The 56,431-nt window shown below is 61.7% G+C and carries 59 protein-coding genes (2 of these 59 only partly in view); 30 read left to right on the top strand and 29 right to left on the bottom strand.

Going from position 1 to position 56,431, the window contains the following annotated elements:
• The 7 genes from G4D79_RS07780 to paaK all read left to right on the top strand — a co-directional run.
• Positions 1–750 carry the 3' portion of an enoyl-CoA hydratase/isomerase family protein gene (locus G4D79_RS07780; protein WP_058226875.1) on the top strand. Its footprint begins 36 nt before the window's first position, so only the last 750 of its 786 coding nucleotides appear in the window; its start codon lies beyond the left edge, outside the window; its stop codon occupies positions 748–750.
• Positions 751–842: 92 nt separating this feature from the next.
• Positions 843–1,811 (top strand): 1,2-phenylacetyl-CoA epoxidase subunit PaaA, encoded by a 969-nt coding sequence (gene paaA / locus G4D79_RS07785; protein WP_007730621.1) that lies wholly within the window; start codon positions 843–845, stop codon positions 1,809–1,811.
• Positions 1,808–2,125, top strand: coding sequence for a 1,2-phenylacetyl-CoA epoxidase subunit PaaB (gene paaB / locus G4D79_RS07790; protein WP_007730622.1), 318 nt, complete (start codon positions 1,808–1,810; stop codon positions 2,123–2,125). The genes paaA and paaB overlap by 4 nt, the downstream gene beginning before the upstream one ends.
• A 28-nt stretch (positions 2,126–2,153) precedes the next feature.
• Entirely contained in the window at positions 2,154–3,071 is a 918-nt protein-coding gene (gene paaC, locus G4D79_RS07795; protein ID WP_099697156.1) for a 1,2-phenylacetyl-CoA epoxidase subunit PaaC, read from the top strand.
• Between the two features lie 2 nt (positions 3,072–3,073).
• Positions 3,074–3,580: a 1,2-phenylacetyl-CoA epoxidase subunit PaaD gene (gene paaD / locus G4D79_RS07800; RefSeq protein ID WP_037130654.1), complete on the top strand. Its 507-nt coding sequence runs from the start codon at positions 3,074–3,076 to the stop codon at positions 3,578–3,580.
• A gap of 4 nt (positions 3,581–3,584) precedes the next feature.
• Positions 3,585–4,664: a 1,2-phenylacetyl-CoA epoxidase subunit PaaE gene (gene paaE, locus G4D79_RS07805; RefSeq protein ID WP_099697155.1), complete on the top strand. Its 1,080-nt coding sequence runs from the start codon at positions 3,585–3,587 to the stop codon at positions 4,662–4,664.
• A 41-nt stretch (positions 4,665–4,705) separates the two neighbouring features.
• Positions 4,706–6,007 carry a phenylacetate--CoA ligase PaaK gene (gene paaK, locus G4D79_RS07810; protein WP_007730627.1) on the top strand — a complete coding sequence of 434 codons (1,302 nt, stop codon included), beginning with the start codon at positions 4,706–4,708 and terminating at the stop codon, positions 6,005–6,007.
• A 2-nt stretch (positions 6,008–6,009) separates the two neighbouring features.
• Here paaK and G4D79_RS07815 read toward each other — a convergent pair whose 3' ends face one another.
• The 10 genes from G4D79_RS07815 to lepB form a co-directional block, all read right to left on the bottom strand.
• Positions 6,010–6,633 (bottom strand): LysE family translocator, encoded by a 624-nt coding sequence (locus G4D79_RS07815; RefSeq protein WP_042446415.1) that lies wholly within the window; start codon positions 6,631–6,633, stop codon positions 6,010–6,012.
• 92 nt (positions 6,634–6,725) lie between these two features.
• Positions 6,726–7,919, bottom strand: coding sequence for a globin domain-containing protein (locus G4D79_RS07820; RefSeq protein WP_042446412.1), 1,194 nt, complete (start codon positions 7,917–7,919; stop codon positions 6,726–6,728).
• Positions 7,920–7,950: 31 nt separating this feature from the next.
• A complete protein-coding gene (locus tag G4D79_RS07825) occupies positions 7,951–8,400 on the bottom strand; it encodes an Rrf2 family transcriptional regulator (protein ID WP_099697154.1) in 450 nt (149 codons plus the stop codon).
• 119 nt (positions 8,401–8,519) lie between these two features.
• Entirely contained in the window at positions 8,520–9,650 is a 1,131-nt protein-coding gene (gene galK, locus G4D79_RS07830; protein ID WP_099697153.1) for a galactokinase, read from the bottom strand.
• Entirely contained in the window at positions 9,650–10,750 is a 1,101-nt protein-coding gene (gene galT, locus G4D79_RS07835; RefSeq protein ID WP_099697152.1) for a galactose-1-phosphate uridylyltransferase, read from the bottom strand. The genes galK and galT overlap by 1 nt, the downstream gene beginning before the upstream one ends.
• Positions 10,747–11,373, bottom strand: a complete 627-nt coding sequence (locus G4D79_RS07840; protein WP_054187516.1) for an SMI1/KNR4 family protein — start codon at positions 11,371–11,373, stop codon at positions 10,747–10,749. Before G4D79_RS07840 ends, galT begins: the two co-directional genes overlap by 4 nt.
• A gap of 21 nt (positions 11,374–11,394) precedes the next feature.
• Positions 11,395–11,979, bottom strand: a complete 585-nt coding sequence (locus G4D79_RS07845; protein WP_099697151.1) for a TetR/AcrR family transcriptional regulator — start codon at positions 11,977–11,979, stop codon at positions 11,395–11,397.
• Positions 11,976–13,025 (bottom strand): saccharopine dehydrogenase family protein, encoded by a 1,050-nt coding sequence (locus G4D79_RS07850; protein ID WP_042921555.1) that lies wholly within the window; start codon positions 13,023–13,025, stop codon positions 11,976–11,978. Before G4D79_RS07850 ends, G4D79_RS07845 begins: the two co-directional genes overlap by 4 nt.
• 55 nt (positions 13,026–13,080) lie before the next feature.
• A complete protein-coding gene (locus tag G4D79_RS07855) occupies positions 13,081–13,434 on the bottom strand; it encodes a glyoxalase superfamily protein (protein WP_003942961.1) in 354 nt (117 codons plus the stop codon).
• A 106-nt stretch (positions 13,435–13,540) separates the two neighbouring features.
• The gene (gene lepB / locus G4D79_RS07860; protein WP_099697150.1) at positions 13,541–14,284 is read right to left on the bottom strand and encodes a signal peptidase I; all 744 of its coding nucleotides are present in this window, start codon (positions 14,282–14,284) and stop codon (positions 13,541–13,543) included.
• Between the two features lie 427 nt (positions 14,285–14,711).
• Here lepB and G4D79_RS07865 point away from each other — a divergent pair, with 427 nt between their 5' ends.
• Positions 14,712–16,193: an anion permease gene (locus G4D79_RS07865; RefSeq protein WP_099697149.1), complete on the top strand. Its 1,482-nt coding sequence runs from the start codon at positions 14,712–14,714 to the stop codon at positions 16,191–16,193.
• Positions 16,194–16,196: 3 nt separating this feature from the next.
• Here G4D79_RS07865 and G4D79_RS07870 read toward each other — a convergent pair whose 3' ends face one another.
• From G4D79_RS07870 to G4D79_RS07880, 3 genes are read right to left on the bottom strand one after another with little or no spacing between them, the layout of a single operon-like run.
• Complete coding sequence (locus G4D79_RS07870; RefSeq protein WP_099697148.1) at positions 16,197–16,946, bottom strand: succinate dehydrogenase/fumarate reductase iron-sulfur subunit; 750 nt, start codon at positions 16,944–16,946, stop codon at positions 16,197–16,199.
• The gene (locus tag G4D79_RS07875) at positions 16,943–18,895 is read right to left on the bottom strand and encodes a fumarate reductase/succinate dehydrogenase flavoprotein subunit (protein ID WP_007730764.1); all 1,953 of its coding nucleotides are present in this window, start codon (positions 18,893–18,895) and stop codon (positions 16,943–16,945) included. Before G4D79_RS07875 ends, G4D79_RS07870 begins: the two co-directional genes overlap by 4 nt.
• On the bottom strand, positions 18,896–19,645 hold the full coding sequence (locus G4D79_RS07880; protein WP_099697147.1) for a succinate dehydrogenase cytochrome b subunit: 750 nt from the start codon (positions 19,643–19,645) through the stop codon (positions 18,896–18,898).
• Between the two features lie 156 nt (positions 19,646–19,801).
• On the opposite strand from G4D79_RS07880, the gene G4D79_RS07885 reads away from it, so the two are divergent.
• Complete coding sequence (locus G4D79_RS07885) at positions 19,802–21,130, top strand: lipase family protein (protein WP_042446378.1); 1,329 nt, start codon at positions 19,802–19,804, stop codon at positions 21,128–21,130.
• Positions 21,127–22,383, top strand: a complete 1,257-nt coding sequence (locus G4D79_RS07890) for a Tat pathway signal protein (RefSeq protein ID WP_052416923.1) — start codon at positions 21,127–21,129, stop codon at positions 22,381–22,383. The genes G4D79_RS07885 and G4D79_RS07890 overlap by 4 nt, the downstream gene beginning before the upstream one ends.
• Positions 22,384–22,435: 52 nt before the next feature.
• On the opposite strand, the gene G4D79_RS07895 is transcribed toward G4D79_RS07890, so the two are convergent.
• Complete coding sequence (locus tag G4D79_RS07895) at positions 22,436–23,812, bottom strand: MFS transporter (protein ID WP_003942962.1); 1,377 nt, start codon at positions 23,810–23,812, stop codon at positions 22,436–22,438.
• Between the two features lie 52 nt (positions 23,813–23,864).
• Positions 23,865–24,740, bottom strand: a complete 876-nt coding sequence (locus G4D79_RS07900; RefSeq protein ID WP_214514231.1) for an SGNH/GDSL hydrolase family protein — start codon at positions 24,738–24,740, stop codon at positions 23,865–23,867.
• A gap of 136 nt (positions 24,741–24,876) precedes the next feature.
• Between G4D79_RS07900 and G4D79_RS07905 the strand changes: the two genes are divergently transcribed.
• Genes G4D79_RS07905 through G4D79_RS07915 form a run of 4 tightly spaced genes read left to right on the top strand, consistent with a single transcriptional unit; the run spans position 24,877 to position 27,555 of the window.
• A complete protein-coding gene (locus tag G4D79_RS07905) occupies positions 24,877–26,160 on the top strand; it encodes a CdaR family transcriptional regulator (RefSeq protein ID WP_099697146.1) in 1,284 nt (427 codons plus the stop codon).
• 60 nt (positions 26,161–26,220) lie between these two features.
• Positions 26,221–26,343: a hypothetical protein gene (locus G4D79_RS34950; protein ID WP_256520072.1), complete on the top strand. Its 123-nt coding sequence runs from the start codon at positions 26,221–26,223 to the stop codon at positions 26,341–26,343.
• Complete coding sequence (locus G4D79_RS07910) at positions 26,340–26,747, top strand: hypothetical protein (RefSeq protein WP_143542658.1); 408 nt, start codon at positions 26,340–26,342, stop codon at positions 26,745–26,747. The genes G4D79_RS34950 and G4D79_RS07910 overlap by 4 nt, the downstream gene beginning before the upstream one ends.
• A gap of 55 nt (positions 26,748–26,802) precedes the next feature.
• The gene (locus tag G4D79_RS07915; RefSeq protein WP_099697144.1) at positions 26,803–27,555 is read left to right on the top strand and encodes a YdcF family protein; all 753 of its coding nucleotides are present in this window, start codon (positions 26,803–26,805) and stop codon (positions 27,553–27,555) included.
• A 2-nt stretch (positions 27,556–27,557) separates the two neighbouring features.
• On the opposite strand, the gene G4D79_RS07920 is transcribed toward G4D79_RS07915, so the two are convergent.
• Positions 27,558–28,466: an AraC family transcriptional regulator gene (locus G4D79_RS07920; RefSeq protein ID WP_007730783.1), complete on the bottom strand. Its 909-nt coding sequence runs from the start codon at positions 28,464–28,466 to the stop codon at positions 27,558–27,560.
• A gap of 174 nt (positions 28,467–28,640) precedes the next feature.
• Between G4D79_RS07920 and G4D79_RS07925 the strand changes: the two genes are divergently transcribed.
• Complete coding sequence (locus G4D79_RS07925; protein WP_099697143.1) at positions 28,641–29,333, top strand: alpha/beta hydrolase; 693 nt, start codon at positions 28,641–28,643, stop codon at positions 29,331–29,333.
• Positions 29,334–29,387: 54 nt separating this feature from the next.
• Here the strand turns inward: G4D79_RS07925 and G4D79_RS07930 are convergent, their stop codons facing one another.
• Positions 29,388–29,819 carry a MarR family winged helix-turn-helix transcriptional regulator gene (locus G4D79_RS07930; protein ID WP_003942924.1) on the bottom strand — a complete coding sequence of 144 codons (432 nt, stop codon included), beginning with the start codon at positions 29,817–29,819 and terminating at the stop codon, positions 29,388–29,390.
• A gap of 147 nt (positions 29,820–29,966) precedes the next feature.
• Positions 29,967–30,635 carry a DsbA family protein gene (locus G4D79_RS07935; RefSeq protein WP_064687851.1) on the bottom strand — a complete coding sequence of 223 codons (669 nt, stop codon included), beginning with the start codon at positions 30,633–30,635 and terminating at the stop codon, positions 29,967–29,969.
• A gap of 140 nt (positions 30,636–30,775) precedes the next feature.
• Here G4D79_RS07935 and G4D79_RS07940 point away from each other — a divergent pair, with 140 nt between their 5' ends.
• Positions 30,776–31,603 (top strand): AraC family transcriptional regulator, encoded by an 828-nt coding sequence (locus G4D79_RS07940; RefSeq protein ID WP_030536057.1) that lies wholly within the window; start codon positions 30,776–30,778, stop codon positions 31,601–31,603.
• Here the strand turns inward: G4D79_RS07940 and G4D79_RS07945 are convergent.
• Complete coding sequence (locus tag G4D79_RS07945; protein ID WP_064687850.1) at positions 31,590–32,585, bottom strand: ABC transporter substrate-binding protein; 996 nt, start codon at positions 32,583–32,585, stop codon at positions 31,590–31,592. The two genes, G4D79_RS07940 and G4D79_RS07945, sit on opposite strands and share 14 nt — an antisense overlap.
• A 6-nt stretch (positions 32,586–32,591) precedes the next feature.
• Positions 32,592–33,986, bottom strand: coding sequence for an MFS transporter (locus G4D79_RS07950; protein ID WP_003942889.1), 1,395 nt, complete (start codon positions 33,984–33,986; stop codon positions 32,592–32,594).
• 119 nt (positions 33,987–34,105) lie between these two features.
• Between G4D79_RS07950 and G4D79_RS07955 the strand changes: the two genes are divergently transcribed.
• Positions 34,106–34,768, top strand: coding sequence for a TetR/AcrR family transcriptional regulator (locus G4D79_RS07955; protein WP_007730788.1), 663 nt, complete (start codon positions 34,106–34,108; stop codon positions 34,766–34,768).
• Positions 34,769–34,774: 6 nt separating this feature from the next.
• Here G4D79_RS07955 and G4D79_RS07960 read toward each other — a convergent pair whose 3' ends face one another.
• On the bottom strand, positions 34,775–35,995 hold the full coding sequence (locus tag G4D79_RS07960; protein ID WP_058038329.1) for an SfnB family sulfur acquisition oxidoreductase: 1,221 nt from the start codon (positions 35,993–35,995) through the stop codon (positions 34,775–34,777).
• 98 nt (positions 35,996–36,093) lie between these two features.
• Between G4D79_RS07960 and sfnG the strand changes: the two genes are divergently transcribed.
• The gene (gene sfnG, locus G4D79_RS07965; RefSeq protein WP_007730790.1) at positions 36,094–37,218 is read left to right on the top strand and encodes a dimethylsulfone monooxygenase SfnG; all 1,125 of its coding nucleotides are present in this window, start codon (positions 36,094–36,096) and stop codon (positions 37,216–37,218) included.
• A gap of 12 nt (positions 37,219–37,230) precedes the next feature.
• On the opposite strand, the gene G4D79_RS07970 is transcribed toward sfnG, so the two are convergent.
• Positions 37,231–38,757 (bottom strand): aldehyde dehydrogenase family protein, encoded by a 1,527-nt coding sequence (locus tag G4D79_RS07970; RefSeq protein WP_064688136.1) that lies wholly within the window; start codon positions 38,755–38,757, stop codon positions 37,231–37,233.
• A 127-nt stretch (positions 38,758–38,884) separates the two neighbouring features.
• Between G4D79_RS07970 and G4D79_RS07975 the strand changes: the two genes are divergently transcribed.
• The gene (locus tag G4D79_RS07975) at positions 38,885–40,027 is read left to right on the top strand and encodes an acyl-CoA dehydrogenase family protein (protein WP_007730792.1); all 1,143 of its coding nucleotides are present in this window, start codon (positions 38,885–38,887) and stop codon (positions 40,025–40,027) included.
• A gap of 9 nt (positions 40,028–40,036) precedes the next feature.
• Positions 40,037–40,729 carry a GntR family transcriptional regulator gene (locus tag G4D79_RS07980; protein WP_099697141.1) on the top strand — a complete coding sequence of 231 codons (693 nt, stop codon included), beginning with the start codon at positions 40,037–40,039 and terminating at the stop codon, positions 40,727–40,729.
• A gap of 10 nt (positions 40,730–40,739) precedes the next feature.
• On the opposite strand, the gene G4D79_RS07985 is transcribed toward G4D79_RS07980, so the two are convergent.
• On the bottom strand, positions 40,740–41,360 hold the full coding sequence (locus G4D79_RS07985) for a TetR/AcrR family transcriptional regulator (protein WP_007730794.1): 621 nt from the start codon (positions 41,358–41,360) through the stop codon (positions 40,740–40,742).
• Positions 41,361–41,476: 116 nt separating this feature from the next.
• Between G4D79_RS07985 and G4D79_RS07990 the strand changes: the two genes are divergently transcribed.
• The 3 genes from G4D79_RS07990 to G4D79_RS08000 all read left to right on the top strand — a co-directional run bounded on the left by G4D79_RS07990 (position 41,477) and on the right by G4D79_RS08000 (position 44,832).
• On the top strand, positions 41,477–42,346 hold the full coding sequence (locus tag G4D79_RS07990; RefSeq protein WP_042446353.1) for an oxygenase MpaB family protein: 870 nt from the start codon (positions 41,477–41,479) through the stop codon (positions 42,344–42,346).
• Positions 42,347–42,450: 104 nt separating this feature from the next.
• Entirely contained in the window at positions 42,451–43,590 is a 1,140-nt protein-coding gene (locus tag G4D79_RS07995; RefSeq protein WP_042446349.1) for an EstA family serine hydrolase, read from the top strand.
• A 147-nt stretch (positions 43,591–43,737) separates the two neighbouring features.
• A complete protein-coding gene (locus tag G4D79_RS08000) occupies positions 43,738–44,832 on the top strand; it encodes a GGDEF domain-containing protein (protein WP_042446343.1) in 1,095 nt (364 codons plus the stop codon).
• A 9-nt stretch (positions 44,833–44,841) separates the two neighbouring features.
• On the opposite strand, the gene G4D79_RS08005 is transcribed toward G4D79_RS08000, so the two are convergent.
• The gene (locus G4D79_RS08005) at positions 44,842–45,054 is read right to left on the bottom strand and encodes a hypothetical protein (protein ID WP_007730800.1); all 213 of its coding nucleotides are present in this window, start codon (positions 45,052–45,054) and stop codon (positions 44,842–44,844) included.
• Between the two features lie 32 nt (positions 45,055–45,086).
• Positions 45,087–46,517 (bottom strand): MFS transporter, encoded by a 1,431-nt coding sequence (locus tag G4D79_RS08010; RefSeq protein WP_099697140.1) that lies wholly within the window; start codon positions 46,515–46,517, stop codon positions 45,087–45,089.
• A 63-nt stretch (positions 46,518–46,580) separates the two neighbouring features.
• Between G4D79_RS08010 and soxR the strand changes: the two genes are divergently transcribed.
• Complete coding sequence (gene soxR, locus G4D79_RS08015; RefSeq protein ID WP_003943238.1) at positions 46,581–47,021, top strand: redox-sensitive transcriptional activator SoxR; 441 nt, start codon at positions 46,581–46,583, stop codon at positions 47,019–47,021.
• Positions 47,022–47,033: 12 nt separating this feature from the next.
• Here the strand turns inward: soxR and G4D79_RS08020 are convergent, their stop codons facing one another.
• The 3 genes from G4D79_RS08020 to G4D79_RS08030 all read right to left on the bottom strand — a co-directional run bounded on the left by G4D79_RS08020 (position 47,034) and on the right by G4D79_RS08030 (position 49,223).
• A complete protein-coding gene (locus tag G4D79_RS08020) occupies positions 47,034–47,840 on the bottom strand; it encodes an ABC transporter ATP-binding protein (protein ID WP_003943111.1) in 807 nt (268 codons plus the stop codon).
• Between the two features lie 15 nt (positions 47,841–47,855).
• Positions 47,856–48,560 carry a FadR/GntR family transcriptional regulator gene (locus G4D79_RS08025; protein WP_003943086.1) on the bottom strand — a complete coding sequence of 235 codons (705 nt, stop codon included), beginning with the start codon at positions 48,558–48,560 and terminating at the stop codon, positions 47,856–47,858.
• Positions 48,561–48,662: 102 nt separating this feature from the next.
• Complete coding sequence (locus G4D79_RS08030) at positions 48,663–49,223, bottom strand: QsdR family transcriptional regulator (protein ID WP_003943195.1); 561 nt, start codon at positions 49,221–49,223, stop codon at positions 48,663–48,665.
• A 157-nt stretch (positions 49,224–49,380) separates the two neighbouring features.
• On the opposite strand from G4D79_RS08030, the gene G4D79_RS08035 reads away from it, so the two are divergent.
• The 6 genes from G4D79_RS08035 (at position 49,381) to G4D79_RS08060 (ending at position 55,410) form a co-directional block, all read left to right on the top strand.
• Entirely contained in the window at positions 49,381–50,352 is a 972-nt protein-coding gene (locus tag G4D79_RS08035; RefSeq protein ID WP_003943005.1) for a phosphotriesterase, read from the top strand.
• A 3-nt stretch (positions 50,353–50,355) separates the two neighbouring features.
• The gene (locus G4D79_RS08040) at positions 50,356–52,011 is read left to right on the top strand and encodes an AMP-binding protein (protein WP_065351530.1); all 1,656 of its coding nucleotides are present in this window, start codon (positions 50,356–50,358) and stop codon (positions 52,009–52,011) included.
• A 250-nt stretch (positions 52,012–52,261) separates the two neighbouring features.
• Positions 52,262–53,653 (top strand): MFS transporter, encoded by a 1,392-nt coding sequence (locus G4D79_RS08045; RefSeq protein WP_058038323.1) that lies wholly within the window; start codon positions 52,262–52,264, stop codon positions 53,651–53,653.
• A gap of 68 nt (positions 53,654–53,721) precedes the next feature.
• Positions 53,722–54,396 (top strand): TetR/AcrR family transcriptional regulator, encoded by a 675-nt coding sequence (locus G4D79_RS08050; protein WP_007730817.1) that lies wholly within the window; start codon positions 53,722–53,724, stop codon positions 54,394–54,396.
• Between the two features lie 38 nt (positions 54,397–54,434).
• Complete coding sequence (locus tag G4D79_RS08055) at positions 54,435–55,067, top strand: HAD family phosphatase (RefSeq protein WP_042446307.1); 633 nt, start codon at positions 54,435–54,437, stop codon at positions 55,065–55,067.
• Positions 55,068–55,122: 55 nt separating this feature from the next.
• Complete coding sequence (locus G4D79_RS08060; RefSeq protein WP_007730819.1) at positions 55,123–55,410, top strand: putative quinol monooxygenase; 288 nt, start codon at positions 55,123–55,125, stop codon at positions 55,408–55,410.
• A gap of 74 nt (positions 55,411–55,484) precedes the next feature.
• On the opposite strand, the gene G4D79_RS08065 is transcribed toward G4D79_RS08060, so the two are convergent.
• On the bottom strand, positions 55,485–56,431 hold the 3' portion of the coding sequence (locus G4D79_RS08065; protein WP_214514232.1) for a class I adenylate-forming enzyme family protein. 556 nt of this gene lie beyond the right edge of the window; the window shows 947 of its 1,503 coding nt (coding positions 557–1,503); its start codon lies off the right edge, out of view; the stop codon is at positions 55,485–55,487.

Below are 56,431 nucleotides of genomic sequence, written 5' to 3' on the forward strand. Positions count from 1 at the left end.
TTGGCGACAATCACTCTCGACCGACCCAAGGCCGCCAATGCCGTCAACGGCGAAATGAAGTCTCAGCTGCTCGAAGCGTTGCTGCAGGTCCACACGGACGCAGAGGTTCGAGCGGTGTTGATTCTCGCCGAAGGCAAGAACTTCTGCGTCGGTCAGGATCTGGGCGAGCACGCTGCAGCGTTGGATGCTGATCCGGCGCACGCGATGGATACCGTCGAGGCGCACTACAACCCCATCGTCACGGCGCTGTCGACGCTCTCTGTCCCGGTCGTGGTGGGTATCGGCGGTGCCTGCGTCGGGGCCGGGTTGGGAATCGCGTTGGCCGGAGACATCCGTGTCGTGGGGGCTCGCGCGAGCTTTGCGACGGCATTCACCGGCATCGGTCTGGCCAGTGACTCCGGGCTCAGTCATGCGCTCGTGCACGCGCTCGGACCTAGCCGCGCCAGTGGCCTGATGTTGCTCGGCGACAAGTTCGACGCGCAGAGCGCGCTGGAGTGGGGCTTGGTTCATCGCGTGGTGGCCGACGAGGACGTCGCAGCTGAGGCTCGGGTACTCGCGCGTCGGCTTGCCGACGGACCCACCGCGGCCTTCGCCCACGTGAAATCGCTGATCCGTGCCGTTGCTCCTGGGCTTTCCCAGACGCTGGCGGCCGAGGCGAACGCACAGGTGGAGCTGGGTTCCACGGCAGATCATCGAGGCGCAGTCACGGCTTTCCTGTCGAAGCAGAAGCCGGTTTTCGGGGGCCGCTGATTTCTGGTGCGGCGAAAGATTCTCTTGTGTGCTGGGACACCTCGGTGCATACTAGTTACCAACCGATCATTCGGTAATAAAAGGTAGGTACGATGACCAACGTGGAAGCTCCACAAGACCTGCAGAACCTGTTCGACGAGACGATCGCGGCAGACCAGCGCATCGAGCCTCGCGACTGGATGCCGGACGGCTACCGCAAGACTCTGATCCGTCAGGTTGCCCAGCATGCGCACTCCGAAATCATCGGAATGCAGCCCGAGGGAAACTGGCTCACCCGTGCGCCTTCGTTGCGACGCAAGGCGATCTTGATGGCGAAGGTCCAGGACGAAGCCGGGCACGGTCTGTATCTCTACTCCGCGGCCGAGACGCTCGGTGCCGATCGTGGCGATCTGACCACCAAACTGATCGAGGGAAAGCAGAAGTACTCCTCGATCTTCAACTATCCGACGCTGACATACGCCGACGTGGGTGTGATCGGCTGGCTGGTCGACGGAGCTGCTATCTGCAATCAGGTTCCGCTGTGCCGCAGCTCCTTCGGGCCGTATGCGCGCGCGATGATCCGTGTGTGCAAGGAGGAATCGTTCCATCAGCGGCAAGGCTTCGAGCTGTTGGCGACGATGATGCGCGGCACGGAAGCTCAACGGGCAATGGTGCAGGAAGCCGTCGACCGATGGTGGTGGCCCGCTCTGATGATGTTCGGACCGCCGGACGACGAATCGCCGAACACCGAGCAGTCGATGAAGTGGCGCATCAAGCGGCACACGAACGACGAACTGCGGCAACGATTCGTGGACATGTCGATACCGCAGGCCGAGATACTCGGTGTGACCTTCCCTGATCCCGACCTGCGCTGGAACCCCGAGCGTGGCGCACACGATTTCGGCGAGCCGGACTGGAGCGAATTCATGGACGTGGTCCGCGGCAACGGAGCGGCGAGCGTCGAGCGGATCACCAATCGGAAAGCCGCACACGACAACGGGGCCTGGGTTCGCGACGCCGCGTACGCCTTTGCACAGCGCGAGAGACTCGCGCACGATCGCACGACTGGGGAAACATCATGAGCGAGAACGATCAGGTACAGCGCGATCAGGTGCGGGGCGAATGGCCTTTGTACGAGGTATTTCTGAGGGGAAAGCGCGGACTGAACCACGTGCACGTCGGATCCCTGCGCGCGGCAGACGATCAGATGGCCCTACGCCACGCGCGCGACGTCTACACCAGACGTAACGAAGGCGTGAGCATCTGGGTCGTGCCGTCAGCGAACATCGTGGCTTCGAGTCCGGCAGAAAAGGATCCGTTCTTCGCGCCGAGCGGCGACAAGGTCTACCGGCACCCGACTTTCTACGACATCCCGGACTCCGTTCCGCACATGTGAGAATCACTTCGACTTCGAGGACCAACAGATGAACGATCACGACAGTGCCTACGACGGCCTGGTCGACGGCGACGGCCACGGTCAGTGGGCGTTCGGAACCAGCTTCGACGACCCCCTCGCCGGAGTCGACACCACGGTGCCGGATGACGTCGATCTCGGTGCGCTGGCGCACTACTGCCTCATGCTCGGCGACGACGCGCTCGTCAGTTCGCAGCGACTCGCCGAATGGTCGACGCGGGCACCGGAACTCGAAGAAGAGGTAGCTCTCGCCAACGTCGGCCTGGACTTGATCGGGCAGGCCAGGCTGCTGCTGGCTCGCGCGGCAGCAGCCGATTCCACTGTGGTTCCGTTCATCTCCGATACCTCTCCGGTGCCGGCTGAAGATGCGCTTGCCTTCTTTCGTGATCAGTTCGGTTTCCGCAACGTGAGACTGGTGGAACTCGCCAACGGCGACTTCGCGCACACGGTCGTTCGGCTACTCGTGTTCTCGACCTGGCGGCTGGCGCTGTTCGATCGGCTGCGCATGTCGCGCGATCCGGTTCTCGCAGCTGTGGCGAACAAGGGCGTCAAGGAACTGACCTATCACCGCGACTACGCGGCAAGATGGGTCGTCACCTTGGGCGCCGGCACGGCAGAATCCAAGCGTCGGACGGCCGACGCCTTGCTCGAGATCTTCCCGTTCGTGGACGAACTCTTTGTTCCCACTCAGGACGAACTCGTCTTGGCAGAAGTTGGCGTCGGAGTGGACCCGCGTACTGTTCGGCCGGAGTTCGACGCTGTTCTTGCCCAGGTCCTCCATGCAGCCGAAATGGAAGAGCCCCCTTCGCGTTTCTCCGGTTTCGTCGGCGGCCGCGGCGGGCGTGCCGGACTGCACACCGGGGCACTGGGGCTACTTCTCGCCGAAATGCAGAGCGTCGCTCGGGAGCATCCGGAAGGGGTGTGGTGACCGTGACTGCCGCTACCGTCTCTTCCGCGCAGGAGATCGTCGCCTCGGTGATGGATCCGGAGATGCCACTGTTGACCTTGGCCGATCTCGGCGTCATCCGATCGGTCGACGTCGAAGCGAACTTGGTCTGTGTGACAATCACTCCCACCTATTCCGGGTGTCCGGCGATGGCGACGATGCGAGACGACATCGAGCACAAGCTGACCGACGCGGGGTACGGCAGCGTCCAGATCAAGACTCAACTGTCGCCGCCTTGGAGTTCGGATTGGATCAGCGAAGAGGGGCTCGCGAAACTTCGGACGGCCGGGTACTCGGTGCCGGGGGCCGCGCCGCGTCGCACCTCCGGCCCGATCGCCTTGACCTTGACGGCCAAGCCGCGCGACATCCTGTGCCCCCAGTGCGGTTCGGCAAACACCAGACTGAGTTCGGAATTCGGTGCGACCCTGTGCAAAGCGCTCTATCGCTGCCTCGACTGCCTCGAGCCGTTCGATCACGTGAAGGAGATCTGAACAGATGAGTACCGCAACGACGAACCGGAACAAACCATTTCACGTGTTGACGGTCGCCGGTGTCGAATCACTGTGCGACGACGCAGTTGCCGTCACCTTCGACGTGCCTGCCGATATCGCCGATCAATTCGACTTCGGCGCCGGGCAGTCACTGACACTGCGGCGGATGATCGACGGCGTCGAACACCGTCGCTCCTACTCGATCTGTGCACCGGTAGGGGCGTCTCCACGGGTGGGGGTTCGCGAAGTGGCAGACGGACTCTTCTCCTCCTGGTTGGTGCGAGACGTCAAGGCCGGGGATCGAATCGACGTCCAGGGCCCATCTGGCAATTTTGTCGCCGATCCGGCATTGGGTGGACGGCACGTCCTGATCGCGGCGGGCTCCGGAATCACGCCCATGTTGTCCATCGCTGCAACACTGCTGGTGAACCCCGAGGCCGATGTCACCCTGCTGTACGGGAACAGGCGCACCCGTTCGGTCATGTTCGCCGAAGAGATCGCCGACCTGAAGGACCGGTACGGTGCGCGCCTGGACGTTATTCATGTCCTCTCTCGCGAGCCGCGCGAGGTCGAGTTGTTCTCGGGCCGTCTCGACGCCGACCGGTTGCGTGAGATCTTCACCTCTCTCGTTCCGTGCGACCAGGTCGACGGCTTCTGGTTGTGTGGTCCGTTCGGGATGGTCAACGACGCCCAGGAAGTACTGGCCGGCTTGGGAATTGCCAAGGATCGCATCCATCACGAGCTGTTCTACGTCGACGACGTCGCTCCGCCGGTTGCAGTGCATCGTGAGCCCGGAATTGTGGGACCAGGCAGCGAGGTCACCATCACGCTCGACGGTCGATCGACCACCGCGACACTTCCGCGAGACCAGTCGATTCTCGATGCAGCGGAACAGTACCGATCGGATCTGCCCTTCGCGTGCAAGGGCGGGGTCTGTGGAACGTGTCGCGCCAAGGTCACCTGCGGTGACGTCGAGATGCGCAGGAACTACGCACTCGAAGACTACGAAGTCGGCGCGGGTTTTGTACTGACCTGCCAGACCTTCCCTGTCGGTGAACAGATAACAGTCGATTTCGACGCCTGACCGCCCGCACAGCGCCCTCACTGAGCCCACCGGAGACAATCATGACCGAACTCGTCACTGCTACTTCGCAAGAAATCGAATTTGCCAGTCGGGACCGCATTTCGACGCTCCAACTCGAGCGGATGCAATGGTCCCTGATGCACGCGTACACCAATGTTCCGCACTACCGCAAAGCTTTCGACGACGCCGGCGTCCACCCGAGCGACTTGAAGGATCTGAGCGATCTCGCGAAGTTTCCCTTCACCACCAAAGCGGATCTGCGTGAGAACTATCCGTTCAAGATGTTTGCGGTGCCACAGGACCGGGTCTCGCGAATTCACGCGTCTTCGGGGACCACCGGTCGCCCGACGGTGGTGGGGTACACGAGCAACGACCTGAACAACTGGGCCGATCTCATCGCGCGCAGTCTCTCGGCCGGCGGCGTGCGGTCTTCGGACAAGGTTCACGTGGCTTACGGGTACGGTCTGTTCACCGGTGGGTTGGGAGCACACTACGGTGCGGAGCGCTTGGGCTGCACGGTCATTCCCATGTCCGGTGGCATGACCGAGCGGCAGATTCAACTGATCGAGGACTTCGAGCCCGACGCCATCATGGTGACTCCGTCGTACATGTTGACCATCGTGGATGCGATGATCAAGAAAGGTATCGATCCCTCGAAGACCTCACTGAGGGTGGGAGTTTTCGGAGCGGAGCCGTGGACCGAACAGATGCGTACCGAGCTGGAACAGCAACTCGACATGCATGCGGTCGACATCTACGGACTCTCCGAGATCATGGGCCCGGGTGTGGCAATGGAATGTGTGGAAACCAAAGACGGGCTCCATATCTGGGAAGACCACTTCTACCCGGAGATCATCGATCCGGTCACGGGCGAAGTGCTGCCGGACGGTGAAGAAGGTGAGCTGGTTTTCACCTCTCTCACCAAGGAAGCGCTGCCCATCATTCGCTACCGAACCAGGGACCTGACCCGTCTGTTGCCCGGTACGGCGCGCTCGATGCGTCGGATGCAGAAGGTCACCGGCCGGACCGACGACATGATCATCCTGCGTGGGGTCAATCTGTTCCCCACACAGATCGAAGAGCTGATCCTGACCGTCCCCGCCCTGGCACCCCAATTCCAGTGTGTGCTCGAGCGTCCGGGCCGGATGGATACTCTGACAGTGCGCGTCGAGGCTCGCCCTGACGCGGCAATTTCCGATCATGCGGCAGCGTCTTCGGCGTTGCAGAAGCTGGTGAAGAACAAGATCGGTGTCACGGTCGAGGTGAGCGTTCTCGAACCCGGCGGACTCGAACGCTCGATCGGCAAAGCGCGTCGTCTGATCGACCAACGTCCGAAGGACTGAAACTACTCCAGGGCCATGCGGGTGGCGAAGATTCCGAGAATGCCACCAGCTAGCCATTTCTGAGCCCGCATCCACACCGGACGCGCCATGAGGAAGGTCGACACGGCTGCCGCACAGCACACGATCAACGCGTTGACGGTGACTGCGACCAGGATCTGCACGCCGCCGAGTACGAGTGCCTGTTGCCAGACCGGACCCGCAGTGGGATCGACGAACTGGGGGATCAGGGCCGCGTACATCAGCGCAATCTTGGGATTGAGCAGATTGGTGGTCAACCCCATCCCGAACAGACGGCCGCTACCGTGGCGGTCGACCTCGCCCACCTCGAAAGCGGACTTCCCACCTGGTCGGAGTGTCGACCAGGCGAGATAGGCCAGGTACAGGGCACCACCGATTTTCACCGCGGTGAACACCGTTGGTACGGCGAAGAGAACCGCCGTCAGCCCTGCACACGTGGCGGCGAGGTAGACCAGGAAACCGGTTGCGACTCCGCCGAGCGAGATCAAACCCGCCCGGCGGCCCTGGCTGATGCTGCGGGACACCAGATAGATCATGTTGGGGCCCGGTGTCAGAACCATCGCCAGGGCGATCAGCGCGACTCCCGTCATCGACGCTGACGTGATCATGTCGGTCTCCCACTACTCGATGCGTATGTTTCTTCGAGTACACAAGGGTTTGCAGTCGCGCGCCAAGGTCCAGTTCGCAGGCAGTGGTCCGCTCAGGTGTTGGCCCAGCTGTCGGGCCCGAAGACCTCGTAGTGGATATTCTGTGCCGGGACGTCCCTTTCGAGCAACGATGCGCGCATCGCCAACATGAACGGCATCGGCCCGCAAAGGAAGGCTTGGGTATCGGGCTCCACTGCAATACCTTGCAAATCCGCCCGTCCTTCGTGAACCGATCCGAACGCAACGTGCGTGCCGAGATCCTCGTACCAACGGTGCAGGGTTGCGGCGGGAATCTGGTCGACGAGTGTGCTGAGTTCTGCGCGGTGCGCGTGATCCGCAATGGATCGATCCGCATGGATGACAGATACCGAACGGTCAGCACCGGTGTCCACGAGATGATTGAGCATCCCGATCATCGGTGTGCAACCGATTCCGGCCGACGCGAGCAGGAGCGGTGAGTTGTCGTCCGGCATGGTGAGATCGCCGAAAGGTGTGGTGACGGAGAGTTCTTGACCTTCGAATACGTTGTTGTAGAGGAAGTTCGACACTTCGCCATCGGGAGTTCCGGAGATTCGCTTGACGCTGATCCGCCAGTCTGCGCTGCTCGGTATCGAACACAGGCTGTATTGGCGGATCTGACGGGCGCCGTCGGGCAGCGTAACCCCGACCGAAAGGTACTGTCCGGGAGCGAAGGTGGGGAGCGCGCTACCGTCGAGCGACGTGAGTGTCAGTGAGACGGTGTCGGCGGACTGAAGAACTCGTTCGCTGATTCTGACCGTGCGCCAGACGTCACCGGCGTCGACGCCGGCGAGTTGGTAGAGGCCTCGCTCCATCGTGATGAGGGTTTCCGCCATCAGCCAGTAGACCTCGTCCCAGGCTGCTGCGACCTCGGGAGTGACTGCATCGCCGAGTATTTCGACGATCGCGGCAAAGAGGTGTTCGTGCACGATTGCGTACTGGTCGGGCGTGATTCCCAGCGACGCATGCTTGTGGGCGATACGTGAAAGTATGAGATCGACCTTGGCGCTGTCCGGCTCGAGCTGAAGCGTCGCGAATGCCGCGATGGCGCCGGCGAGAGCCTTCTGCTGTTCGCCCTGCTTCTGATTGCCGCGATTGAACAAATCGCGTTCGAGTTCAGGATGCGCGTCGAACATCCTGCGGTAGAACAGGGTTGTGATATCGCCGATGGCAGCGCCGACCACGGGAAGGGTGGCGCGAATGACCTCGGTTGACTGTGGGGAAAGCATGAGCTGCTCCGTTCGGTCGAAATTCGATTGATCAGCCTGCTTCGTCGCTCCGGGTGGTGAGGCGTAGCAGGACAGTTTTGGACGGCTGCCGGATGACGTCTTCGATCGTGACCGCGTCGAGTGAAACGAAGAACGCTTCCTGTGCTTCGCGCAAAGCGCTCCGAAGGAGGCAACCTCCGCGCAGTGGGCACGGTTTGTCCCCTTCGCAGTCGACGACTTCACCCGCGCCTTCGAGGCGTCTGGCCAGCCAGCCGATGGTGGCGGTGCGGCCGAGTTCGGTGATGGAAAGCCCACCGCCGCGGCCGCGCCTGGTTGTCACGATGCCGAGCTCTCCGAGCCGTGTAACCACCTTGGTGGCATGGGAGTACGACACGTTGAGCTGCTGCGCAACATCCCGGGTACTGGGGGAGGCATCCGCGTCGAGTACGGCCAACCGCATGACGACGCGCAATCCCAGATCGGTGAACTGCGTCAGTTGCATGATCTGAACCTACATAATTCGCATCTGAGATGACTATTTATGTGAGGGGGATCTCGAGGTGCCCCAACCAGGGCGAACGGTACGTTCGGCGCCTCCAGTGCGCTGAACGTGCCGTTCGCTCAGAGACGGGCGGCCGAACCCCCGGCAACGACGCCGAGAAAGTGTGGTGCTCGCCAACCTCGCGCCGCAAAGTCGCGGCTCACCGACGCGATGACCTCCGCTCCGCTTCCTTCCGGAACCAGCGCGATGGCCGAGCCTCCGAATCCGCCGCCGGTCATCCGCGCACCGATCGCGCCGCCGCGTCGTGCTGCGGCAACGGCGACGTCGAGTTCATCGCACGAGACCTCGAAGTCGTCGCGCAACGAGGCGTGCGAGTTGTCGAACAGCTCGCCGACGTCACTGAATCTGCTGCTGCGCAGAAGTTCTGCGGTCTTCCGCGTCCTCTCGATCTCGGTCACGACGTGCCGTGCCCGCGCCCGGAGGATCGGGTCTCGCACTGTCTCGGCCTGGTCTGCTGTAGCCTCTCGCAAGCTGCCGACGCCGAGAGCTGCTGCTGCAGCGACGCATTGAGAGCGCCGCATTCCGTACTGTCCGTCTGCGAGTGAGTGTTTGACCCGGGTGTCGATGACGATCAGTTCGTAACCTGCACCGTGGAGTTCGAAAGGTATGGGTTCGGTGGATCCGTCCTGGCAGTCCAGCAGGAGCGCGGTCGAGGGCTGAGCAAAGAGGGCAATGGTTTGATCCATCCCTCCGGTCGGTGCGCCGACGCCGTCGTTCTCGGCCTGGATGCACACCTGTACCAGCTCATCGCGGGCGAAAGGTGAATCATGAAGTTCGTTGACGGCCAACGCAACCGAACAGGTGAGGGCAGCGGAGCTCGACAGCCCGGCCCCGACCGGTACCGACGAGTCGACGGCAAGATCGATTCCTTCGATCGGGAGGCCTCTGCGCGCAAGAGACCACAGAACGGCTGTGGGGTAGGCGGCCCACCCTGTGGCGATGTCGCCGAGGGGCCCGGTGTACGTCTCGGCGGATTGCCGACTGTGCACGCGGACGACCCCGTCGCTGCGCAGTGCGACGGCAACCAGTGTTCGCTGCTCGAGAGCGACCGGTAGGCACAATCCACCGTTGTAGTCCGTGTGTTCACCGATCAGGTTGACTCGACCGGGTGCCGCCCACACTCCGGTTGCCGGATAGCCGTAGGTGGCGTGAAACTGTTGGAGCACAGAATTGTTCGAGACCGTATCCACTATTTCAACTCCCGTAGGCGGGCCGCGACTGCCTCGGGAACGGTGTCGTTCACCCAGGCGCCCATGGCGGACTCGGACCCGGCGAGGTATTTGAGTTTGCCCGGTGCGCGCAAGATCGAAGACAGCTGAAGATGCAGTCGGCCCAGAGGTCGGTTGATGCGGACGGGAGCTTGGTGCCAAGCCGCGATGTACGGTACCCGGTCGACGCCCGGATAGAAGCGATCGATACGGCGTAGGAGATCTTGGTAGACGACCGCAAGCTCGTCGCGCTCTTGGTCGTTCAGCGAGGGAAGGTCCGGGACGTCTCGGTGCGGTGCCAGGTGAATCTCGATGGGCCATCGTGCGGCGGTCGGGACGTAGGCGCTCCAGTGATCGCCGTCGTAGATCAACCGGGCCTTGTCCTCGCGCTCGAACGCCAGAACATCGGCGAGTAGTGAGCGACCGGTGCGCTCGAAGTGTTTGTGCGCCTGCGTCAGCATCGATCGGGTGCGTGGCGTGACATACGGGTATGCGTAGATCTGTCCGTGTGGATGGGTGAGTGTCACCCCGATTTCTTCGCCGCGGTTCTCGAAGCAGAACACTTGTTCCACAAGCGGATCCGCCGACAACTCTTCGGTCCGAGAAATCCAGGCGCCCACAATCGTGCGCATGCGTTCGAGTGGAAGCTCGGCGACGGACGCCGTGTGATCGCTCGAGAAGCACATCACTTCGCAGTGACCGGCCGCTGGGCGATCGCCCGCACCGTCTCCGGGACTGTCAATGGCTTCCTCAGGCGCCGCGGCAAAGCTCGGAAACCGATTCTCGAACACCGCGACGTCGTAGTCTCCGTCGGGTATCTCTGTGGGCGTGCGTGTTTCGTCGGTCGGGCACAATGGACATTCGGCGGCGGAGGGGAGATGTGTCCGTGTCATGCGATGCGAAGCCATGGTGATCCACTCCCCGGTGAGAACGTCGAATCTCATCCGAGACGAGTGGTCGAGAGCCGGCAATTCGCGGGAATCTCGCGCAGAGTGGGCGCGGGCACTGCCGGCATCGTCGAAGTAGAAGATCTGACGCCCGTCGGCGAGGGTGCGACGGGTCGGTTCCTGCTTGGGTGTCATGCGTCGACTTCCCATTCCAGAACACCCTTGCTGACAACGGGTTTCCACACTCCGATCGTTGATCCTGTTTCCAGCGCTACGGCATGGGCGGCCAGCATTACCGAGATGGACGCCCAGATCGGACCGCCGTTGTCAGTGGCGTCCGAGGCATACTCGGTCACACAATGGTGGAGTGCGCCGCTACGGGTGTCCACGAAGTAGTGGTACTCGTCCAGTCCGGCAAAGGGAACGAACGAGGGGATGAACATGGTTGCGGCAGTGCCTGCGTCGCGTTGATCGTGTCGATCCATCTCGTCCTCGGCGTAGAGGTCTGGATTCTCGTAGATCGTCTCGTCCCACGTTTCGAGCAGAGTGAGACGAACTTCGGTTGCGACGTCTATGGGGTAGAAGAACTTGTCCGGGAGCACGCTGCCGAGAAAGAGGCCGGTCCGGTCGTCGTGGGTCAGGCTGCCGTTGTGGACCCGATACAGGTCGCGAAGTTCCTGGGGCCACGTGACGCCGGTCGAGGCTTCGAATTCCTCGATAACGGCGTCACCGAGTCCTGGTTGAAACGCTGCAGCCGTCACCGGTGCGTTTGTACGGCACCACGCTTCGATTCGGCTCCATTCGTTTGCAACGCTCATGGGCTTTACGATACGTCCGAGTCAGGACCCGTGAATCAGGTACTGCAGTGTGTCCACGAGCTTTCGGTCCGAAGCGTCGGACTTTCGGCCGGTGATTCCCGATCGGAGAATTGCGGAACCCTCGAGCAGGCTCACGATGGTCTGCGCTGTCGCGCCAAGTTCCGCCGCATCCAGCTCCGGTTGTGCACACGCGACTGCGCGCTCTACGTGTGCGATGTACTGGGCGTAGAAGTCTCGAAGCACGACCGCGACTTCTTGGTCCGCCGCTGCAATGGCCCATACTTCGACGTACAGACGCACCGTGGCCTGGTCGTCCTGTTCTCCGAGCAGGACTCCGATGAAGTGTTCGGATTCCTCGCGGGAGAGGCTCTGATCCGTATCGGGGACGACGGCAAGGCGATCCAGTGAGCGGGTCAATGCACGTGACATCACTGCGCGTATCAGATCTGCACGGGTGGGGTAGTAGTGCTGCAGATGTCCTACCCGCACTCCGGCCGCGGCTGCGAAATCGCGCATTGCCGAGTTGGCATTGCCCTGAGTAGTGAGGACCTGTTCTGCTGCGTCGAGAAGTGCTGCCGCACGGGCGGCGCCCTTGGAGAGGGTCATGGTCGCAATACTGCCACCCCGAAGCTCTCCAACTCGGAGACGGTGCGGCGAGGGTTCGGAAGCGATTCGGGGAAAGTGACTCCAGGCCGGGCATCGTCGGCCAAGGCTCGTCTGACGGCCAGCGCGCCGCCCACCGCGGTGAGGTGAGCCTGGCCCTGCCGGTCGACGATTGTCGCGCTTGTCGTGCCGCTCGGGCCCGTGACATCGATGCGTACTTGCGCGCTCCCGCCCTTGCCCGGCGAGTACAGGAGTCCGCGTCGTAGCGGTGTGAAGCGGTCGCCGCGACCCCAACGGAACAGACCCACCTTCTTGGCGGCGAGCAGCGCAGTTGTGGATGCATTCGAACTGAAACCTATTCGAGTGCTGGCAGTTTCGGCGCCCAAGGTCATGGGGAACGTGAATTGTTCCGGAGTGTCGATTCTTCCGACCTTGGTGCGCGATCCGGGGAAGTCGACCCAGCGCGTATCCGTCAACGGGCTGACGGTGATCGGGTTTCCTTGCTGCATCACCTCGAAATCCTGCCCGAGCCGATCGATGAAGTCGACGGAGTCCAGCCCGGCAATGTCGTTGACGTCGTAGCGAATCGAGACGTCGATCGTGCTCGCGCCACCCAGTTCCTCGGCCAGCGCTGCGGCGACGATATTGGTGACTCCGCCCATCCATCCGGACGACAGGTACACCGGTGCGCTCGGCGACTTCTGACCCGCCAGAGTGGCGGCGCGAGCGACGCGGGTTGTCCAGCGGGTGATGTCCACGTACGGAATGCCGGCCTCGACGGCGGCGGACAGGACACGATCGTGGGGATCGTTGACCGTCGAAACGACCGCGCGTACGGACGCGTCGAAGGGTGTCGGGTCGAGGAGGTCCCAGCGGCGGACGGAAGCGCCGTGACGGCCGGCCAGTTCGTCGCCTCGCTCGGGGGTGCGTCCGGTGAGGAGTAGTGGGAAGTCGGGGGCGAGCAACGCTGTCAGGGCGCTGCCCACGGTTCCGTATCCGCCGGCCACGAGGATCGGGCCGTCGGCTGAATACTGCAATGAATCGGTCATGCACCTAACTCTAGGTCAAATGACCTAAAACGTCGAATGGGGTTCTTTCCGCTGCTCAGTCCCGGTGTCGCACGATGTTGACGACGTTGCCATCGGGTGCCCGGACGAGGAATCGGCGAACACCCCACTCTTCGGTCGTTATGGGGTGCACGATTTCGTAGCCGAGCCTGCGGGCCTCTTCGTAGGCGCCGTCGACGTCGTCCGTGTGGACTGAGATGACCGAGTCCTCGGCTGCAGTGGCGTCGTGCGTGACGAGCTGTACGTTCGCGCCGGTGTCGGGAGAGGTGTAGCGAGCGACCCACCCCATGTTGAACTCTTCGGTGCTCAGGCCGAGAAAGTCGGAGTAGAAGCTCTTGGCGGTTCCGACATCGGCGACTTTGAGATTGGCGGTGATGCGTCGAGCGCGCATGTGGTTCTCCTACCTTCGGCAACAGATGCGCTCGATGATCGTCCGAAAGCGGAGCCATGTCGACTGTGCCGTCCGAAGATGCAGCCCGCCTGGTTGATTCGATCTGTCACTGCGGATCGAACGAGCTCACAGTTCCCCACCGTGAGAAGGGAAGGACGATCAATTGAACCTTGCCGATGACATTGTCGATCGGCACCGTTCCACTGTGTTCGTCATCGAGATGGAAACGTGAATCCTTCGAATGGGCGCGGTTGTCGCCCATCACCCACAGGTTCCCGTCGGGAACCGTGACCGGCCCGAAATACCTTCCTTGACAAGAGGTATCGTTGCCCGGAATGCGCTTGTCGATGTACGGCTCGGTCAGCGGCTTGCCGTTCACCCGAAGCCCCTCTCCCTCGGACAGGCACTGTACGGTTTGGCCACCGACCGCGACTACCCGCTTCACGAGGTCGTTTTCGTCCGGCGGGACCAAGCCGACGATGGACCCGAGTCCCTGAAACGCGCGAACAATCGAATTGTCGGATCGAATGGATTTGTACTCGTCGTTCCAGGACTCGGGTCCCTTGAACACGACCACATCCCCAGGTTGCGGATCCCCGAATCGATAGCTGATTCTGTCGACGAGGATCTTGTCTCCCGTGCAGCCGGTGCAGCCGTGAAGTGTCGGTTCCATGGACTCCGACGGGATCAGAAAAATGCGTCCGACGAAGTTCTGAATGACAACACTCAGGACAAGTGCGACGACAACGAGGATCAGAATCTCACGCCACAGTGGACGTTTCCTCGGGTGATCGGCCACTGCCGATTCAGTGGAGTCGGTCGAGTCCTCGTGGGCGTCGGATTCCGTCACACTCCCGACAATAGATGGCGCAACCAGTCGTCGGTCCGATACGAATCTTCTCGGTTCGTGGGTCTGTCTGTCGGCTGACATGCTTCGGAATTGGATCACATCACGCGCGAAGATCCGGTCGAGATCGGCAATCCGCGCAGTCCTGACCCAAACATCGTGCCGACGAATACCTTTCGCAGAAGCAGGTTGAACAACTCTCCGAGATTCAAGCGTGCAGCACGCCGGCGCCTCTGTTGATCGATTGGCACAATCTTTTGCGAGAGATGGGCATTCTCCCACTGAAGCGTCGGTGCGAGACAGCGCCTCGTAAGGACGACTGTGCTTCCGGGCATTTTCTCTCGAACTTGGATTGACCGCACGAAAACCTGATGTTTGGGGGACAATCATCTGGGGCGATCACCTGGGGCGACAAGTCGAGGAGATGCAAATGTCCGAGGCCAAATCCGAAAGCACTGAGTCTTTTTCTGAGACGACACCGCCGGCGGAGCCGTCGAAACAATCGGTGCTCAGGCGGTACTACCCGGCTGCGGTGCCCGTCGTCCTCGGCCTGATCATCTATTTCATGCCTGTTCCGGACGGTGTGGATCCCAAGGGCATGCACATGCTCGGAATCTTCGTCGGCACCATCGTGGCGTTGATCTTGCAGCCTCTGCCGACGGGTTCTGTGGCGCTGGTAGGCCTGTCGATCGCCATGATCACCCAGACCGAGACGCCGACGGAAGCGTTGTCCGGCTTCAGTAACACCACGATCTGGCTGATTGTCGCATCGTTCTTCATTGCCGAGGGCTTTCTGGTCACTGGACTCGGCAAACGGGTTGCGCTCATGTTCGTGACCAAACTCGGCAAGTCGAGTCTCGGATTGTCCTACGGAATGGCGTTGACGGACTTGATACTTGCTCCGGCGACGCCGTCGAACACCGCCCGTGCGGGTGGCGTCGTCTATCCGATCATCGTCTCGCTGAGCAAGTTGGAGGACTCCAATCCCGAGCCCGAGGACTCTCGCAAGAAGCTCGGAGCATATCTGCTGCTCACGTCGCTGCAAGTCAACGTCGTGACCTCCGCGATGTTCATCACCGCCATGGCGGGTAACCCTGTGGCCGTCGATGCGGCTGCCAAGATCGGCATCGACATCTCGTGGGGCAAATGGGCGCTGGCAGCATCGGTTCCGGGAATTGCGAGTCTGATCGCGATCCCGTGGGTGATGTCGAAGATCTTCCCGCCCACGATGTTGAAGACTCCGAAAGCACCCGAGCAAGCCAGGGATGAACTGCGCAAGGCAGGTCCGATCAGCCGCAACGAGAAGATCATGGCCGCCACCTTCGTTCTGCTGCTGGTGCTCTGGTGCCTGGGCTCGCAGCTCAACGTCAATGCCACTACAACAGCATTCGTCGGAATCGGCATCCTGTTGGTGACCAAGGTGCTGACGTGGAACAACCTGGTCCACGACACCGGGGCGTGGCAGACGCTCGTGTTCTTTGCCGTTCTGGTCGGTATGGCAAGCCATCTCGAAGAACTCGGCGTGATCTCGTGGATCGGAACCCAGGTCTCCTCGAGCGTCGACGGTTTGCCGTGGATCTGGGCTTTTGCGATCCTGACCTTGGTGTACTTCTACGCGCACTATCTGTTTGCGTCGAACACCGCGCAGATCGTCGCGATGTACGCGGTGTTTCTCGGCGCGGCGGTGGCAACCGGTGCACCGCCGCTGTTCTCAGCCCTGGTGTTCGGCTTCATCGGCAGCCTGTTCGGCGGTATCTCGCACTACGCGTCCGGTCCGGCCGGAGTGATCTACGGTTCCGGATACATCAAGACCTCGGAATGGTTCCGAATCGGTTTCGTGATGAGCGTCGTGATCATCCTGATCTGGACGATCATCGGCGGCGCGTGGATGAAGCTGATCGGCGCCTGGTGACGATCAGTTGTCCTTGCGCCGCAATCCGAATCGCATCGATTCCTTGTTGACAGCGGCAATCGCGGTCAGCGGTATCTCCGCGGGACACACCTGCGCACATTCACCGTAGGTCGAGCACGGCCCGAAATCGGCCTCCATCTGGTGCGACATCGCTCGGGCCCGCTTGCCACGTTCGTTGCGGCCCTGCGTGACGAGAGACAGGTGGGTCAGTTTGGACCCGGTGAAGAGGTGCGCGGCACCGTTCGGGCAGGCTGCCACGCAAGCGCCGCAGCCGATGCACGCGGCGAAGTCCAGTGCAGCTTCGGCACTTTGATGCGAGAGCGGCTGACTGTCTGCGTCCGGCGCGGTTCCTGCATTGATCGAAACGTATCCACCGGCTTCGAGCACCCGGTCGAGCGCAGAGCGATCGACGACGAGGTCGCGGACCACTGGAAAGGCTGCGGAGCGGAATGGCTCCAGTTTGATTCGGTCACCGTCGGAGAAGCTGCGCAGGTGCTGACGGCACGTGGGAGTGTTCGCAACCGGCCCATGGGGAACGTCGTCGACGGTGATGCCACAGGACCCGCAGATCCCTTCTCGGCAGTCGGAATCGAAGGCGATGGGTTCGTTGCCGCTTTCCACGAGTTGGTCGTTGAGTCGGTCGAGGAGCTCCAGCAGCGACATCTCCACCGTCGCGTCGTCTATTTGGTAGGTGTCGAATGCGCCGGACGACTCAGGTCCGGATTGGCGCCACACGTCCACGGTGATTTTCATACGTAGTTCCTCGTCTGCAGTGGAACAGCGGTGAAGGACAACGGCTCGTCGTGTCGAACGTGTCTGCCGTCCTGGGCGGTTTCCCACGCGGAGACGAAGCACCAGTCCTGATCGTTTCGCTGCGCTTCGCCGTCGGGAGTCTGATGTTCGGCACGAAAGTGCGCTCCACAGGACTCGTCACGATCGAGAGCATCGACGCACATCAGTTCGGCGAGCTCGAGGAAATCGGCTACCCTGCCGGCCCTTTCCAACTCCTGGTTGAACTGGTTTCCGCTGCCGGCAACTCGCAGGTTCGACCAGAAATCGGTTCGCAGTGCGCGGATTTCGGCGATCGCCTTGGTCAAGCCCTCGGCCGTTCGGGTGACACCGCAACCCGCATAGAGGATCTCGCCCAGTTGTCGATGGAACCTGTCGGGGCCGTGTGTTCCGCCGACCGAGAGCAGCAGGTCCACCCGACCCCTCACGTCAGTGAGCGTCGACGTCACAGCGGGATCGGACAGTTCGAGTGGAGTGGATCCGAGTAGCGGTGCAAGATAATTCGGAATCGCGTACGGGAGGGTGAACCAGCCGTCGACGCATGCCGAGAGCAACGAATTGGCGCCGAGGCGGTTGGCCCCGTGGTATCCCCAGCCTGCCTCACCACCGACGAACAAGCCGGGGATGGAGGTCATCTGGTCGTAGTCGTTCCACAGTCCTCCCATGGTGAAGTGGGCTCCGGGGGCGATGCGCATCGGCACCGTATAGGGGTCTTCGCTGGTGGCGTCGCGATACATCGAGAACAGATTTCCGTATCGCTCCTCGATGGTCTTGCGGCCGAGCCGTGCCAACGCATCGCGGAAATCCAGGTACACACTGTTTTTCAGAGGGCCGACGCCGTGACCGGAGTCGATTTGCTCGCGGGCGGCCCGTGAAGAGACGTCGCGGGGAGAGAGGTTCCCGAACGCCGGATATTTGCGCTCGAGGTAGTAGTCGCGTTCGTTTTCGGGAATGTCGCCGGGCTCACGATCGTCTCCGGGCTTGGCCGGTACCCAGATCCGGCCGTCGTTGCGCAGGGATTCGCTCATCAGAATGGTTTTCGACTGCCACTCGGAGTTGACGGGAAGTGCCGTCGGATGGAATTGGATGAACGAGGGTGAAGCCATCAACGCACCGCGTCGGTGCGCTCGCCAGGCGGCCGTGGCGTTGGAATTCTTCGCAAGTGTGGACTTGTGGAATACGGTTCCGTAGCCGCCGGATGCCAGTACGACGGCATGGCCTGTGGTGGCGCCGATCTCACCGGTCACGAGATCGCGTGTGACTATCCCTTGTGCTCGCCCGTCCGAAACGATGAGATCGAGCATCTCGGTTCGGGTGTGTAGGTTGACCGTTCCGGCTGCGATCTGACGTTGCAGTGCCTGCGACGACGCTATCTGCAACTGCTGGCCTGTCTGCCCGCGCGTGTAGTACGTGCGCGACACCTGAACGCCGCCGAAGGATCGGGTGGCCAGAGTGCCGCCGTACTCGCGAGCAAACGGTGCCCCGATGGCATTCATGTGATCGATGACGCGTACGGATTCTTCGGCGAGACGGAAACAGTCGGCCTCACGGCCCCGGAAATCACCGCCCTTGACGGTGTCCTTCACGAAGCGGGCGAGACTGTCGTTGTCCACTTTTCGAGCGCGAGCAGCGTTGATGCCTCCTTGCGCGGCGACACTGTGTGCACGGCGGGGTGCATCGTGGAAGGTGAAGGACTCGACGTGGTAGCCCAGTTCACCGAGGGAGGCGGCGCAGGCCGCGCCGGCGAGGCCGGTACCGACGACGATGACCGTGAACTTGCGCCGGTTGAGTGGGCTGACGAGCTTGTAGTCGAGTTTGCGAGTGGGCCAGGCCGTCGCAGGATCGCCGGCCGGGACCTTACCGTCCACCGGTGTCCCGATGCTGCGCAGATCGTCGAGTTCGAAGCTGTTCACTTATGACGCTCCTGTCTTCGAGATGGCGCCGGTCATGACCGCGATGGGGATCGACATGTTTCCGACCATCACGGCGAGCGCAAAGATTCCGGAGAGTGCAACGCCAATCCGGCGCAGTCGTTGGCCGGTCACGCCGAGATCGTTGACCGCGCTCCAGAGCCCGTGCGCGAGGTGCATTGCCAGCAGAGCCATCGCGACGATGTAGAACGCTGCCACCAGCGGACGCTCGAAGCTGGCAATCAGATTGTCGTATGCGTAACTCTGTGTGCGCGTGGCCGCTTCGTACTCGCTGCTGCCGATGGGTCGGGTTCCGGTCGTGAGGTCGAGTATGTGGAAAATGACGAACAGCAGCAGCACAGCTCCGGTGACGGGCATCGTGCGCGCTGTAAAGGACTTGATTCCCAGACCTTTACGTCGAAATTTTCCTCGAGCTCGGCGTCCGCGGACGGTGAGCAGCCAGGCACACCAGACGTGTGCGACCAATGACGCGAGCAAGACGATGCGAAGAATCCACAGAAGTCCCTCGTAGGGCAGGAAGGGTTCGAACACCGTTCGTAGCCAGTGTGCGTAGTCGTCGAAGTGATCGGCACCGGTGTAGACCTTCAGGTTTCCGATCATGTGGACGAGAACGAAAGCGGCGAAGATCAGTCCTGTCACGGCCATCAGAATCTTGCACGTGATGTTGGACGGCCGCGGTCGAGCTTGGAGTGAATCGCCGGTAGCTCGCGATACACGGGTCGGAGCACTCACAGACAAACCTCCCACGCCAGACTTGCCGGACAGGTGCCGTCAGCCTAAGCCCGATCGAGGTTTTCGGCCAACGGATGGGTGCCCGACTTGTCTGTTAATGCAGGTGAATGGGAGTGTAGGGGTGCTCATTACCCGAAAGTAAGGAACTCGTGAACGATGTTTGACTCGACGTGGCGACGGTGGTCATGGCGCGCCGGAACGGCATCGGCCCTGGCAGTGGCCTTGTTTGCGGTGGGGTCGCCGGCTGGTGCGCAGGAGACCGTCGACCTGGCCGACGTGTTCAACCCGTTGGTCGTGAAGGCACTCCAAGGCGCTGACATTTCCACCGAATTGACTCCACTCGGGCTCTCGTCCGATGATCCGTGGTTCGACGAACCTGAAATCGAGCCGGGTACCGCCCCCGGCACACTTCTCAAAGCGCGTCCGGTCAGCGTGCAGGTCTACCAGGTCCGTCCCGACGTGGTCTCGGCTCACCAACTCATGTACACCACCACTGATCACTTCGGTCGGCAGGTGATCAGCACCGGAATTCTGATGATTCCCGAGGACGGAACTGCGCCAGGTGATCGCAAGATCATCGGATACGCCGAGGCGAACGACAGCCTCGGCGCGAACTGCGCACCAAGTCACCAGTGGACCGGCGGCAATCAGAGCGACCCGGCGATGTTCTCGGCGCTCGGCCCGGTGGCTCAGATGTTCGGCCACGGCTGGGCAGTGATGATGAGCGACGTCGGCAACGACGGCGACACTGCTCCCCATCCGTTCTCGATCGGACAGTTCTCAGGGAAGGCAACGCTCGACGGCGTTCGGGCAGCACTCGCGCTTCCGGAAGGCGGCCTCGAATCAGACACCCCTGTCGGCATCTACGGTGTCGCCGGAGGCGGTGTCGCAGCGGGCTTTGCCGCGGAACAAGCCCATGATTATGCGCCGGAACTGAACGTCCAGGCCAGTGCCATTCAGGCGATGATGATCGACCCCGCAACGTTCGAGGAAACAGCGGCCGGTGGGATCGGTTCCGGATTCGTCTTCTCGAGCATTCTCGGATTCGACGCGGGCTACCCCGACGTTCGGCTCGACGATCATCTGACTCCGATCGGTCACAACGTCGCCGCAGCCTTCCGCGCGTCCTGCCAGGCGCTCTACCTCGGACTCCCATTCGTTCCATTCGACGTCCTACTCACCAACCCTTCGCCCCGAACGATCCCTGCGCTGGCCGCGGCGTACGCGGACAACACGTTGGGAAAGCAGGCGCCGGCTTCCAAGCTTCTGATTTCTTCCTGTGAGGACGACTTTCTCGTTCCCTTCAGTGAGGCAGAGCAATTGGCGCAGACATATCGAGCAGACGGCGGCAACGTGGACCTGCTCCCGTCGCAGTGCGGGCCGCTCGATTACGTGACCAACCTGTACAAGACGGTGACCGATCAGCTGGGTATGCAGGACATCGCCTGGCTGGCAAAGACGTTCGACGAAGCCGAGGGACGATGAGCTTGCGGAAGTCTCTGACGCGCAGGGATTTTGCGCGCACGGTTCTCGTTGCTTCGGCAGGTATCGGCGGTGCCGTCGTACTGGGAGGCAGGGCGTCCGCGGGTACTGGTGAGCTCGACAGGTACCTCGACCTGGAAGCAGTGAACGCAAACGCCGAAGCCACGGGCGGCCTGCATCCTTCTCTGCCATCGGATTCCGCGACGCTGCGGTCTTTGGTGGATACCGCCCGAGCCTCGGGAGTGGATCCGCATCGCTATCAGACACTGCTCAAGCAGTACTGGCTCGCGGTCGGGACGGAGTCGGCAGGTATCGATCTCGCTTCGTGGACTCCGTTCGACGGTGTGCACGCGAATCTCGGAAACCTCACCAACACTTTCCAATTCTACGAGCGACTCCAGCTCGAGCATCGAGAGCTGCAGTGGGCAGGTATGGGAGGAATGGTCGGGCCCGCTTTCGCCGGTGGACTCCTCGACTTGGACTACGGGCGGGTTGTGCTGGAAGTCCAAGCGATCAGCGAGGCGATGGCACTGGTGTGGCGAGAGATCGACCGCATCGGGGCGCCGGTTGCATCGTCGATGGGAGCGCCCGAGGACATTGCGGCACTTCTCCAGGTCGGCCACGAGATTCGCCCCGAGGACGTGATGTGGTTCCAGGGGAAAGTGATTGCGATGAGCAAACACATCTTCTCGGACCTGATTCCCATGCACATGGCGTGGGTTCACGACGGTGTCGACGGCATCGCCGAACTCGATCGCGCAGGGCTGCTCGACGAGAACGCCCGTATCGCGTGGAACAACATTGCTTCGGGGACACCGGAATCGGTCTTCGACGGCAATGTGCGTCTGCTGCGAAGGGAGCAGTACCAGTCGGTGGGTGATCAGTGGGACGAGGCGAAGGCCTACCGCGGTAGCGTTGGTCGCTCGTTGACTTACCTGACCACCTTCGCCGCATCACCGTCGATGCCTGGCGTCGTGCCGCCACGCGAGTCGAACCCGCTCTCGTTCGCGGTGGGCAATGCTGTTGTGCAAACGCCGCTTCCGGACTTCAACTGGGCGGACCGGGATGGTCGTTGGACCTACATCAACGATCAGTTGCTCCCGGTCTACAACAACCTGATGAAGAATCAACCGGAACTGTGGCGAGCGACGCTGGCCGCGCCCGTCTCCGTTCGGATAACCGAGCAGCGAATGATCGCTCGCTTGCCGGACATGTTGCGGTCCATGTTGTCGACTCTGGCGATTACGGTCAACTGAACTCGGCGGTGGCGGGGCCTCAGGGTCCCGCCACCGCCCGTGAACTTGTCGGTCAGGCCTGGCTCAGCTCCGCTTGCATGCGCGCGGAGTCCTTGCCTACAGTGCGGGTAGCCAGGTAGATGAATACCGCGGTGAGTGCCAACATGATCGGCACGAGATACATGGCCGAGTTCAACCCGTCGCCGGCGTACTGAGCCAACTTCCCGGTACCGGCATCTGCAAGTGCACGCTTGGCGAACCAGTCCGAGATCGCTCCAACGGCAACCGGTCCGGAGAATCCGCCGAGAAGGTACATGGCAGCGAAGAACAACGCAGTCGCAGTGCCGCGGAGCCTGGGAACCACGACGTCGTGAATGGCAGGGTAGACGCTGATGTAGAAGCCGTAAGCCAGAAGCCACCCGGCCGAGAACAAGAGCGTGAACATCACGACGTTTCCGCCGTGTTGCAACAGTGCCAGCGCCGTCAAAGGTGCCGCCAATGCCGAGGTTCCGACACCGATCATCAACCGTGCGCGTGGTGAGCGTGCGCTGGCCTTGTCAGCGTAGCGAGCGCCGAGAAGCAATCCGATCAGGCCCGTGATTCCGACGATGATGCCGGTGACCGATGCCGCCGCAGTCAGTTTCAGGTGGTACTGGCGCATGAGCAGCGGGACGACAAACGAATTCACTGCGTAGGCGGCGAAGTTGAACGTCAGCCCGGCAAGGATGAGCCAACGAAGCGTAGGAATTGCGAGCAGACGACGGATCGGGCGGGTGATCGGTGCCTGTGAAACAGCGGCTGCGCGGGCCTCCGGACTTTCGGAACCACCACGAACCGGATCTGCCATGCGGTAGAGCACGACTGCAAGCAGGACACCGGGAATCGCCGCGAGGAAGAACGGTGCACGCCAGCTGTCGAATGCCTCGGCGATCTTGCCGACGGTGAAGTAGGCGAGCATGAGGCCAATTGGCAAACCGAGCATGAAGACACCAAGTGCGCGTGAGCGTCGTTCTGCCGGGTAGATATCACCGATCATCGAGTTGGCTGCAGGTGTGAAGGTCGCTTCGCCCACACCGACGCCGAGACGCGCGAGGATGAACAGCACATAGCTGCCGGCGGCACCGGTTGCTGCCGTCAGTCCGCTCCACACCAGGAGTCCGATCCCGATGATCTTGGGACGGTTCTTCGTGTCGGCCAACCGGCCCAGAGGCAGTCCTGCGACTGCGTAGACGAGGGTGAATGCAGAGGTGATCAATCCCAATTGCAAGTCGCTGAGCGAAAACTCGTTCTTGATCGGCTCGGCAACGACTGAGGGGATCGCCCGGTCGAAGAAGTTGAGCATGTTCGCGAGAAACAGGGCGACGAGTGTGCCGCCGAGAAGTTTGTCACGTGTTCCGACAGGGGCGCCGTCGACGGACGGCAGCGGCGGAGCGTCTCGTTGAATTGACATGATTGTTCCACCCTTTTCGCGAGTGCTGAATGAATTGTGCTGGGGGAGAAGCTCAGGACAGAGCGTCGGCGACCGTTTTCCCGATCGCCTGCATCCCGGCCGCAGTGGGATGCAGTGGAACCGCCGGCTGGGTAGGGACGATTCCCGTGTAGTAAGCAGTGGCAGGGTCCGTGCAGATGTCATGCCCGGCAGTGGTTTCGGTGATGTCGATGTACTCGACGCCGTAACGGGCCGCAGTTGCTGCCATGACCGTGTTGCCGTAGTCGATCACACTCTGGAGATAGTCGGCGTCGCGCGGCCAGAACGGCTGAGTGCCGGGGCAGCCGCCACTACGGATGTATGTTCCGTATCCGACCACGACGATGCGCGCCGACGGTGCTCGATCCTGCGCGACTTCGATCATGGAACTCCAACCTGTGGACGCATTTTCGATCATCTGTCGCTGTTGATCGACGCCACCGGAGGTGAACTTGTCACGGCAGGACGTTCCGGTGGGTTCGGGGAGTGGATTGACGCAGCTCAGAACTGTCGGTAACAACGAGATGTCGTTGGCACCGATGGTGATGGTGACGAGGTCGGTATCAGGCCCCAATGCTGTTGCCTGCGGTGATACTTGACCGGAGAACGTCGATTGTGCGGTGTCCGTGACGTTGGCGGATCGCGCCGACGAGCAGGTCATATCCGTGAGTTGAGCGCCGAGTTCTCGCGCCACCACGGACGGGTAGTTGTCGAGTGATCGTAGACAGCCCGGTGACGACGAGTCCTGCGCGGTGACCAGTGGGCCGGCCGCCGCGGAATCGCCGAGCGCGACGTACTGGATAGTGCTGACCGCTGTCTCGGCACTCGACACACCGGTCCCGAGAGCCGCGATCGAACCGGCAGCCACGACGCCTGCCAGAATGGCTGCGCTGCGCGTTTTCCACGTCACTCGAGGCTCCTCTTGGTCGAAGGTGGGACTTCCAGTTACGCCGCTGATTGTGAATTCGTGAGTGGCGTGGGTTACATAGTGATAGGAAAAAGGCAGGTCGGCCTTGTGGTGGCAATTCAATTCTGTGGAGGGTTTTGTGTCAGGAAACAAAGATCTGCCGTTCGAGCCGATCCTGGTTGGTGGCAGATCTCTGGCCGACCGACTGGCGCAACGCACCCATCCACTGGTCATTGAGACAGTCGATCTGGTCCACCGCGACGTCACCTTCTACCGGTTGCTCCCTGACGAGGCATTGCGTAACGACGTCACCACCATCGTGAGGCGCAATCTGGAACTGTTCATTTCGATGCTGCGGACCGGCGCCGATCTGGCGCCCGAGTTGCTCGCCGACATCAGCGAATCGGCTCGCCAACGGGCTCAGGAATTGGTTCCGCTCGGTGAGGTGCTGCGGGCATATCACTTGGCAGCCGGGCTGTGGTGGGAGACCATCAGCGAATGGGCGGTCCCGGAAGACGGTGTCGCACTTGCCCGCACCGGACGACTCTTGAATGCATACACCGCGGCTTCCGCGTCGGCGGTTCTTGCCGGCTACGGTTCCGACCATGTCACCCAGACGGACGAGGATTCTGCGCGAAGGTCATTGTTCGTAGCACTTTCGACGGGTGTCGATGTTGATCGGATCTCCGACGATGTGGGCATCAGGTTGGCGCGCCTGTACTGGGTGGTGGCGCTGCACGTCGAACGGAATGACGACGAGTCCTCGACCGAGGTGGACACTGCCGTCGCCGAGCGGAGAAAGGTGCGCCACCTGCAACGAGAGCTTGATCAGGTGGGGCGTGACAAAGCGCTCGGGGTGCTCGGGAGCAGTGGCGGAGCCGTACTGATTCCTATTGTGGAATCGGAACCCGCTGAGGGGAACTGGGCGTCGAGTCCGCAGTATCTTTCATTGTGTCGACGATTGGGTGATCTCGAGAAGGTCATCGGTGCATCGACGGTTGCCGCCGTACATGTCGCGGCACCGCCGGCAATTCCCGCAGCGGTGTCGCAGGCGCGCGAGGTGCTGAACGTTGCCCGAAAGTACGGCCGTACAAGTGGGGTCGTGCGTCTCGAGGATCTTGCAGTCGAGTATCAACTGACCCGCCCGAGCGCTGCGCTGCCGATCCTCGCAGATGTGTTGTCGCGGTTGGAGTCCGATCCTGCCGTGCTCGAGACGCTCGAATCTTTCATCGACTCCGGATTCGATCGAGCTACCACCGCTCGGCAGTTGCACGTACACCCGAACACGGTCGTGTACCGCCTGCGTAAAGCGAGTTCCCTGACGGGACTTGACCTGTCGTCACCGAAAGATCTTGTACAGGTCACCATGGCGCTGGGAGCGCGTCGCGCGCTCGGAATGGAGGCGGACTCTTCCCAAACGTGATGCGTCTGTGGTTCTCTGTGAACGTGTCTGATTCTCGGATTGGCAATGCGGCCGGGAGACATGGCCAGACTGGGTCAGCTGATGGTGCAACGAGGCGCGTGGCGTGATCAGACGTTGATCGACTCCGCCTACCTCGACGAGTTGTCCGCGCCCTCTCCGTCCAATGGGGGTACGGCTTCTTGACCTGGGTGAACGCGGGCGAGGACTTCTACTCCGAGAATGCGCCGGTGAGCAAGTATGTTTCGCATCCGGTGTGGCAGAACGCGCCTCGGGATCTCTATCTCCAGGAGTTCTTGCGGCTTGTCGTCGCTTCGATTGTGGACGTTTCACCGCCGCCGTACGTCGGGCCTCCCGTGCATGGGTCGGGTGGTCCGCTCATCGACGATCCGTCACAGCTCGTCGGCTTCGCGAACCCCGAATTGATCTTCGACACGATGGTCGGGACGGGGCGAGCAGGAACACCCGGATGCAACATCGTGATCTGCAACAACGAATTGTTGCCGTTCAGTGTCGCCGACCTGCTCGGGGATGCTGCAGCTCAGATCGGTAACGCGGCAGGCGCGTCGATTCGAGATGCTGGTAGATGACGGTTTCGAACCCGAATTGTTGCCCAATATTTATGTTTAATCTGTGTGACGGTCAGTGAACAGTAAATTTGAGTCAAATGATGCAATCGCGACGAAATGTTCGTTACCGTGGGCTGGACAATCGACAATCTGGGGGTTCGGCTACATGGCAAATGTTCGTAGGTCTCTGACGAAGGGATTGATTGCTGCTTCGGTAATCGCCGCAGCCGGAGTGGGATTGACGCCGGCGACAGCGAGTGCCGACATCACTCCGACGACGGTCGTCAACGGCATCCTGTCGACGGTCGTCAACGGCATCCTGTCGACGGTGGGCGGCTGCCAAACACCGGTGCGGTCTCTCATTCTCGCGTGCACGAGTGCTGAGACGCTGACACGCCAGTCGCCCGTGCTGCTCGACCTCAACCCCGTGGGCACGAACATCGTCGTCTTGGGTGCCGGCCTCTTCGACGACGGCACGATGCGTCCGATGTTGGTCGACCGGCTTCAGGCGGCGCTCCAGCTGGCCCGTCAGTACCCGCAGTCTCCGATCATCACAAGCGGTGGGGCTCCGAAGGCCGGAGTAACGGAAGCCAGGGCGATGCGCGAATGGCTCGTTGCCAACGGCGTCAACCCGGGCCGGATCACCGAAGAGGGAACTTCGTGGTCGACAGTCGAGAATGCGATCAACTCTGCGCGGATTCTCGCCGATCGAGGCGCGACCGGCGTGGTTGTGGTCTCGAGCGCCAATCACGTGGAGCGCGCGATGGTGGACTTCCGCGTTGCAGTTCTCGGCCGGATCCCGGTCGCAGGCGTAGTCGCTGCAACCTGACGTCAGTGATTGTGGGAGTTGGACTTTCGCCAGTTCAACGGCGAGGCGTCGAATCGTCGACGGAAGGCGCGGCTGAACGCGGCATCGGATTCGTAGCCGACAGTTATCGCAATGGTTCCGACCGGCTCGGTGGTTTGCACGAGTAGTTCGGCGGCACGGTCGAGTCGGCGCTCGGTGATGTAAGCGCCGGGCGTCTGGCCGACCAGTCGCGAGAAGCGCTCCGCAAAAGACGATCTCGACAGGGTGGACAGCGTCGCCAGTTCGTCGATGGTCCAGTTGCGTGACGGGTCGTTGTGGACGGCCTCGAGGGCCTGCCCGATTCGTGGATCCATTGCTGCGGTCAACCATCCGCCGTTCGATCCGTCCGCTCGAGCCCACGCTCTGAGGATCTGGACGAAGAGAAGGTCGAGAATCCGGGAAACCATCACGGAGGAACCAGGTTTCGGATCGTCCACCTCGGCGCCCAACAGTCGGCTGCTCACCTCGAGCCACTCGACCGGGGTTCCTTGTGTCGCGCGCAGTTCGACGAAGTCCGGCAGAACGGACAGCAGTCGCTGCGCTGCGACGTCGTCGAGTGTGAAAGTGCCGAAAAGCCAACATGTTTCGTTTTTCGTGTGCATCGGCATCGCATTCTCGATCGTATGAGCAAGCCCATGGGGTAACAGTACGAGTTCCCCGGGGCCGAGTTCGATCGGGGCTTTGCCCTGCGTTCTGATCACGATGTCACCGTGCTCGGCAATGTGAAGTGCTCGCACCCCCGTGGGTACCTCCACGGTGAAGTTCTCGCCGTGGACGCAGCGATGAATCTGATCACCGCGAAGGTGGACGACTTCGAGAACGTGCGAGAGGGTGTCCCGGGTTCGAGTCTCGTCGGTGGTGGGTACGTACCGCTGTGATGATGTTGTCCTCATGGATCGATCACTCCGATGTCTCGAGCATTCGGCGTTTCTGCACAAAAACTTGGCAATCTGGTCATGGTTATTGATCCAGGATCCCCTTAACGTGGGTAACAGGCAAGGTCTGGGTTTCGAAGGCTTGCCGATCGTCGGAGTATTCGTCGCACTGCGTATCTGGAGGAGTTGGTCATGACCGAGAAGGTAAACATCGTTCTGGTGCATGGAGCCTGGGGAGACGGTTCTCATTGGCGTCACGTCATACCCGCCCTGCACAACGCCGGGCATCGAGTGGTTGCGGTCCAGAATCCACTTACTTCGCTCGCCGACGACGTGGACCGGACCAGGAAGTTGGCCGAATCGATGGACGGCCCGACCTTGCTGGTCGGACACTCGTACGGCGGCGCGGTGATCACAGGCGCGGGTCATGCGGAAAACGTTGTGGGACTGGTATATATCGCTGCCTTTGCGCCGGACGAGGGTGACAGCCTGGGAAGTATCTTCGCCCGCACGGATCAGCCGGCGGGCGCGGCGAACATCGCGCCGGACGCCGAGGGCTTCTTGTGGATCGCCCCGGACAAGTTTCAGGAGAGTTTCAGTCAGGATCTCGACGACACCGAAGCATTGGTCATGGCGCTGACGCAGAAACCCATTGCGGGTCAGTGCTTCTCGGACCCGTCAGGGCCGCCGGCATGGCGTGGGAAGCCCAGTTGGTATCAGGTTTCAGGGCAGGACCGAATGATTCCGCCGGAAACCGAGCGATGGATGGCAGAGCGTATCGGTGCCCGCGAGATCGAGGAACTCGACGCAGGCCATGCATCCTTGGCGTCCCACCCGCACGAGGTCACCCAGTTGATTCTGCGTGCTGCTGCAGAATTGTCGTGACGGCGTAAATCGTCCGGCTGTTCGAGTGGGCTGCCCATCACGATTACTTTGTCGTCAGTCCTCGGAACTGCCCAGTCGGTGAAGCAGCGCTGTCAGCGTGGTGATGTCGTCCGTATCCCATTTCGCGAGTCGGGCGCGCCAGCGATCTATCTGGTGATTGCGGATGGTCGTGAGCTTCGTTCGCGCCTCAGGGGTCAGAGCTACCAACTTGGCGCGAGCGTCGTCGGGATCGGGGATTCGTTCCACCAGGCCGAGTCGAGCTGCGGCGTCGATTTGCCTGGTCAAGGTGGACTTCTCGATATCGAGGGTGCAGATCAGGTCGGACATCCGCACCGCATCCGAACGGTTCAGGATGACCAGAACCGGGTAGAGCGCCGGATCGAGTTTGGGATGAATTGCGCGCGCATAGGTGCGCGCCTGGGCGCGTCCTCGTTGCCACATGTCGGCAAGTTCCATCTCCAGGCCCGTGATCGGATCTGAAACCACTGTCGTTTCCCCTTTGGTGCGATTCGTTCGGTGTTCATCAAACCAGAAGGGGGGCCGAAGTGATTTGGGTGAAGTCACGCTGAGCGAAAGGTACGTTCGGCGTACTGAAGGCGCCGGGCGTACCTTTCGCTCGCAAAAGTGCGTGGGTCAAGCCACCGCATACGCCCGCACACACGTGTTCAGGTCGCGGGTGAGATCGGCCGCGGTACTGGTCGGAGAACCGAATTTCACGACGGACCCGTCGCTCCCGTGGAACAACAGCGTCGGAAACGAAGTGGCGCCGAGCCTGCGTGCTCGGACGAAATCAGCGCGGGCGGCATCCTTCGAGGCGGCGGTGAACAGGGAAGACACCGCGGCAGATGGGTCGAGTTCGAGGGATTCCGCGATGGATCGGTACGTCTCAGGATCGGAAAGGCTGCGACCGTCTCGGTAGAACGTGATCTGCATGGCCTCCGCGATGTCGAGGGCGCGTGTCGGATCTTGCGCGCGCAGTGCGGCGAGTCCGATCGCTGCATCCGTCGAATCCATGACGAACCGCCCATCAGTCACCAGTTGTGAATATCCGTCACCGAAGACAGCGCCGGTCTGGGCGGCGATGGTGGCGTTGGCTGATTTCAGGTACGGAGCCGAAGACATGGGCGCGACGCGCTCACCGGTGAACAGTCCGCCGCTGACCACGGACAAGTCGATGGAATCGGCATTTTGACGGACGAACTCCGTCAACGCAGGGCCGAAGCCGAAACACCACCCGCAATAGGCGTCGAAGACGTAGGTGAGTTGCGTCTTGCCTGCTGTTTCCGAGCGTGATGTCTGCACTGGAAGATTCCTATCCGAGCGTGAACTGATTGATACCCTGACGATATGTCGCATTCGGGTATTCGGTCACGGTGAAGATGAGTCCCGAACTAGTGAAAAACAGACAAGTACCCGTCCGGGACGTCGGGTACGCATCGTCGGTGGCTGACGCGACCGAGATCGAAGTACTCAGCCTGGACACCATTCGCATCAACGGGGGAAGCGCAGAGTTCGTCGGCCCCCAACGTCCGCAATTTCACTTGCTCGCGCTGGTGACCGAGGGTTCGGCGCTACACACCATCGACTTCGTGAACTACGCGGTGAGCCCGGGGACCGTGTTCTGGGTCAGACCGGGGCAGGTGCAACAGTGGGGGCGAATCCAGGATTTCGAGGCGACGGTTGTTCTGTTCACGCCCTCGTCGCTCGATGCCGTCAGTCAGCAGTTGTTGGACGGGAACGCTCGCAGTCGGCAGGCAGCGTGGCAGTTGTCCGGTGAGAACCTCGAGACCATCAGCACGGGTATGAAACACCTGAACCTGAACTACGGCTGCCCGGATACTTCCGCGCCGGTCGTTCGCGCGGCCATTCTGCGGCACACGCTGACAGCAATTCTGTTGAAACTGACCCATCTCGGTGGACAGGAACAGAGTTCCGTGCTGGCGCACAATGACGTGTTCGAAAGGTTTCATGCCGTTGTCGAACGTGACTTCGCCACGGTCCGTTCGGTTTCGGAGTACGCCAACAAGATCGGGTACTCCGAGAAGACTGTGCTGCGGGCTACCCGAGCCGCTGCCGGGATGACGGCAAAGCAGTACATCGATCAGCGTGTGGTTCTCGAAGCGAAACGTCTGCTGTCTTTCGGCACGGACACGGTCACCCAGGTGGCGTCGAAGTTGGGGTTCGACGATTCTGCGAACTTCACGAAGTTCTTCGCCACCCGGGTGGGTGTTTCTCCGCTGACCTTCCGTCAGGACGTCAGAGCGCGCTGAATGCCGCCCATCGCGCGTCGGCGCTGTCGAGGGTTCCGATACTGTTCTGCCCCTTGCCATGTGCGATGCCGTCCAGATCCTGGATGATCCAGTAGATGGCAAAAGGATGGCTGCCGAACCAGAGATCACCGCTGACGTCCAGAGCGTGCGCCGGATCGGGTGTCAGGTTGTCGAACAGTGGAGTGTTTCGCACGATGGATGCGTCGTACTGCTGCCCGGAAAGTACGGCGACGGTCTGCGCCGCATGCTCGGGTAGGAGTTCAGGTGAGACGGGCGAAATCGTGCCGGTGTCTTGATTGTTGGTCGCGTTGATTTCCGATGCCGGCCTGGTGAATCCGGCCTCGGTGACCAGTGTGGAGATGGGAGTGGTCGGTGGCACGGTGAACAGGTTTCCGCTGTAGCCGAGAAGGATCGCAAGGCTCTGGCCGGCCGCCGCAGTCTTGACGTCTTCGAGACCGGATTCCAGCTTTCCGATCATGGCGGTTGCTTCGCTGCCTCGATCGAGCTGTGCCCCAGCTTGTTCGAGCACGTCACGCCACGGCGCCGAGTACGGGAGGACCAAGGTTGGCGCCACGGCGTTGATCTGAGCGAACAGGCTCGGTAATGGACCGGCATTGCTCATCAAGATCTCGTCGGGTTCGACGGACGCGATCTCCTCGACGGCGGGGTTGGCGAAGAAAGTCGGCTTGTCGAGAATTTCGACGCCCTGCTCGCGCAGAATCGACTTGGCGACGTCCGATCGCAGGGTGCTGTAGACGACGGTGGGCTTCACGCCGAGTGCGAGTGCACTCAACCCCGCGTACTCGTCGAGCGCGAGAATGCGCTGCGGTGAGGCCGGAACTTCGACGGTGCCGAGTTCGTGGGTGACGGAGCGAGTTGCAGAGGCGGTGTCGGACTCGGCGGAGCTGCTGCACGCGCTTGCGCCGGCGACGGTCAGGAGAAGCGCCGAGACGATGCCGAATGCGGTTCGGGTGGTGAACATCTGAGGTCAACGATCCATTCGTGGGAAGAAGAAGGACAGGAGGGTACCGGCCAGCAGTAGGCCGGAGCAGACGAAGAGGGCTTGGGAGTATCCGGAAACCAGTGCTTCGGTCGGCGCGCTGTCCGAACGTGCCGTCGAGGAAGCGGCGACGCTCACGAGAACGGCTAGTCCGAGTGAACCGCCGATCTGACGCGATGTACTCAGTAGCCCGGATGCCATGCCGACTTCTTCGGGGGGAGCGTCGGCGGTGGCGACGTTACTGAGCGGCATGAACGACAGACCGATGCCGATGCTCGCCAGAAGCGAAGGCACCAGGATGACGGCCCAGAAGGGACTGTCGAGGTTCATGGTCGAAAACATGAAAGTTCCGATTGCGGCGACTGCTGTCCCGACTACGAGCAGCGGTCGAACTCCGTAGCGCGGAAGGAGTTTGGTGGACGCGAGGATGCCGATCACCAGGCCGAAGCAGAAGGGCAGGAAAGCCAGACCGGTGGTGGTCGGTGAATAGCCCAGCCCGCGTTGCAGGAAGAGTGAGACGAAGAAGAACGCGCTGAACTGTGCCGCGCACACCAGGCACATGATGGCGTTGGCCAGTCCGATTCGGGGTCGAAGCAGGGTGGACAGTCGTACCAGTGGTGTGGCGCAGCGGCTTTCGACCACAACGAACGCAGTGAGCAGCGCGATCGTGAGCGCGAATCCACCCAGCACGTAACCCGAAGTCCAGGAATGTGATTCCGTGGCGATCACTGTGCCGACAAGGGCGGTGATTCCGGCCGTCGCCAAGATGGCTCCGGGGAGATCGAGGGAGCCGCCTCTGGCGGCTTGGCCGGCCGGCAGGCCACGGGCACCGGCAACTGCGGCGATCAGGGCCACTGGTGCGCCGGCGAACATCACCCATCGCCAACTGAGCCCTTCGGTCAAAATGCCGCTCAGGACGACACCGAGTGCGCCGCCCAGTGCTGACGACATTGCGCCGATGCCGAATGCCTTGGCCCTGGCGCGTCCGGTGGGAAAGGCCTGACTGAGTGCGGCGAGCCCGGCCGGCGCGATCAGTGCAGCGCCGACGCCTTGAAGTGCCCGAGCTCCGACAAGCATTTCGGCGGACACGGAGAAGGTGCCGACGATGCTGACGAGGGCGAACAGCAGAAGCCCGGAAACCAGAACTCGACGAGTGCCCATCACGTCGCACAGACGACCGCCGAGAAGCAGCAGTCCGCCGAAGGCGAGGGCGTACGCGTTGACGACCCAGGACAACCCGGCGTCGGAAAAGTTCAGCGATTCCTGGATGTCGGGCAGTGCGACGTTGATGACCGACATGTCGAAGGCCACCAGGAACTGCGCTGCCGCGGCGGCTGTGAGGACCAGAGCTGGTGCGGCTACCGCTCGAGTTGTTGTTGTCATTGCAGGTACCTAATTTGTATACGCGTTCTCATAAGTAGTTAGGTTTACCTTGCTGGCGACTGAGATGCAAGGGGTTCCCCGGGCGAGAGCGTCGTAGCAGGGGCGCGCACAATCGACGGATGGCCGAAAAGATGGAACCGAGATCACCGCGGCTCGGACGTCCCCCGACGATCACGTCGGAGCAGATAGTCGACGAGGCGAAACGGCAGCTTCAGACCGGCGGCGCCGACGCGTTGAGCATGCGCGCGTTGGCGAAGTCGCTCGGCACCACGCCGATGGCGCTGTACCGGCACGTGGGCGACAAGGAACAGCTGATCAGCGCGGTGCTCGATGTGTACTCACAAGATCTCGGCGCGCTGGTCCTGCCGCAGGATCAGGTCGAACGGCTTCGCACGATCTTCACCGCGATCTTCGAAAAGCTGGCGTCGGAGCGCTGGATCATCGAGTTGCTTCAGCGCGGTGGCCGTGGTGGGAGCGGCGCTGTGGTCTTGGTCGATCGGGCGATGGCCGCGTGTGTCGAACTCGGTATGTCACCTCGTCGCGCACTGTTGATCTATCGAGCGCTGTGGAACTACACACTCGGCGCATTGCTCAACATCTACGACACCACTACGCGACCGGAAGGCAGCGTGTCACCTCTCGCGGTCAAGATCCGAGAAATCGGGCCCGAGAAACTGCCGGTGCTCAGTGAGGTGCTCGAGGACTGGCCGGGAGGGACGACGACTGAGAGCTACTTGGAAGGACTGGAAGTCTTGATCAGCGGATATATGAACTCCGACTGAGTGTGTTCACAGCAGTCCGTGCCGCGGTGGGATTGTCCCGGACAGTGTCCACCGGCCGATGTGCTGGACCTTCCACCTCGTCGGATCGTGCAGGGTGTGCGTGCGCGCGTCACGCCAGAACCGCGAGAGGTTCGCCGATTCGCCCGCGCTTCTGGTGCCACCGATCTCGAACAAAGTGCTCGTGGCCGCCAATGACGCCCTGGCGCCGACCACTTTGGCAGTTGCAGCGTCGATGGATGCTCGGGCCGTGGAGTCCTCGGTGGGATCACGACGCGCCACGTCGATCGATCGCGCTGCTTCCGCCAAGAGGGATCTGGCAGCGCGAACCTCGATTGCCGCTTCGCCGGCGAGTTGAACGAGCAGTGGATCCTCCACCGCTGTATCGACTTTCGCTTCGAAGAAGGGACGCGCCTTTGCCGCGAGTTTCACGGATTCACGCAGTGCAGCCGACGCGATGCCGGTGTCGATCGCGGCGTGCAGGATCTGGGCCTGTGCTCCGTAGGTGGTCGGGTGAGTGAAGAGCGACGTGAAGGGCACGACATTGAACCGCGGCACCGAAACGGATTCCAGGGTCACGGTTCCGCTTGCAGTTGTCTTCTGTCCCATGCCGTCCCAGTCGTCGACGATCGACAGTCCGGGAGTATTCCGGGGTAGGTAGACCGCGGATTTCACCTGTGCGCCGGTCTCGGTGAATTGATCCGCATTGGCGGCACGCACCACGATCCAATCTGCGAAAAGCGCTCCGGTGCAATAGAATTTTCGACCTTCGAGCACAAAGTCTTCCCCGTCGGGGGTGAGAGTGGTGCCGTCGATGTCGATGGTCTTGTTGCCGCGCTCGCTCTGGGCGTTGGCGAACTGCTTGCCCGACAATGCTTCGGCGTAGAAGAACTGCTTCTGCTCGTTAGACCCCTGGTACCGGAGCGCTTCCAGGAAAGTGAAGTGGCTGTGCGGAATCTGCGCGATGCTGGGATCGCCCTCGGCGAGTAGGCGGAAGACCTCGGCCAACGTCTCGGTGCTTGCGTCGATGCCACCGAACTCCTTCGGCACCGAGAGTCCGAGCAAGCCGGACCGCGCCAGGGTGCGAACCTCGTCGTGGGGAAGGAGGCGCTGCGCATCGCGGACTCCGGCACCTGCCGCGAACTCGTCGGACAGCTGTGACGCCACCGAGAGCGCCTCGTCCTCGCTGGTGATGCGGTGCGCGATCTCCTGAATGTCCACAGCAGTCATGCTGCCACCGTTTCACAGTCGCAGCACCCACCCAACACTTACAACCTGTGTGATCGCTACCCTGGAAACCACTGGGAACTGCATGTTTGCTGGGTTTCATGTCTACTGAACGTATCGCCGACGAGATCAAGTTCGCCTACTGGGTGCCCAATGTCAGTGGTGGTCTGGTCACCTCCGACATCGAGCAGCGGACCAGCTGGGACTACGAGTACAACAAGAAGCTGGCACAGACCGCCGAGAACAACGGCTTCGAGTACGCCCTGAGCCAGGTACGTTACGAGGCGAGCTACGGGGCCGAATTCCAGCACGAATCCACGAGCTTCAGCCTTGCGCTACTCCTGGCCACCGAGAAGCTCAAGGTGATCGCCGCGGTGCATCCGGGACTCTGGCAGCCGGCCGTGTTGGCGAAACTGGGCGCTACCGCCGATCACTTGTCGAACGGTCGATTTGCCGTCAACGTCGTCAGTGGTTGGTTCAAGGACGAGTTCACACATCTAGGCGAGCCGTGGCTCGAGCACGACGAGCGTTATCGGCGTAGCGCCGAGTTCCTTCAGGTTCTTCGGAAGATCTGGACGGAGGACGACGTCGATTTCCGCGGCGACTTCTACCGCATCCACGACTTCACGTTGAAGCCGAAGCCTCTCAACACTCCGGAGCGCCCCAATCCCGAACTGTTCCAAGGTGGTAACTCGGCGGCAGCCCGTGAGAACGCGGGCCGGTATTCGGATTGGTACTTCAGTAACGGCAAGGACTACGACGGCGTCACCGAACAGTTGGTCGACGTTCGCCGTGTTGCTCGTGAGAACGATCGGGAGGTCAAGTTCGGGCTCAACGGATTCATCATCGCCCGCGACACCGAGGCGGAAGCAAAGGACACACTGCGCGAGATCATCGCCAAGGCCAACCGCCCTGCGGTCGAGGGATTCAAGAATGCAGTCCAACAGGCCGGCGCGTCGACCGCGTCCAAGGACGGGATGTGGGCGGATTCGACGTTCGAGGACTTGGTTCAGTACAACGACGGTTTCCGCTCACAACTGATCGGCACGCCGGAACAAATCGCGCATCGGATCGTCGAATATCGCCGTCGCGGTGTCGATCTGATTCTCGGCGGATTCCTGCATTTCCAGGAGGAGATCGAATACTTCGGGGCCAAGGTGCTTCCGCTGGTTCGTGAACTCGAAGCAGCCGACAGCGACGAGCAGGTGCTCGTCACCGCCGGCTGATCGCCTGATCTCTCAGGACTTCGCGTGGCGTTTCGCCAGCATCCAACGTGAGATCTTCATGTCCCTGGCTTTTCGCTCGATGGTCAGCAGGTCCAGTGGAGCGCTGAACTTCTGAACGGCCAGTGATTTCACACTGCTGAACTCACGCAGCCCATCGGCTCCGTGGATACGGCCGAATCCGGAATCGCCGACCCCGCCGAACGGCAGGGCGGCGATTCCGGCGAAACCGAGAACCGAATTGACCGTGACGACACCGCAGTCGAGCTTCTCGGCAATTGCTCGGCCCTTCGACGAACTCTTGGTGAACACCGAGGCGCCCAAGCCGTACTTCGACGCATTGGCGCGTTCGATCCCCTCGTTCATGTCGGCGACCTTGTTCACCACGACGCTCGGGCCGAACGTCTCCTCGGTGATCGCCGTGGAATCCTCCGGAACATCCGTCAGGATGATCGGATCGATGAACGGACCGTTGAACGAATCAAGTCCGCCGAGTACAGCTTTCGCGCCGCGACTGAGAGCGTCTTCGATCTGGCCCCGGACTATCCCAGTCTGCTTTCCCAGCGTCATCGGCCCGTAGGTCGAGCTGTCGGTGGCGCCGGCGTGGGCGTCTCGTAGCGCGGCGGTGAGCTTGGACAGGAAGGCGTCGTACACGGGCGCTGCGACGTAGATTCGTTCGACGCCGGCACAGGTTTGTCCGCCGTTGCCCACTGCCCCGAATGCCGCGAAGCTCACGGCCGCATCGAGGTTGGCATCGGAGTCCACCAGCATGGCGTCCTTGCCACCGCATTCGGCGACCAGGGGAGTGAGGGTGTCCGCGCAGGCGGCCATTACGCGCTTTGCGGTAGCGGTCGAACCGGTGAATGCGATCTTGTCGACGCCGGACGAACACAGAAGTGCTCCGGTTTTGCCGTCGCCGGTAATGGTCTGCAGGACAGGGTGTCCGGGTGCCGCGATGTTCCACAGCCGGGCCAATTCGACGCCGACGCCTGGTGAGAGTTCGCTCGGTTTGAACACGACGGCGTTACCGGCGGCCAGTGCGTAGCCGATCGACCCCATCGGTGTGTACAGCGGATAGTTCCAGGGGCCGATCACGCCGACGACGCCCATCGGCCGGTAGCCGACGGATGCAGACTGGTTGGCGCTGATCAGTCCTGCACCGACGCGTCTGCGGCGCAACACTTTCTGTGCGTTGCGTGCCGCCCAGTCGAGATGTTCGACGGCCAGCATGACTTCGAGTAGTGCGTCGTCGCTGGGTTTTCCGGTCTCGGCGGAAATGATCGCCGCCATCGATTCGGCGTGAGTGGCGATCGCGGCGCGGAAATTGCCGAGCACCTTCCGGCGGCCTTGGAATCCGAGTTGATCCCACCACTTCGACGCCGTGCGTGCTGCGGCGACCGCTTTCTCGATCTCTCGCTGGTCTGCAATGGGGTGCTGCGCGACCACGGAATCGTTGCGAGGGTCGAGGCTCGCGAAGGTGTGATCGTCCGATCTCGGATCTGTCGACGTGGACGTGCTCTGGCGGCCGAGCTGTTCTGTCATGTTCTTCAGATCCTCCACATGTCGGTGCATCACATATATGTGATGTGATTTACTGTGCTGGTAGTCACAGTATGCGTCGGACCGAGCTCCGACAAGCCTCCAGCCTCATCTCACTCGGGAGTTTTCGATGTACATGGATTTCACGCAGGAGCAGTCTGATTTCGCCAAGTCGGTAGCGTCGTTCTGCAAGAAGGAAAGTGGTACCCGTGAGCAGCGAGACCTGCTGACCGATCATGGCGCCCATAACCACAACCAGGCGTTCTACGAGAAGATGGCGGAATTGGGATGGCTCGGGCTGACTGTCCCGGAGGAATACGGCGGATCCGCCGGAAGCACGGTCGACCTGTGCATCTTTCTGGAGGAAGCCGCGAAGGGCATGGCGCCGATCGGTGGACTCGGCCCGACCGTCATCACCGGGGCTGCGTACGAGAAGTTCGGCAGTCCGGCCCAGAAGGAGGCAGTGCTCGGCGGGATCGTCCGTGGCGCGTCTCAGTCGATCTCGATGTCCGAACCCGAAGCGGGCTCCGACGTGGGAAATCTGAGTTGCCGCGCCGAGAAGGTCGACGGTGGGTGGCTGATCAACGGCCAGAAGACGTGGTGTTCCAACGCGCACTTCGCCGAGAACATCCTTCTGGTGGCTCGCACATCCCGAGGTGAAGGCAAGCATGAGGGCCTGACGATGTTCCATGTCCCGGCCGACATCTCCGGATTGAAGATCAGTGGAATCGACACCATGGGCGGCAAGGAGGTCAACGATCTCTACTTCACCGACACATTCCTGCCCGAGGACGCGGTGGTTGGCGAAGTCGGCAACGGCTGGCGTCAACTCATGGCCGGACTCAACATCGAACGCCTCATCCTCGCGGCGATGATGCTCGGGACCGCGCAGCGCGCTTTCGACGACACCCTCGAATTCGTCACCACGCGTAAGCAGTTCGGCCGTCCGGTCGGATCGTTTCAGGCGCTTCGCCACCGGATCGCGGATCTCGCCACGGAGATCGAATGCGGCCGTCTGCTGGTCTACAGCGTGGCCCGAATGGTCGACGCCAACCCGACCAAGATGTTCCCGCGGGAAGCGTCGATGGCCAAGCTCAAGCTGACCGAGACCGCCAAGAAGGTCGCGCTCGAGGGGATGCAGATGATGGGTGGGTACGGTTACGCGACTGAGTTCGACATGGAGCACCATGTGCGAAAGACTCTTGTGTCCTCCATTTATGGTGGTACCAACGAGATTCAGCGAGACATCATCGGCAAAACGTACGGACTGTGAGGATCGGTTGTGGCAACGTCTGCACGCACTCGGAGAGCGACATCTGAGCTGAGGAGACGGCCACAGTTGTCGGAGGACGTGGCCAACCACGTTCGCAACCTGATCATGTCCGGCTCGGTCCGTCCGGGCGAGTTCGTCAGGCTGGACGAAACCGCGGCCGACCTCGGGGTCAGCGTCACGCCGGTGCGAGAAGCCCTCGTCGCATTACGCGGCGAGGGGATGGTCGAGTTGGTTCCGCATCGCGGCTATCTCGTCTCGCCCCTCAGTCGCCAGGACATCGAAGACATCTTCTGGTTGCAGGGGCAGATCGCGGTCAAGCTGGCGTTGCGGGCGATGGACAGAATCACCGCTGATCAACTCGCGGAACTCACGGAACTCAATGCCGATTTGCGAGCGGCGGTCGACGCTTCGGATGCAGCTGCGATCGAGCAGTGCGAATTCGAGTTCCATCGCCTGATCAATCGCGCTGCGGGTGGTGCGAAGTTGGCATGGTTCCTGTTCGGCGCGATTCGGTACACCCCTGCTCGTCTCTACGCGACGGATCCAGGCTGGGGTGAGCTTGCGGTATCGAGCCACGATGCTTTGATCGCGGCGTTCGAGAAGCACGATCGAGAACAGGTGGACGCGCAGATGAGTCTGCAGTTCTCCGACGGCGCTGCTCGACTTCTCGCTCACCTCGACAACATCGGGATCTGGGACTGAATGCAGGAGCTCAAGACGGCGGCAGGGCGGGTGCGAGCAGGATCGCCGCACATTCGGCGACCAGTTCTTCTTCCGTCACGTCGATGTACCCGTCGAGCCATGCACTGAGGGTCTGCGCCAGGCCGCCGACCAGGAACGTGGCCGTCAGGGTCAGATGACCGCTGTCGTTCAATCGGTAGAAGGTCTTCGCGTTGGCGGCCAGGAGACCGATGAATATCGTCGTCGACGCTTGGCGTTTCTCGGCCAGGACAGGGCTCGTCAGGGCGCTGGAGAACAGTAGACGTCCGCGACGGGGATCGTTCGCGATAGTGCGGACGATGTTCGCGATTCCAGCGAGCGCCTTGCCGCGTTCGGTCTCGGCGGCGTCCACTGCAGCCTGGGTTGAAACGGCGATGTCCGTGATGACGGTGTCGTAGACGGCCGACATCAGAGCATCACGATCGGTGAAGCTCTCGTAGAAGTACCGCGCCGCGACACCGGCCTTCTTGCACACTCCGCGGACCGTCAGTTCGGGCTCGGCGGAGCCCATGAGTTCCAGACCGGCCTCGATCAGCGCCTCCCGTCGTTGGGCTACGCGGAGCGCGCCGTCGACGCCACCGTACGAACGCGGTTGGTCATTCATGAAGACCATCTTTGCATCCCGAGATTGCTTGACATCTCGGCATTTCGGCGTTTCACTCATCTGAGAACATGCGTTCGCAGATATCGACTCGAAGGGGTTCTGCCATGACGGTGAGTAGGGATTCGATGGACGGGCGCGAGGAAGCGGTGGTAGGCGGCATCGGAGCGGTCGGCGTCCAGGCGGTCGACATCGACGCCGAGGTTGAAAAGGCGATGTCCGGGCTCGGACTGTTGGCCGCAGGCGCCAACGTCATCATGCAGTTGGCGCGCCCGGCGGTGGGGTACGGCGTGTATGAGAGCAAGGTCGAGACGGGTCGGTTGGATCGGCATCCGGTGAAGCGAACCCGGACGACGCTGACGTATCTCGCGGTGGCGAGCCTGGCGACGGACGAAGAAAAGAAGCTGTACCGACGCGCAGTCAACGGCTCTCACAAGCACGTTCGCTCCGATGAGAACAGCGCGGTCGAATACAACGCGTTCGATCCCGAACTGCAGCTGTGGGTGGCCGCCTGCCTGTACCGAGGCTTCGAGGACGTCTACAAAATCTTGTACGGGGATCTCGATCCGGTAACCCGGGATGCGTTCTATCAGCGCAGCGCCACGTTCGGTACAACCCTACAGATGCGACGCGACATGTGGCCGGCGGACCGGGATGCGTTCGAGGTCTACTGGAACGAGAACCTCGACAAGGTGGCGATCGATGAGACGATTCGTGAGCATCTCTACGGGATCGCGTCGGCGACCTTCACTCCGAAGCTGTTGCATCCCGTGGTCGGTCCGCTCAACCGATTTGTCACCACCGGGTTCCTGCCCCAAGCCTTTCGTGACGAAATGCGGCTCCCGTGGTCAGTGCGTCAGCAGCGTAACTTCGACCGATCCATGCGCGTCGCCGCGCTGGTCAATCGGTTCAGTCCGAAGATTCTGCGGATGTTTCCCTACAACTTCTATCTCTGGGATCTGCGTCGGCGCATCGCCAAGGGAATCCCGTTGGTCTGAGCCGACTCTGGCACTTGAAGTGATTGACACCACAGGTGAATCGGACACATACTCGACATAGTTGAAGTTGACGTCAAGTTTCATCATTCCTGTGGAGGCTGTCAGTGGCGAACATCGAAGGCGTATGTGACCAGCGATTCTCTGGCTTGAAGGAGGCGCTGGCACGCAATCTCGATTCCGGCGAGGACGTCGGGGCAGCGATCGCACTGACGATCGACGGCGAATCCGTCGTCGACATGTGGGGCGGTTGGGTCGACGTCGAGCACACTGCTCCTTGGTCTCGCGACACCGTTACCAATGTCTGGTCCTGCAGCAAGACCGTGACCGCACTGGCCGCGCTCATGCTCGTCGACCGCGGGTTGCTTGATCTCGACGCCCCGGTCGCGCAGTACTGGCCGGAATTCGCAGCAGCGGGCAAGGACCGAATTCGGGTCCGGCAACTGTTGTCGCACACCTCGGGTGTGTCGGGGTGGGATCAACCGTTCACCCTCGAGAACATTTGCGACGACGAATATGCCACCGCCCGGTTGGCGACGCAGGCTCCGTGGTGGGAACCGGGTACGGCATCCGGATACCACGCCCTCAACTACGGCCACCTGATCGGCGAGGTCGTCAGGCGCATCGACGGACGAACCCTCGGCCGCTTCATCGACGAGGAAATCGCCGGCCCACTCGATGCTGATTTCCGCCTGGGCTTGCCGAAGTCGGAATACGGGCGAGTCTCGAATGTGATTGCGCCACCGCCGTTGCCGATCGACATCGCGGCACTCGGGATGGACAACATCATGGTGAAGACATTCACCGCGCCGCCCGCTGACGCTACAGGTTCGTGGACCGACGGGTGGCGCGCCGCCGAGATCGGTGCGGCCAACGGTCATTCGAATGCGAGGGCACTCGCAAGGATCCAATCGGTGATCGCGTGCGGTGGCAAGGTCGGTGACGTTCGCTTGCTGTCGGAGGAAACGATCGACAAGATCTTCGAGGAGCAGTCGTACGGGGTCGACCTCGTCCTCGGCGTGCCGGTCCGCTTCGGCGTCGGATTCGGATTGCCGACGCCCGAGTCCGTCCCGTTCATTCCGGAGGGGCGAATCTGCTTCTGGGGAGGTTGGGGTGGCTCGCAGATCATCATCGACACCGAGAAGCGCATGACGTTCTCGTACGTGATGAACAAGATGGGGCCGGGTCTGCTCGGTTCCGAGAGATCGGCGCAGTACGTATCGGCGGCCTACGACGCTTTGAGTTGATCGACCGATTCAAATCCGGCAGAACGGTTTTTGTCTGTCGCCGCTGACTATGCTGCCGGATATGCCAGTGTGCTCCGGGGGGAAATCAGCGAGTCCGTTTCGTCGAAGTACGCCCAAAAGTTGCGGAGCTGCATCGGCTGATCGGCGATGAACGGTTTGGTCGACGTCGTCATGCGCTGGTGGCAGTTGCCGGACCAGTTCCACAGTTTCAGCAGGTACCTCCAGGACCGCGGGTTCTTGACTTCCTGCCGGGCGCTGGTCGGCGGAACAGCATTCTGGATGGGGCTGGTGTTGCTGTCGGCGCGATTCAGTGACGTCGGTCCGCAAGGTACGTTCTGGCGAGCGGTCAATCTGGCGGTCATCGCGCTGTGCCTCGGCGCGGCCCTGATCTGGTGGCTGTTTCCGCCTACGCCGCTGTGGTCGTACACCTTTGTCGTGGGTTCCGACGTCGCGATTGCGGCGGCGGCCGCAACCGACTCGGAACCGCTGGGACGACTCATCGCGTGCGTCGTTTTCGCGTCGATCGGCGGCTACATCGCGTTCTTCCACAATCCGAAACTCCAAGTCGGTCACTTGGTCTTCGCCTCGACCGTCACGGTGCTTTCGGGGTGGACTTTGTTGTTCGGGCCAGCAGCGGACGTCGGCTTGGGACTGGCGAAGATCTCGGTTGTGCTGGCTACGATCATCGTGATTCCTGTTGTGTCACAGATTGTTCTGGCGGTCCTGGGTTCGGATGCCACTACCTCCGACATCGACCCGTTGACCGGACTGCTCAACCGTCGCGGATTGGCGCGTCGGGTGAATGACTTGATGGGCGCTCCGGTCACCGAAGCGGATGCACTGCTCGTAGTGGTGATCGACCTCGATCGCTTCAAGACGATCAACGACGTTCACGGCCATGACGTAGGAGACAGCACGATCATGCGAACTGCACTGCGCATCCGTTTGTGGACAACCCAGTCCGCCTTGACTGCTCGTATGGGCGGTGACGAGTTCGTCGTGGTCGAACGGGTACCGGTCAGCGTGATCTCCAGGCTGGAAGGACAGATCCGCTCCGCGATGGACGGAGCGAACGATGACCCTCCGACGAGCGCGAGCATCGGAATGGCGGTCCGCACCGCGCCCCGGAATCCGGGTGAGTCCGTCGACGCTGCTTTTGCCGAACTCTTCCGCGTCGCGGACTCGGTGATGTACGAAGCGAAGCGCGAAGGTGGCAACCAGGTGCGGGCGAGCTTGGTCTGATGTGAGAGCTCAGTCGGCGAAGCTCAGACCACGTTCGGCGAGTGCTTCGCGCAGAATCCTCAAGGCCTTCGGTCCCATCCCGTGCAAAGCGCCGAGTTCCTTCTCGGACACGGACGTCAGCTGCGCGAGATGGGTGTAACCCGCTGCGATCAGCGCGCGCTGTGCGGGAGCTCCCGTCTTCGGGAAGTCGGTTTCCACTGTGCCCGGATCCGGTTCTGTCACTGGCCAACTCCTCCGTGTGGGTTTCTCACAGTTTAGCGAGCGTCGTGAACGATTTCGGGGCTGCCGATTTTGTCGGGCGTTCGCGGAAGTGCGCGAGCTGCCACGGCAATGCCGATGATCGAGACAGCGGCGAAGGTGAAGAGAAGCAATTGCGCAGAACGAAGCGTCGACGGTTCGCCGATGTTGACCAGCACTCCGGCCAGGGCTGCACCGAAGGCATTGGCGATCAGCTGAACGGTGTTGATGGCAGCCGAGGCACGCGCACCTTCTCCGGGATCGGTGACCGAGGTCATCGCCCCGACTGCAAGATGAGGCCAGGCGATGCCGATTCCGACGCCGGCGAACAGCAGTCCGATCACCCACGCGACCACCGCACCGGCGCCGGCGTGTTCGGTGAGAAATGCTGCCATGATGCCCAACCCGATCGCGACGAGGATCGGACCGCTGACAACGATTCGTCGCACGATACGAGGGGCTGTTGCCGAGGCGCTCGGGATTTCGCCGAGAGTCCAGCCGAGAGCGAGTGCGGCCCCGAGGAATCCGGCCGCGAGAGGCGCCAGGCCGGCAAGTCGTTGCCCGAAGAGTGGAATGAACGTCTCGACGGTCGACGCGACGGCGAGGACGACGATGGTCAGGTACACCCATTTGAGAGATGACGAGTTGAACGTCGACGGCGGTAGTACGCCGTGGCGCGAGCGACGGTCAGCGGCGACAAAAGCGATCAGTAGCAGCACAGCGGCGAGAACCATGGCGGCGGTCACGGCGAGGTTGGACAGAATTCCGGCAACGCTGACCAGCAAAGCTGCCGCAGTCAGCAATGCCAGCGAGAGGACCGGCACCGGGCTACTGGTGGTGCTGCCCGGTTCATGTGCCGGTAGCGCGCTGGGGACGAGAGCGGCGACTGCGATCGTCGCGATGACCAGGACGCCGAAAGCCCATCGCCAGGCTCCGAACTGAGCAAAGACACCGCCGATTGCAGGGCCGGCGAAGGTGCCGACTCCCCACATCGCCGAAACCAGCGCGGCCCCGCGAGTCCACAGATGTCTGGGGAGCGCGGCATTGATGACGGCGTAACCGAGACCGGCCAGCAGGCCACCGCCCGAACCCTGGATCGTGCGGCCGACCAACAGCAATTCCATCGTCGGGCTGACCGCACAGACAACGGTGCCGAGCGCGAAGATCGCGAGGCCGATCAGGTAGGCCCCGCGCGGTCCCCTGGCGGCGAGGACGTTGGTGACCAACATCGAAGAGATGACGGAAGCAATGAGGAAGACCGTCGCGGTCCAGGCGTAGTACTGCTGACCGCCGATGTCGTCGATGGCAGTCGGAAGCAGGCTGGTCGTCAGGTAGACGTTGGTCGCGTACAGCGCAACGCCGCCTGCGAGGACGGTAGCGGTGCCGAGGTATCGACCGCTCAGGAGCTGCCGCCAGGTTCCGGTGGGAGCATCGGTGGGGGAGTGCATGTTGTCGAAGGTAGAATCTCAAGTGCGCTTCAGGTCAATGTCGCGCAGCCATTGGGAGGCAGAATGATCCGTAAGAGTGACGAACTTCTCTCGATCGGCGAGGTATCGGAGCGCACTGGCGTCGCCGTGTCGGCTGTGCGCTACTACGAAACACTCGGTCTGGTTCCTGCGGAGCGGACGGCAGGAAATATGAGGAAGTTCCCGCGGCATTCGATCCGGCGGGTGTCGCTGATCCAGTTGGCAGTCAGATTCGGGATACCTCTGGCCGAAGTTGCCGAAGTATTCGGATCGTTGCCGCAGGGGCGAACTCCGACGAAGAAGGACTGGCGCAAGATTTCCACGGAGTGGAATCAGCGCCTCGAGGATCGCAAGCAGGCCATCAACCGGATGCAGGACGAACTGACGGGCTGTATCGGCTGCGGGTGTCTGTCACTGAAAACATGCAACCTGCTCAACCCTGGAGACGAACTGGGCCGGGAGGGACCCGGCGCCAGACGTCTCTGAAACTACTGTCGGTCACACTCTTTCGCGTGGCCGCGACTGAGCATTCCACCGACCACCACGACGCTCGATCTCGATGGGATGCGAGAAGCACTCGCTGATGTTCTGGGTGGTGATCACATCCTCGGCGAGGCCGCTGGCGGTCACGACGCCGTCCTTGATCAGAAGAGCATGTGTGGTGGTGCTGGGGATCTCCTCGATGTGGTGCGTCACGAGGATGCTGGCAAGTGACGGGTTCTGATTGCGGAGGTCGTCCAGTGCCGTCAAGAGTTGTTCGCGTGCAGCAAGATCGAGCCCGGTCGCCGGTTCGTCGAGCAGAAGCAGGCGCGGTTCGACCATGAGTGCGCGGGCGATCAGGGCTCGTCCCCGTTCGCCTTGGGACAAGTTGGGCCACAGTGCGTCCGAACGCGGACTCATTCCGAGTAGATCGATCAGTGCGTCGGCGTGAGCCTCTTGCTCCGGCGTCGGTGACCAGCGCGGCATCACCTCGGTGGTGTTGGTGAGGCCGGTGATCACGACGTTGCGGACGGTGATCGGAATTCCGATCGTGTGACGAGGGTTCACGTGCCCGATGTCCATCCGCAGTTCCCTCATGTCGACGCGGCCCAACTTGTGGCCGAGGACGTAAACGGAACCGCGAGTCGGGTGGGCGGTTGCTCCGAGCAGGCTCAGAAGCGTGCTCTTGCCCGCGCCGTTCGCGCCGAGGAGGACCCAGTGTTGTCCGGGTTCGATCGAAATGTTGATGTCTTTCAACAAGTATCGGCCGTCGCGGACGAGATCCACGTGTTCGGTCGACAGAACTGTGCCGGTGGGGTGTTGCACGAGAACTAACCTCTCTTAGGCGTCGAGCACACGCAGTCGTCGTAGGACGGTGTCGATGTTTGCTCGAGTTGCCGCTACCGCGGCTTCTGGGTCGGCGTCTTGAAGGGCCTCGACCAACTGATCATGGGCATGTGAGGTGTCGGGGACGCCGGCCTCGTGGGCCATCATCTCGACGAGGGATTCACGAAGGAGTGGACGCACCGACGTGAAAAGCGAGAGCAGAACTGCATTTCCGGACAGCCGAACGACTTCGGTGTGGAAGTCGAGGTCGACGTCGACGAACTTCTCGACATCACCCTCGAAATGACTGTGTCGCATGGTCAGTCGACGCCGCAGGCCGTCGAGGTCCTCGGGTTGTACCCGCTCCGCGGCCAGTCTGGCGGCCTCGATCTCGAGTGCGCGACGGACTTCGAAGACCTCGAGGATCCTCGAGCGTCGAAGAAGTTTGGTGAATTCGTCGACGTGCTCGAGTTCGGACGCGGCAGCCACGAAGGTTCCGACGCCGTGTCGGACTTCGAGTAGTCCGTCGCGAGCGAGGAGGCGGATTGCCTCGCGAATCGAGGAACGCCCGACGCCGAGTTCGACGGCGAGGGCCGCCTCGCTCGGTATGCGCTCGGACGGCGCCCACGTTCCATGCATGATTCGCCCGCGCAGCAACTGTTCGAGTTGCGGTACCAGCGGACCACTGCGAAGTGTGAATCCTGTGTGGTCGTCGGACACGGCTTGCCTCTCGGGTGGGTACCGAAAGAGTAACAACTCATCAGACGTCTGAGGACTCGGGTGGCCGGTGTGTCGCCGTAGTGTTCACGCGGTCGAAGCGTGTCAGTTGCGGGTGACGCCGAGGAGCAGTGCGATCAGGTCGAGGGCCGTCTCGATCTCGGCCTTTTCTCGGCCGAGTAGGGGGGCGTAGAGGTGTACGTCGCAGATGCGAACGAGGGCTTCGCCCAGCACTTGCGGCGAGAGCGTGATCGTCAGTTGGCCGGCGTCGACCTGGGACTGCAAGATTTCGGCGGTGATGGAGGCGGAGATCGATTCGATGGAGCCGGGCATCATCGCGAGTTTGATGAACACCATCGGTTCGCGTTTGGTCAGCGCGCGCAGTTCTGTCGACGATTCCACCGATCGCATGACGCGGCCGAAGACGTCGAGAATGTACTCCGGACCTTGCCCCGACGCCTGTGACATCGCCTTTCGGTATGTCCGTTCGGTGGCCTCGGCCAGCACTGTTCCGAGCAGCTCGTCGCGGTTGCCGACCCAGCGGTACAGCGTCGCGCGGCCTACGCCGAGACGTTCGGCGAGCAGTGACATGTCGAGTGGTTCCTCCGCGAGGTACATGCTCGCGGCGGTGTCGATCGCGCGTCGGCGTTCGAGGTCGGTAGGCATCGGGACATTCTCTCCGGTTGTCCGGTACTGCACAATTTCGGCCGTTGAAAAATGGTGAGCCTCGGGGGATCGAGCCTATTGACGAACCTGGCCACGTGAGACACACTAGCTCATTGTCTCATGTTAGTGATGGCGATCACAGTCAGGGGTTCGATCGATGAGTTCAGTACAAACCGTTCGTGGGCCGGTGGATACAGCCGATCTGGGAAAGGTGTTGATGCACGAGCATGTCTTCGTTCTGGGTGAGGAGTTGCGCCAGAACTACCCCGACTACCCCGAACCCTGGGACGAGGAAGTGCGGGTAGCGGACGCAGTAGCAAAGCTGACCGAGGTGAAGTCCCGCGGAATCAGCACGATCGTCGATCCCACAGTGATCGGCCTCGGCCGGTACATTCCGCGCATCGTCCGGATCAACGAGCAGGTCGATCTCAACATCATCGTTGCTACCGGCATCTACACCTACAACGACATTCCCTTCCAATTCCATTACACCGGACCGGGATTGCTGTTCGACGGCCCCGAGCCGATGGTCGAACTGTTCGTCAAGGACATCAGGGAAGGAATCGCCGGAACCGGTGTCCGAGCCTCCTTCCTGAAGTGCGCCATCGAGGAGCCGGGCCTTACCCCCGGCGTCGAGCGGGTCATGCGCGCGGTCGGACAGTCGCAGGTGGAAACGGGAGTGCCGATCACCGTGCACACCAACCCGCACACTGAATCCGGGCTGGTCGCGCAGAAGGTTCTGGCCGAAGAGGGTGCGGATCTGACCAAGGTGGTCATCGGTCACTCCGGCGACACCACCGATCTCGATTACCTGTGTGCGCTGGCCGATGCCGGTTCGCTACTGGGGATGGACCGTTTTGGTCTCGAACCGTTCCTGTCGTTCGAGGATCGTGTCAACACCGTGGTGGAGATGGCCCGTCGCGGTTACGCGGAGAAGATGGTTCTGGCACATGACGCGTCGTGTTTCATCGACTACTTCCCCAGCGCGGCAAGAGAAGTGGCACTTCCGAACTGGAACTACACCCATATCAGTGATGATGTCATTCCGGCGCTGCTCGAACGTGGTGTCACCGAAGACCAGGTCAAGGCGATGCTGGTGGACAACCCACGTCGGTACTTCGAGAGCTGAGATATGACCAACGTGTACGAGAGCAAGCCCTGGCTCGCCAATTACGACGCCGACACTCCGCCGAACGTGGACATCGAGCATGCCAACGCCCTCGCGATGTTCCGTGCTTCGCTGGAGCGCGATCGCACCGCCCCGATCATCAGGTACTTCGACAGGACCGTCAGCTTTGCCGAACTCGACGAGATGTCGGACGCGCTTGCGGTAGCCCTCGCCGTGGACGGAATCGGGTTCGGCGACAGAGTTTCCTTTGTCCTGCAGAATGTTCCGCAGTTCGTGATCGCGACAGTCGCGGTCTGGAAGCTCGGTGCCGTCGTCGTTCCGGTCAATCCAATGTACCGCGACCGTGAGCTGTCCACCGTACTGGCCGACAGCGGAGCGGTAGCAGTCATCTGTCTCGAGTCCTCGGCCGAGACCGTGGCGACTGCGTCCGAGGGCACCGAAGTGCGACGGGTCATCACTACGTCGGAACGGGATTTTCAGTCGCGCGACGATGAACGGATCTTCGGTTCGGCGTCCAGGATTCGTCATGATGGATTTCCGGACCTACTGGAACTGATCGAGGCTCATCGAGGACAGAAGCCCGAGAAGGTCGATCTGTCCCCGGAAGACCTTGCCTACCTTCCTTATACGTCGGGGACGACCGGCCCGCCGAAGGGGTCGATGAACACGCACTCAAATGTCGTGTTCGCAGCGCAGATCTATCGGGACTGGCTGGGGTTGCGCCCCGGCGGCGCGATGTTCGCGGTGGCGCCACTGTTCCATATCACCGGGTTGATCGGGCACGTCGCGGCTCCACTCCTGGCCGGCGCGCCCACGATTCTGACCTGCCGATTCCATCCCATCGTTGCAGCGGAGTCGATTTCGGAGCATCGGGCTACCGCGATCATCGGAGCGATCACGGTATTCATCGCGTGGACGGACAGCGCCGCAGTCTCGAAGGAATCTTTGAGCTCTCTCGAGTCGGTGTATTCAGGTGGCGCGCCGATCCCGCACGCGGCGTTGGAAGCGTTCCGGTCGAAGTTCGGTCACTACATTCACAACGGCTACGGGCTGACCGAGACGAACAGCCCGGCAATCGTGGTGCCGAATTCGCGTGAAGCGCCGGTAGATCCGGCGTCGGGGGCCGTTGCTGTCGGCGTACCGGTATCGAATACGTACGCCGAGGTGGTGGACGAGAACGACAAGCCGGTACAGGTCGGGGAGTACGGCGAGATCGTGGTCTCCGGGCCTCAGGTTGCACTCGGTTACTGGAACAAGCCAGCCGAAACCGCGCATGCCATGCCGGACGGGCGTTTTCACACCGGCGACATCGGATTCATGGACGGCGACGGTTGGTTCTACATCGTCGACCGGATGAAGGATCAGATAAATGCGTCGGGCTTCAAAGTGTGGCCACGCGAAGTGGAAGATGTTCTCTACGAACACCCCGCCGTACGAGAAGCTGCCGTCGTCGGTGTCATGGATCCGTATCGGGGCGAAACCGTGAAGGCCTTCGTGTCTTTCAAGGATGGTTTCGAGGCGACCACCGAGGATCTGGTCGAGTTCTGCAAGGAAAGGCTTGCAGCATACAAGTATCCACGCATCGTCGAGGTAATGAACGACCTGCCGAAAACAGTGAGCGGCAAGATTCTTCGTCGTGAACTGCGGGTACCGAACTAGATCTACCTGACAAACGAATTGCCGGCCGCCGACAAGGTGAGCCGGCCATTCGTCGTGGTGGCTGACGAGCATCGGTAGGGGGTTTAGTCCCCTATGCGGCAATGTATTTCAGTGATTGACATCACTCTTTTTGTATCGCAGACTGATCGCAACGCCACAGAGTTGAAGTTGGTGTCAGTTTCTACTTCTGGCCCGGTTCCGCTTCTCAACTCCCGGCGCGACGAGCGTCCGACCCATCGAGGAGTAACCCATGACGAGATCGGCAGTGGATTCGAACACGCAGGCAGGGGGCCTGTCCGATCAGGAACGGAAGAAGAAGAAAGCGCACCGCAAACTTCTAGGCGCGGGACTGCTCGGCAGTTCCATCGAGTGGTACGACTTCTTCTTGTACGGAACGGCTGCGGCACTGGTCTTTCCGCATGTGTTCTTCCCCGATTCATCCGCACTGATGGGCACATTGCTCTCGTTCAGTACGTTCTGGGCCGGCTTCGTTGCCCGCCCCATCGGCGGTTTGGTCGCCGGACACTTCGGCGACAAGTATGGGCGTAAGCCCGCTGTCGTCACCTGCCTGTTGCTGATGGCCGTCGCGACGTTCCTGATCGGCGCGATCCCGAGTGCGTCGGCAATCGGCGTCGTCGCTCCGATTCTTCTGGTGACACTGCGATTCATCCAAGGTCTCGCCTGCGGTGGCCAGTGGGGCGGAATCGTCCTTCTCCTCACCGAATCCGCGAGTCCCAAGAAGCGCGGATTCTCAGGCACTTTCGGTCAGATGGGTGTCTCGTTCGGTGTAGTGCTGGGCAACCTGGTCTTCCTCGTCGCGACCGCGACCATTTCCAATGATGCATTCCTGAGCTGGGGTTGGCGAGTTCCGTTCTTCGCCAGCGCGCTGCTCTTCCCTGTGGTTCTGTACATCCAGACGAAGGTCGAGGACACGCCGGAATTCCTCGAGTTGCAGGAAGACGCCAAGAAGAACCAAAAGGACGTCGTCGTTCAGGCTCCACTGGCGCAGGCGCTCAAGGATCACTGGCGCAAGATTCTGCTCGGTTGCGGACTTCTGGCCGCCACCAATGCACTGTTCTACATCAGCATCGCCGGCGTGCTCAGCTACGGCACAACCGAACTGGGGTTGAAGCGGAACTCACTGCTCATCATCTCGCTCCTGAGCGCGTTGCTGACAGTCGGCGTGGTGCTGTGGTCCGGGAAGATGTCCGACAAGATCGGTCGTCGTCCGATGATCCTGATCGGCGCCGCGGCGATCGTGGTCTGGGCATTCCCGTACTTCTGGTTGATCAACACCAAGTCCCTGCCGCTGTTCTTCATCGCGGTGACAGTCGGCAGCGTGTTCCAGTCGATGACCTACGGGCCGATCGCTGCGTACATGGGTGAGCTGTTCGCGCCCAACGTGCGTTACTCGGCAGCATCGTTGGCGTACCAGCTGGCGGCGATCACGGTCAGCGGTGGTACTCCGTTCATCATGACGGCACTCATCGCGAAGACCGGGACCACTACATGGGTTGCCGTGTTCGTAGCCCTCATGGGTCTGGTGACCTTCTTCAGTGCCTGGGTGCTGAAAGAGACCAACCCGAAGGAAGTTCGGGATGATCCGAACGCAATTCCGGGCGCGCACCTGTACGCCAAGTAACTCTTTCGGTTTCGAGCAGACGCCCGCTATCGGTCACCGGTAGCGGGCGTCTGACGTATAACTGGAGCATGGCTGCAGCACGCACAGGCTCCGAAGATGCTTCGTCGACAGTGTCACGGGAACTCCCCTCCACTCAGCGTGGTTTGCGTACGCGGCGAGCGTTGATCGATGCGGCCCGCACCGTTTTCGAACGGTCCGGCTATCTGGACTCGCGGCTGATCGACATCACTGTGGAGGCGCAGTGCTCGGCCGGTACCTTCTACACCTACTTCGCGAGCAAAGAAGAGATCTTCGCGGCAGTGATGGAGTTGGCACGCGAAGACATGATGCATCCGGGTATGCCGCACACTCCGAAAGGCGCGGATCCTGCTGAGGTCATCGCGGCGAGTAACCGCGCGTACCTCGAGGCGTACCGACGGAACGCGAAGCTGATGGGACTGCTCGAGCAGGTAGCAAGCATCGATCCGGAGTTCAGGGTTCTCCGCCTCGAGCGTGCTGACGCGTTTGTTCGACGCAACGCGCGCAGTATCGAGAAGCTGCAGAAGGCCGGACTGGCGGACGCGAATCTGGATCCGCTACTGACGTCTCGGGCACTCTCCGGGATGATCAGTCGACTTGCGTTCGGGTACTTCGTATCCCGCGGCGGCGAGGACGGCGCCGCCGGAGTGACCTTCGACGGTCTGCTCGATACCGTCAACCGGTTGTGGATCAACACTTTGCAATTCTCGCTACGCCGAAATTGATGTTGACGCCGGGTTCATGTTTGGTGTCTGATGGAGCAATGACACCCACGCGTACGGCAGTGCTCGTCGATTTCGGTGGAGTTCTCACCTCCAGTGTGCTGCGGGCCTTCGAAGATTTCGGGGCCTCGCTTGGCGGCGACCCACGACTTCCGTTGACCCTGCTCTCCCGCGACGACGTCTCGAAAAAACTGCTCTCCGATCACGAATCCGGAAAGATCGACCAGGAGGCCTTCGAAGCAGGATTCGGGGAACGGCTACGAGCGCACGGCGCCGTCGTGGACAGCGAAGGATTGGTCGACCGTATGCAGGCCGGGCTTGTCCGAGACGAAGAGATGGTGCGACTGATTGCGGACGTCCGAGCGGCGGGTCACCCTGTTGCGCTCGTGTCCAATGCTTTCGGGCGTGATTGCTACGCGGGTTTTGTGCTCGAGGACCTCGCCGACGAAGTGGTGATCTCCTCGGAAGTCGGGATTCGTAAGCCCTCTCGTCAGATCTACACCATCGCGTGTGAGCGGCTGGGTGTAGCGCCCGAAGGCGCCGTGATGATCGACGACCTGCAACAGAACCTCGACGGCGCGGCACGATTGGGGATCGCCGGCATTCTCCACACCGATGCGGAAAGCACTCGCAGTCAGTTGGAATCGACGTTCGGACTACTGCCCATGCAGTGAAACTGTAGGTTCTCGGTAACACTCGAATACTGCTGGAACACTTTTGGAGGAATGAATGATTGCTGTCATCGCGGATATCACTGTCAAAGACGGAAGCGGCGAACAGTTCGAAGCCGTAGTCGCCGAACTTGCCGAGAAGGTGCGCACGGAAGAGCCCGGAACGGTTCTGTATCAACTGATCCGCTCGAAGACGGATACGAATTCGTACAAGTTCATGGAGCTGTATCAAGACAGTGCTGCGATCAAGGCCCATGGATCGTCCGAGCATTTCCAGGCCGCGGGAAAGGCGATGGCGCCCTTCCTCGCAGGCGCCCCGCAGATCGAGTACTTCGACGCACTCTGAGCGTATGGACAGGGCACTCTGAGCGCATGGACAGGTGAACCCCGGCGAAATCTCGCCGGGGTTCACCTGTGTTTTCAGTTCTGCTTCTGGGCGAGGAGTTCGGTGCGGTCGATCGATCGCTTGAGGATCTTTCCCGTCGAACCCTTCGGGAGCGCGTCGATGAACTGGACCACCCGCGGAATCTTGTAGGCGGACAGACGTTCCCGAGCCCACGAGGTGACGTCATCTGCTTCGAGGTCGGAGCCTGGGCGCACGGCCACCACCGCCGCAACCTCCTCGCCGTAGTAGTCGTCGGGTATACCGATCACCGCGGCCTCGATGATGTCGGGGTGCTGGTAGAGCACCTCTTCGACCTCGCCTGGATAGACGTTGTATCCACCGCGGATGATGAGGTCCTTGACGCGGTCGACGATGCGAAGGTCACCGTCGGCGTCGGTCTCGCCGAGGTCTCCGGTGCGGAACCATCCGTCGTCGGACAGGACGGCGGCCGTGTCGGCCGGGCGCTTCCAGTAGCCCTTCATGACCGTCGGTCCTTTGATGAATACCTCGCCCACTGTGCCTGCCTGGCAGACATTTCCGTCGTGATCACGGACCTCGACCTCGGTGCGCGGTACGGCGCGGCCGGTGTATCCGATCTTTGCGACGCGGTCGATGCTGTTGAAAGTTCCGAATGCGCTCGTCTCGGTCAGGCCGTAGCCCTCGAGGATTGTGCAGTTGAACCGTGCTTCGAAGGCGCGAGCGACTTCACCGGGAAGTGATGCGCCACCGGAGATTGCGATCCGCAGTTGTTCGAAGTCGGAGCTGTCCACGTCGGCTGCGGCGTGCAGCATGGCATTCCACATGGTGGGGACGCCCGCCGTGATGGTGAGCTTGTCCCGACGCACCAGGTCGAGCATGGCGGCCGGGTCGAACCGGGCGAGCAGGGACAGTGATCCGCCGCCGGTGAAGGTTGCCATCATGACCGAACCCTGGCCGAAGATGTGAAAGAGCGGCAGTCCGGTACCGGTGCGGTCCGAGGGAT

Origin of the sequence: Rhodococcus sp. WY5 (assembly GCF_018588185.1) — a bacterium.
GTDB lineage: Bacteria > Actinomycetota > Actinomycetes > Mycobacteriales > Mycobacteriaceae > Rhodococcus_F > Rhodococcus_F qingshengii.

Excerpts from the sequence above, each read along its gene's own strand:
- G4D79_RS07945 (WP_064687850.1), bottom strand. The coding sequence starts at position 32,585 with ATGTTCACCACCCGAACCGCATTCGGCATCGTCTCGGCGCTTCTCCTG.
- G4D79_RS08030 (WP_003943195.1), bottom strand. The coding sequence starts at position 49,223 with ATGCCTACCGACCTCGAACGCCGACGCGCGATCGACACCGCCGCGAGC.
- G4D79_RS07870 (WP_099697148.1), bottom strand. The coding sequence starts at position 16,946 with ATGAAAATCACCGTGGACGTGTGGCGCCAATCCGGACCTGAGTCGTCC.
- soxR (WP_003943238.1), top strand. The coding sequence starts at position 46,581 with ATGATCCGTAAGAGTGACGAACTTCTCTCGATCGGCGAGGTATCGGAG.
- G4D79_RS07990 (WP_042446353.1), top strand. The coding sequence starts at position 41,477 with ATGGACGGGCGCGAGGAAGCGGTGGTAGGCGGCATCGGAGCGGTCGGC.
- G4D79_RS34950 (WP_256520072.1), top strand. The coding sequence starts at position 26,221 with ATGGCCAGACTGGGTCAGCTGATGGTGCAACGAGGCGCGTGGCGTGAT.
- paaC (WP_099697156.1), top strand. The coding sequence starts at position 2,154 with ATGAACGATCACGACAGTGCCTACGACGGCCTGGTCGACGGCGACGGC.
- G4D79_RS07840 (WP_054187516.1), bottom strand. The coding sequence starts at position 11,373 with ATGAGCGTTGCAAACGAATGGAGCCGAATCGAAGCGTGGTGCCGTACA.
- G4D79_RS07890 (WP_052416923.1), top strand. The coding sequence starts at position 21,127 with ATGAGCTTGCGGAAGTCTCTGACGCGCAGGGATTTTGCGCGCACGGTT.
- G4D79_RS07820 (WP_042446412.1), bottom strand. The coding sequence starts at position 7,919 with ATGCTTTCCCCACAGTCAACCGAGGTCATTCGCGCCACCCTTCCCGTG.
- paaE (WP_099697155.1), top strand. The coding sequence starts at position 3,585 with ATGAGTACCGCAACGACGAACCGGAACAAACCATTTCACGTGTTGACG.
- G4D79_RS07975 (WP_007730792.1), top strand. The coding sequence starts at position 38,885 with ATGTACATGGATTTCACGCAGGAGCAGTCTGATTTCGCCAAGTCGGTA.
- G4D79_RS08010 (WP_099697140.1), bottom strand. The coding sequence starts at position 46,517 with ATGCACTCCCCCACCGATGCTCCCACCGGAACCTGGCGGCAGCTCCTG.
- G4D79_RS08050 (WP_007730817.1), top strand. The coding sequence starts at position 53,722 with ATGGCTGCAGCACGCACAGGCTCCGAAGATGCTTCGTCGACAGTGTCA.
- G4D79_RS07885 (WP_042446378.1), top strand. The coding sequence starts at position 19,802 with ATGTTTGACTCGACGTGGCGACGGTGGTCATGGCGCGCCGGAACGGCA.
- G4D79_RS07855 (WP_003942961.1), bottom strand. The coding sequence starts at position 13,434 with ATGCGCGCTCGACGCATCACCGCCAATCTCAAAGTCGCCGATGTCGGA.
- G4D79_RS07985 (WP_007730794.1), bottom strand. The coding sequence starts at position 41,360 with ATGGTCTTCATGAATGACCAACCGCGTTCGTACGGTGGCGTCGACGGC.
- G4D79_RS07845 (WP_099697151.1), bottom strand. The coding sequence starts at position 11,979 with ATGACCCTCTCCAAGGGCGCCGCCCGTGCGGCAGCACTTCTCGACGCA.
- G4D79_RS07850 (WP_042921555.1), bottom strand. The coding sequence starts at position 13,025 with ATGACCGATTCATTGCAGTATTCAGCCGACGGCCCGATCCTCGTGGCC.
- G4D79_RS07815 (WP_042446415.1), bottom strand. The coding sequence starts at position 6,633 with ATGATCACGTCAGCGTCGATGACGGGAGTCGCGCTGATCGCCCTGGCG.
- G4D79_RS07825 (WP_099697154.1), bottom strand. The coding sequence starts at position 8,400 with ATGCAACTGACGCAGTTCACCGATCTGGGATTGCGCGTCGTCATGCGG.
- G4D79_RS08045 (WP_058038323.1), top strand. The coding sequence starts at position 52,262 with ATGACGAGATCGGCAGTGGATTCGAACACGCAGGCAGGGGGCCTGTCC.
- G4D79_RS07950 (WP_003942889.1), bottom strand. The coding sequence starts at position 33,986 with ATGACAACAACAACTCGAGCGGTAGCCGCACCAGCTCTGGTCCTCACA.
- G4D79_RS07960 (WP_058038329.1), bottom strand. The coding sequence starts at position 35,995 with ATGACTGCTGTGGACATTCAGGAGATCGCGCACCGCATCACCAGCGAG.
- G4D79_RS07925 (WP_099697143.1), top strand. The coding sequence starts at position 28,641 with ATGACCGAGAAGGTAAACATCGTTCTGGTGCATGGAGCCTGGGGAGAC.
- G4D79_RS08060 (WP_007730819.1), top strand. The coding sequence starts at position 55,123 with ATGATTGCTGTCATCGCGGATATCACTGTCAAAGACGGAAGCGGCGAA.
- G4D79_RS08055 (WP_042446307.1), top strand. The coding sequence starts at position 54,435 with ATGACACCCACGCGTACGGCAGTGCTCGTCGATTTCGGTGGAGTTCTC.
- G4D79_RS07920 (WP_007730783.1), bottom strand. The coding sequence starts at position 28,466 with ATGAGGACAACATCATCACAGCGGTACGTACCCACCACCGACGAGACT.
- paaB (WP_007730622.1), top strand. The coding sequence starts at position 1,808 with ATGAGCGAGAACGATCAGGTACAGCGCGATCAGGTGCGGGGCGAATGG.
- G4D79_RS07895 (WP_003942962.1), bottom strand. The coding sequence starts at position 23,812 with ATGTCAATTCAACGAGACGCTCCGCCGCTGCCGTCCGTCGACGGCGCC.
- galT (WP_099697152.1), bottom strand. The coding sequence starts at position 10,750 with ATGACACCCAAGCAGGAACCGACCCGTCGCACCCTCGCCGACGGGCGT.
- G4D79_RS08000 (WP_042446343.1), top strand. The coding sequence starts at position 43,738 with ATGAACGGTTTGGTCGACGTCGTCATGCGCTGGTGGCAGTTGCCGGAC.
- sfnG (WP_007730790.1), top strand. The coding sequence starts at position 36,094 with ATGTCTACTGAACGTATCGCCGACGAGATCAAGTTCGCCTACTGGGTG.
- G4D79_RS07970 (WP_064688136.1), bottom strand. The coding sequence starts at position 38,757 with ATGACAGAACAGCTCGGCCGCCAGAGCACGTCCACGTCGACAGATCCG.
- G4D79_RS07955 (WP_007730788.1), top strand. The coding sequence starts at position 34,106 with ATGGCCGAAAAGATGGAACCGAGATCACCGCGGCTCGGACGTCCCCCG.
- G4D79_RS08040 (WP_065351530.1), top strand. The coding sequence starts at position 50,356 with ATGACCAACGTGTACGAGAGCAAGCCCTGGCTCGCCAATTACGACGCC.
- paaK (WP_007730627.1), top strand. The coding sequence starts at position 4,706 with ATGACCGAACTCGTCACTGCTACTTCGCAAGAAATCGAATTTGCCAGT.
- paaA (WP_007730621.1), top strand. The coding sequence starts at position 843 with ATGACCAACGTGGAAGCTCCACAAGACCTGCAGAACCTGTTCGACGAG.
- G4D79_RS07865 (WP_099697149.1), top strand. The coding sequence starts at position 14,712 with ATGTCCGAGGCCAAATCCGAAAGCACTGAGTCTTTTTCTGAGACGACA.
- G4D79_RS08035 (WP_003943005.1), top strand. The coding sequence starts at position 49,381 with ATGAGTTCAGTACAAACCGTTCGTGGGCCGGTGGATACAGCCGATCTG.